This window comes from Streptomyces sp. NPDC002867, from assembly GCF_053591895.1.
In genome coordinates, this window is the sequence record NZ_JBSFUR010000013.1 from 57,672 (window position 1) to 115,342 (window position 57,671).

Here is a 57,671-nt window from a genome sequence, read left to right on the forward strand (position 1 = left end):
TGGAGGCGTAGTCCGACAGGTGCTCCAGCCGCTTCTCGGGCGCCCTGGGCCTGATCGCGACGTCGTCGATCCAGCCCTGGAACTTCGCCGGCCCCTTGGGGGAGTCGTACGCCACCAGGACGCGGTCGACGGTCTTGCCGGCCGCGACCGTGCCGATGCCGGAGGCGACGGCGTTCCACTGGTTGACGTACAGCCGCTTGGCGGCGCCCTGGCCCTGGGGGGTCAGCAGCCCGCCGTGCGAGTCGACGGCCTTCAGGTCGCTCAGGTAGGTGCCGTCGGTGAAGGCGAGGTCCACGGCCACGTTCGTGGCGGGGTAGCCGAGGTCCGTCTCCGCCATGGCCGGGAAGACCTTGTACGACAGCTCGGTGTCGCGCCGCACGGCGATGTCGACGTCGAAGACCTTGTTGTACGAGTAGGCGCGGCCGTCCGGTGTGTGGGTGCCCGCGTACCGCAGCGCCCGCTTGCCGGTGAAACCGGCCCCGGCCTTGGCGGTGGGGGAGCCGCTGGGACCGCGGTCGACCTGGGTGCGCATGTCGTCCGGAACGGGGGTGCTCGTGTCGCCGTTGGAGAACTGGACGTCCGCGAGCTGGGTGATGCCGGACGCGCCGTTGTTCTTCGTGATCTCCAGGCGGTAGTGCGCGTACGCCGTCACCTCGGACGGCGAGCCGATGTCGTACGTCTTCGTCTCGAAGCGCTTGGCGAACGTCTCGCCCGCACGCGTGTCGAGGACGGTCCACGTCTTTCCGTCGGCCGATCCCTTGAGCGTCCAGTCCCTGGGGTCGCGCTCGGCGAAGTCGTTGGCGGACGTCAGCGCGTAGGTGGCGACCTTGACCGGCTCGTCGGTGTCGAACTCGACCCATCCCGTGGGCTCGAAGGTGAGCCACTTGCTGCCCGGCAGGAGGTCGACGAGATTTTCCTTCGTCTCGCCGGCGCCGGTGTTCTCGCCGCTGGCGCGCAGTTCGATCACCTTGTCGGTGACATTGCCCGGTATTCCGCTCGAGAATCCGCCGTCCACGCCCGACGACCGCTTCTTTCCGTCGGTGCCGACTTCGACGGTATTACGCCAATTGGGCTGTTTTTCATCCGCTTCGAAGGACGACGTGAATTCCCGGTCCGCGGCGGGGGATTGGCCGGGCTGCGCGGGAAGGGCGACGGCGGCGGAGGGGGCCGTCAACATGAGGAGTGAGGCGCTCACCGCGAGGGTGACCGCGTGGACTGGTCTCTGCCGGGGTCGGATTCTGGGCTGCATCCCGGGTCATTCCTCCAGGGGAAAGGCGCGTTGGACAACGTTGTCAAGCGCGAGGCGCAGGATCCAGTAGGGAGCCAAGCTTCCTTCGATGTCAAGGGTGTTGGCGATGCGGGCGGGTCGGAATATGGTGTTCCGCGAAGATTGCAGCGGTCGTAAGGGTGTACAGGGGTCGCATGTATCCGCGAGGTCTCAACTCGGGAAAGACTGCCGTCCAACCTTGCATTCGATCTTGCTCACTTGGCGGGAAGTGGACTATACCTGTCGGCGTCCGTATAGCAAGTACAGGTTGCGGGCAGGGGGGACGAGCTGCGGCCGGGGCCACGCGGACCGGCGGCCGTGAGAAGGTCCGTTCCCGCTGCCGGCCGGTGCACGACCCGAGCTTCACTGGGTTTCCCTTCGGGAAAACACAGCAACCGACAGCGGTAACGGGGCCCTTCGCCTGAGGCGAGCAGTACGGGCGACCGGTACACCGCCTGAGTCCTGGAGAAGGCGAGGACTTGAGCATGGGATCCACCTCCGCCCACGACAACAATGAGGGCCTCAGCCGTCGAAATCTGATCAAGCGGTCGGCCGCACTCGGTCTGATTGCCGTCCCGACGATGAGTTTCCTGTCCGCGTGCGCCAGCAGCGGCAGCGGTGACGACCAGGAGAAGCAGAAGGGCGAGGTGACGAAGGACAACCCGTTCGGCGTCGCCAAGGGCGGCACGCTCGACGTCGTCATCTTCAAGGGCGGCTTCGGCGACCAGTACGCCATCGAGTGGGAGAAGCTGTACAAGGCCAAGTACGGCCCGAAGATCAGCCACCTGGGCACGCAGGAGATCACCGGCAAGCTCCAGCCGCGCTTCAACGCGGGCAACCCGCCGGACGTGGTCGACGACTCCGGCGCCCAGCAGATCAAGCTCGACGTGCTGCACAAGAACGGTCAACTCGCCGACCTCACCGAACTCCTCGAGGCGCCGTCCGTCGACGACCCGAACAAGAAGGTCAAGGACGTCCTGATCCCGGGCACCGCCGACAAGGGCTTCATCGGCGGCAAGATGCACGCGCTCAACTACGTCTACACGGTCTGGGGCGTCTGGTACTCCGGCAAGCTCTTCAAGGAGAAGGGCTGGGAGGTCCCGAAGACGTGGGACGCCTTCCTGGGGATCATGCAGGAGGCCAAGAAGGACGGCATCGGCGGCCTCGCCCACCAGGGCAAGCACCCCTACTACATCAACGTCATGATCATGGACCTGATCGCCAAGACCGGCGGTCTGGACGCCATGAAGGCGATCGACAACCTCGACCCCAAGGCCTTCGTCGGCAGCGACGTGGCCAAGCAGTCCATCGAGGCGATCTACGAGATCGTCGACAAGGGCCTGCTCATGCCCGGCACCAACTCCCTTGACCACATCGAGTCGCAGACCGCGTGGAACGAGGGCAAGGCCGTCTTCATCCCCTCCGGCTCCTGGCTGGAGAACGAGCAGCTGAAGCAGACCCCGGCGGACTTCGACATGAAGTTCCTGCCGATGCCGCTGCTGCCGGACAGCAAGCTGCCCTTCGAGGCCATCCGGGCCGGTGCGGGTGAGCCGTTCATCGTCCCGGAGAAGGCCAGGAACAAGGCGGGCGGCCTGGAGTTCCTCCGGATGATGCTGTCCAAGGAATGGTCGACGAAGTTCGCCCAGGTGGCCAACTCGCTGACGATCCTTCAGAACGGTGTCGACAAGAGCGTGTCCCTGCGCCCCGGCACCAAGTCGGCCGTCGAGGCCGTCGACGCCTGTCCGGTCGAGCAGCGCTTCGACTACTTCTACACCACCTGGTACAGCGAGATGGACGAGTCCATCCGCACCGCCTCCGCCGAGCTCATGGCCAAGCGCATCCAGCCGAACGAATGGCTCAAGCGGGCGCAGGCCGCGGTCGACAAGGCGGCCAAGGACCCGGCGAGCAAGAACAACAAGCGTCAGTAGCCGAGGCCGGAAAACCAGGGGCAGGGTGCCATGCAACAGGGAAAGTACCGGTTCGTCACCGGATTTCTGATCGTTCCGGTCGTGCTGTACGCGGTCTTCATGATCTGGCCGTATCTGCAGACCTTCGGATACTCCTTCACGAACTGGCAGGGCCAGTCGCAGGAGATGAGCTTCGTCGGACTCGACAACTACACCGCGCTGTTCTCCGACGAGGTGTTCCTGAAGGCCCTGTGGCACAACATCCTGCTCCTGATCTTCCTGCCGATCGCGACCATCCTGCTCGCCCTCTTCTTCGCCTTCATGGTGAACGTGGGCGGGCGGGGCGGCTCCGGCGGAATCCGCGGAGTGAAGGGATCGGGCCTCTACAAGATCCTCTTCTTCGTCCCGCACGTGCTCTCGATCGCCATCCTCGCCGTGCTCTGGCGGGCGATCTACCGCGGTGACGTCGCCGGCCTGATCAACGGCATCTTCATCAAGCTGGGCCTGTCCGACCCCGCGCACCCGATCGAATGGCTCAACGAGCCCGATCTCGTGCTGTGGTGCGTGGCCTTCGTGCTGCTGTGGTGGGGCGTCGGCTTCTACCTCGTGCTGTTCTCCGCCGCGATGCAGTCGGTGCCGAAGGAGATCTACGAGGCCGCGCTGCTGGACGGCGCGAGCCGGACGCAGTCCTTCTTCCGGGTCACGCTGCCGCTGCTGTGGGACACGGTGCAGACGGCCTGGGTGTACCTCGCGATCCTCGCCATGGACTGCTTCGCCCTCATCTCCGTCATGACACCGGGCAACAGCTACGGCGGCGGCCCCGACCACAACAGCGAGGTCATGGCGACCTACCTGATGCGCAACTTCCTCTCCTTCGGAAAGAGCGGTTACGCCTGCGCCATGGGCGTCGTCATCCTCGTCCTCACGCTGATCCTGTCCCTCGTCACGCTGCGGGTCAGCCGCCGCGAGCGCATCGAATACTGAGCGGGGAACACGCCATGTCGAACACCCGGTTGATCACCGGCGTCGGGAAGGACGCCGTGCCCGGCCCGCGCGGCTCGCAGAACGGTGTGGACGGCCGCACCGGATCCGGCGGCGGCGACGGCGAGGGCAGGGTCCTCAACGTCTTCTCCCACGGCTTCCTGATCCTGTGGGCCGTGATGATCGTGCTGCCGCTCTTCTGGCTGCTGATCGGCTCCTTCAAGACCGACACGGAGATCGGCGCCAGCGCCTGGTCGTGGCCGTCGAACTGGAACTTCGACGCCTTCGGCCGCGCCTGGGAGAAGGGGATCGGCGACTACTTCGCCAACACCCTGATCGTGCTCGCCTTCTCCATCCCGCTGACGATGCTGCTCGGCGCGATGGCGGCGTACGTGCTCGCCCGCTACGAGTTCCCGGGCAACCGCTTCTTCTACTACTTCTTCGTCGCCGGCGCGATGTTCCCGGTCTACCTGGGCCTGGTGCCGCTGTACTTCCTCGTCGACATGCTCGGCATGCTCAACACGTACCAGGGTCTGATCCTGGTCTACATCGCCTACTCGCTGCCCTTCACCGTCTTCTTCATGCACGCGTTCTTCCGGACGCTGCCCACGGCCATCCACGAGGCCGCGGTCATCGACGGCGCCTCCCACACCCGGATCTTCTTCCAGGTCATGGTCCCGATGGCCAAGCCCGGCCTGCTCAGCGTCGGGATCTTCAACGTGCTCGGCCAGTGGAACCAGTACATCCTCCCCATGACCCTGATGCAGCAGCAGAGCGGCTTCGACAAGGACCGCTCGGTGCTCACCCAGGGCCTGGTGCTGCTGAACCAGCAGCAGGGATACGAGGGCGACCTGCCGGTGATCTTCGCGGGCATGACGATCGCCATGCTGCCCGTGATCGTCGTGTACCTGTCCTTCCAGCGGCAGGTCCAGTCCGGTCTCACCGCGGGCACGCTCAAGTAACGAAGACGACTCCGCCGCCTGCCGCGGCACGCCCCCGGGCCCCGTTCGACGCCGCGTCGAACGGGGCCCGGGCGTTGATCCGCCCTGGTGCCGGGGCTCTGTCGCCCTTGCTCAAGGTCTTGACGCGAAAGGCCCCGAGAGTTGAGCTTAGGGTTCACAAGTTGGAGAGATGTCGGGGTTCCCTCGCGGTGCCCCGACCGGGGGCGGTCGTCGTGCCGCCCACCGGGGGCAGGAGTGGATGAGTCAATGGAGACTCCGGGATCGCAGACATCACTGCACCGGGCCAACCTCGAGCGGGTCGTGCGCGCGGTGCGCATGGCCGGCTCGCTCACGCAGGCGGAGATCGCCAGGAGCACCGGCCTCTCCGCGGCCACGGTCTCCAACATCGTCCGTGAGCTCAAGGACGGCGGCACGGTCGAGGTGACGCCCACCTCCGCGGGCGGCAGGCGCGCCCGCAGCGTCTCCCTCAGCGGCGACGCGGGCATCGTGATCGGGGTCGACTTCGGCCACACCCACCTGCGGGTCGCGGTCGGCAACCTCGCTCACCAGGTGCTGGCGGAGGAGGCCGAGCCGCTGGACGTGGACGCCTCGTCGGCCGAGGGCTTCGGCCGGGCCGAAGCGCTGGTCAACCGGCTCCTCGAGGCCACCGGCATCGGCCCCGGGAAGATCATCGGCGTCGGTCTGGGCGTGCCCGGCCCCATCGACGTGGAGTCCGGCACGCTCGGCTCCACGGCCATCCTGCCGGGCTGGACCGGCATAAACCCCAGCGACGAGCTCTCCGGGCGCCTGGGCGTCCCGGTCTACGTCGACAACGACGCCAACCTCGGCGCGCTCGGCGAGCTGGTGTGGGGGAGCGGACGCGGGGTCAAGGACCTCGCCTACATCAAGGTGGCCAGCGGTGTGGGCGCCGGGCTGGTCATAGACGGTCAGATCTACCGCGGGCCCGGCGGCACCGCGGGGGAGATCGGGCACATCACGCTCGACGAGTCGGGTCCGGTGTGCCGCTGCGGCAACCGGGGCTGCCTGGAGACCTTCGCGGCCGCCCGGTACGTGCTGCCGCTGCTGCAGCCGAGCCACGGCGACGGGCTGACCATGGAGAAGGTGGTGCGGCTCGCCCGCGAGGGGGACCCCGGCTGCCGGCGCGTGGTGGCCGACGTGGGCCGCCACATCGGCAGCGGCGTGGCGAACCTGTGCAACCTGCTGAACCCGAGCCGGGTGGTGCTGGGCGGCGATCTGGCGGAGGCTGGAGAGTTGGTACTGGGACCCATCCGCGAGTCCGTCTCGCGCTACGCGATCCCCAGCGCGGCGAGGCAGCTCTCGGTGGCGCCGGGAGCGCTCGGCGGACGCGCCGAGGTCCTTGGAGCCCTTGCCCTCGTGCTCAGCGAAATGGGTGATTCGACCCTTCTGGAGAGCGCGTTGCCCACCAGGACTCCTGCCTTCACTTAGATAACGGATGGCACCGTTGTCATCTCGTTAAGGATTTACTCCTTGACGCTGGCGGCGGGGCCGAGTTGACTTCCAGCCACCTCGGCCGCAGCGACGCGGCCTCGTCAGGGAGGTTTACATCGTGAACGCACATCTGCGTCGTGCCGCCATCGCTGCCGCTGCCACCGCAATGGCCGTCTCGCTCGCCGCCTGCGGCCAGGCGGGGGAGTCGGGCGACGCCGCCGACGAGACCGGCGCGAAGAAGGGCGACGACCTCACCATCGGACTGCTCCTGCCGGAGAACCAGACCGCGCGCTACGAGAAGTTCGACAAGCCGCTCATCGAGAAGAAGATCAGCGAGCTCACGGGTGGCAAGGCCAAGGTCGTCTACGCCAACGCCAAGCAGGACGCCACGCTGCAGACGCAGCAGGTCGACACCATGATCACGAACAAGGTCGACGCCCTGATCGTGGACGCCGTCGACGCGAAGGCCATCGCCGGCAGCGTCAAGAAGGCCAAGGACGCCGACATCCCGGTCGTCGCCTTCGACCGCCTGGCAGAGGGCCCGATCGACGCCTACACCTCGTTCGACAACGAAGAGGTCGGCCACGTCCAGGGCAAGGCCCTGCTGGAGGCCCTCGGCGACAAGGCCAAGGACGGCCAGATCGTCATGATGAACGGCGCCATCACGGACCCGAACGCCGCGCTGTTCAAGAAGGGCGCCCACGCCGAGCTCGACGGCAAGGTGAACATCGGCAAGGAGTACGACACCAAGGAGTGGAAGCCGGAGAACGCCAACGCCAACATGGAGGCCGCGATCTCGGCCCTCGGCAAGGACAAGATCATCGGCGTCTACTCCGCGAACGACGGCATGGCGGGCGGCATCATCACCGCCCTCAAGGCCGGCGGCTTCTCCAAGCTCCCGCCGGTCACGGGCCAGGACGCCGAGCTCGCCGGTGTGCAGCGGATCGTGGCGGGCGAGCAGTTCATGAGCGTCTACAAGCCGTACGCGCCGGAGGCCGCCGCCGCGGCCGAGATGGCCGTGGCGCTCGCCAAGGGCGAGTCGCTCGACTCGATCGCCAAGGAGAAGGTGGACAGCCCCACCAACCAGGGCATCCCGTCGGTGCTCGTCCCGGTCGTCTCGCTGACCAAGGACAACATCAAGGACACGGTGATCAAGGACGGCGTCTACACCGTCCAGGAGATCTGCACCCCGAAGTTCAAGGCCGCGTGTGACCAGCTCGGCCTGAAGTAAGGCCGCACGCCGGAGCACCGGTCCCCGGCGCTCCGGCCTCTGCCCGGGGACGGTCCCGTCCCCGCAGAAACCTTCCGGTGGCCTCTCCCGCCATCCAGCCCCCGCTGCGGGAGGGGCACCGGTCGGAACACTCATGCATATCTGCACTGCTCAGCCTCCGCGCCGCCTACCCCGTGGCGCGGCATCCCCGCCGGTCAGGCGGCGAAGGAGATGGTTCACGTGTCCGCTACGCCCGTGTTGGCGTTGCGCGGGGTCTCCAAGCGGTTCGGTGCCGTCCAGGCGCTCACCGACGTAGAGCTCGAGATCCACGCCGGTGAGGTGGTCGCCCTGGTCGGCGACAACGGCGCCGGAAAGTCCACGCTGGTCAAGACGATCGCCGGCGTGCATCCCATCGATGAAGGCGTCATCGAGTGGGAGGGCAGGGGCGTGTCGATCAACCGCCCCCACGACGCCCAGAACCTCGGCATCGCGACGGTCTACCAGGACCTCGCGCTGTGCGACAACATCGACGTCGTCGGCAACCTCTACCTCGGCCGCGAGCTCCGCAAGCGCGGTGTGCTCGACGAGGTCGAGATGGAGCGCCGCGCCCTCGAACTGCTCAAGACGCTGTCGATCCGCATCCCCAGCGTCCGCATCCCGATCGCCTCGCTGTCCGGCGGTCAGCGCCAGACCGTGGCCATCGCGCGGTCGATGCTCGGCGAGCCCAAGCTCGTCATCCTCGACGAGCCCACCGCCGCCCTGGGCGTCGAGCAGACGGCACAGGTGCTCGACCTCGTGGAGCGGCTGCGGGAGCGCGGCCACGCCGTGATCCTGATCAGCCACAACATGGCCGACGTCAAGGCGGTCGCCGACAAGGTCGCCGTACTCCGGCTCGGCCGGAACAACGGCGTCTTCGAGGTCAAGTCGACCTCGCAGGAAGACATCATCTCCGCCATCACCGGCGCCACGGACAACGCCGTGACCCGCCGTGCGGCGCGCAACGCGGAGGTTCAGAAGTGAGCACCGAGAAGACCTCCACCCACGTCGAGGCGCCCGTCGTCAATCCGGACGCCGCACACGACGCGGTCACCGCGGTCGACCCCCGCCTGCTGGTGCGCGAGCAGGGCCTCAAGGGCTACGTCTCCGAGTTCCGGCGGAAGATGCACGCCGGTGACCTGGGCTCGATCCCGGTCGTCCTGGGCCTGGTGATCATCGCGATCATCTTCCAGAGCCTGAACTCCGCCTTCCTCTCGGCGGAGAACCTGAACAACATCGCCGTCACCATGGTCGGCACGGGCATGATGGCCGTCGGCATCATCTTCGTCCTGCTGCTCGGTGAGATCGACCTGTCGGTCGGCTCCGTCAGCGGTGTCGCGGGCGCCATCGTCGCCGTCATGAGCGTCAGCCACGGGATGAACGAGTGGCTCGCCGTCCTCGTCGCCCTCGGCGGAGGCGCGGCCATCGGCGCCCTGCACGGCTTCTTCTTCGCCAGGATCGGTGCGCCCGCGTTCGCCGTCACGCTGGCGGGCCTGCTGTTCTGGCTCGGCTTCATGCTCCAGCTCCTCGGCGACGCCGGAACGATCAACCTGGACTCCGAGGGTGTCGTCGGCAAGCTGACCACGTACTACTTCTCGGACATCGCGGCCGCCTACGGCCTCGCCGCCGTGGCCGTAGGCGTGTTCTTCCTGACGTCGTTCTTCGACAACCGCCGCCGGGAAGCCGCGGGCGTTCCGTCCCGGCCGGTGTCCGACATCGTGCTGCGCACGGTGCTCCTCGCGATCGTCGCCTTCGCGGCGGCGGCCATGTTCAACCAGTACAAGGGTCTGCCGCTGGCGCTGGTGCTGTTCCTCGCGGTCCTCGTGATCACGGACTTCGTGCTCCGCCGCACCGCCTACGGCCGCAAGATCTTCGCGCTGGGCGGCAGCGTCGAGGCGTCCCGCCGTGCCGGTATCAACGTCACCGCGGTCCGCATCTCGGTCTTCGCCCTGGCCGGGTTCTTCGCGGCGGTCGGCGGCCTGTTCTGGGCCTCCAAGATCGCCGCCGCCAACCAGAGCGCCGGCACCGGTGACCTGCTGATGAACGTCATCGCGGCGGCCGTCATCGGCGGCACCAGCCTCTTCGGCGGCCGGGGCCGCACCTGGAACGCCCTGCTCGGCGTCATGGTGATCGTCTCGATCCAGTACGGCCTCGCCCTGGAGGGCATCGCGACACCCGTCGTCTACATGATCACCGGCGGTGTGCTGCTCGCCACGGTCGTGATCGACTCCATCACCCGCAAGACCCAGAAGACCGCTGGTCGCGCCTGATACGACCCCCAGTGCCCGGCACCGCACGGCGGTGCCGGGCACTGCTGCGTGCGGCCGCGGCGTGACCGACAACGCACGGCCGCGCGTCGTAGATCGCGACCGGAACATTAGACTCGGGCAATCGGCAAGGCTCGATCAGCTCGAAGCAAGGAGGCAGAGTGACGCAGCCGCGCGAAGCGCGCCCTACACGGGTGGTGGTGGGCGACGGGTGGGGTCTGCTTTCCCGTATCAAGGGACCGCGCGACCTGGACCGGCTCGGCCCGGAGCAGTTGGAGCAGCTGGCCGCAGAAATCCGGACCTTCCTGGTGGACGCCGTCTCCAAGACCGGCGGCCACCTCGGCCCCAACCTGGGTGTGGTCGAGCTGACGATCGCGCTCCACCGTGTCTTCGAATCCCCCAAGGACAAGGTCCTCTGGGACACCGGTCACCAGAGCTATGTGCACAAGCTGCTGACCGGCCGTCAGGACTTCTCGAGGCTGAAGATGAAGGGCGGCCTGTCCGGCTACCCCTCGCAGGCGGAGTCCGAGCACGACATCATCGAGAACTCGCACGCCTCCACCGTTCTCGGCTGGGCCGACGGACTCGCCAAGGCCAACCAGGTCCTGAAGAAGGACGACCACGTGGTCGCCGTCATCGGCGACGGCGCGCTCACCGGCGGCATGGCCTGGGAGGCGCTGAACAACATCGCCGCGGCCAAGGACCGCCCGCTCGTCATCGTCGTCAACGACAACGAGCGCTCCTACGCCCCCACCATCGGTGGCCTCGCCGACCACCTGGCCACCCTGCGCACCACCGACGGCTACGAGCGCTTCCTCGCCCGCGGCAAGGACATCCTGGAGCGCACCCCGGTCGTCGGCAAGCCGCTCTACGAGACGCTGCACGGTGCCAAGAAGGGCCTGAAGGACTTCATCGCCCCGCAGGGCATGTTCGAGGACCTCGGCCTGAAGTACGTCGGCCCCATCGACGGCCACGACATCGAGGCCCTGGAGTCCGCTCTCGCCCGCGCCAAGCGCTTCGGCGGGCCGGTCATCGTGCACTGCCTCACCGAGAAGGGCCGCGGCTACCAGCCCGCCCTCGCGGACGAGGCCGACCGCTTCCACGCCGTGGGCAAGATCCACCCCGACACCGGTCTGCCCATCTCCAGCTCGGGCCTCGACTGGACCTCGGTCTTCGGCGAGGAGATGGTCAAGCTCGGCAAGGAGCGCGAGGACATCGTGGCCATCACGGCGGCGATGCTGCAGCCGGTCGGCCTCGACAGGTTCGCCAAGGCCTTCCCCGACCGGGTCTACGACGTCGGCATCGCCGAGCAGCACGGCGCCGTGTCCGCGGCGGGCCTCGCCACCGGCGGCCTGCACCCCGTCTTCGCCGTCTACGCGACGTTCCTGAACCGCGCCTTCGACCAGGTCCTCATGGACGTGGCCCTGCACAAGTGCGGCGTCACGTTCGTCCTCGACCGGGCCGGCGTCACCGGCACCGACGGCGCCTCCCACAACGGCATGTGGGACATGTCGATCCTCCAGGTCGTCCCCGGCCTGCGGATCGCCGCCCCCCGCGACGCCGACCAGGTCCGCGCCCAGCTGCGCGAGGCCGTCGAGGTCGACGACGCACCGACCGTGGTCCGCTTCTCCAAGGGCGCCGTCGGCCCCGCCGTGAAGGCCGTCGGCACCGCCGGCGGCATGGACGTCCTGCGGTACGCGGACAGCGAGCGGCCGGACGTGCTGCTGGTCTCCGTCGGCGCGCTCGCCCCCATGTGCCTGGAGATCGCCGCCCTGCTCGACGCACAGGGCATCTCCACCACGGTCGTCGACCCCCGCTGGGTCAAGCCCGTCGACGAGGCGCTCGCCCCGCTCGCCGAGCGGCACCGCGTCGTGGTCACCGTCGAGGACAACAGCCGCGTCGGCGGTGTCGGCTCCGCGGTGTCCCAGGCCCTGCGGGACGCGGGCGTCGACGTACCGCTGCGCGACTTCGGCATCCCGCCGCGCTTCCTCGACCACGCCTCCCGCAAGGAGGTCCTCGCGGAGATCGGGCTGACCGCGCCCGACATCGCCCGCCAGGTCACCGGACTCGTCTCCAGGCTGGACGGCCGGATCGACAGCGAGGCGGTCGAGCCCGCCCGCGACTGAGCTCACCCATCTGCGCACACGTTGGGCCGGACGGAGCACCCTCAGGGGTTTCCGTCCGGCCCTTTCGTGTGAAACGCACTGCGAGGGCGGGCGCGGTCCCGTGCCCCTCTCGATCATGGGTATACGGCCATGGCTACGGAGGTACGCCGGTGAGCACAGAGCAGAAGCGCCCCCAGAGCACCGGGGTGTTCCGCACCAAGACTGTGGAGCAGTCCATCCGCGACACCGAGGAGCCCGAGCATGCGCTGAAGAAGAGCCTGTCCGCATGGGACCTCACGATTTTCGGTGTCGGCGTCATCATCGGCACGGGCATCTTCGTCCTCACCGGCATCGCGGCCCGCAACAACGCGGGACCCGCCACCGCACTCTCCTTCGTGGCCGCGGGCGTCGTCTGTGCCCTCGCGGCGCTCTGCTACGCCGAGTTCGCGTCCACCGTGCCGGTGGCCGGCTCGGCGTACACCTTCTCCTACGCCTCGATCGGGGAACTGCCCGCCTGGATCATCGGCTGGGACCTGGTCCTCGAATTCGCTCTCGGCACGGCCGTGGTGGCGGTCGGCTGGTCCGGGTACGTACGCAGCCTCATGTCCACCAACCTCGGCTGGGACATGCCCGTCGCTCTGTCCGGGCCGGACGAAGGAGGCTCCTTCGACTTGCTGGCCTTCCTGCTCGTCCTGGCGCTGACCGCCATCCTGGTCGCCGGGACGAAGCTCTCGGCCCGGATCACCGCGATCGTGGTCGCCGTCAAGGTCACCGTCGTGCTCATGGTCATCGTCGCGGGCCTGTTCTTCATCAAGGCCGACAACTACTCCCCGTTCGTTCCCCCGGCCGAGCCGCAGCCCGCCGGCGGCGGCCTCCACGCGCCACTGATCCAGGTGCTCTTCGGCTACGAGCCCACCAACTTCGGCGTCATGGGCATCTTCACCGCGGCCTCCCTCGTCTTCTTCGCCTTCATCGGCTTCGACGTCGTGGCCACCGCCGCCGAGGAGACCAGGAACCCCCAGCGGGACATGCCGCGCGGCATCCTCGGCTCGCTGTTCATCTGCACGGTGCTCTACGTGGCCGTGACGCTGGTGGTCACCGGTATGCAGTTCTACAGGGAGATGTCGCCGACGGCCCCGCTCGCCGACGCCTTCAAGTCCGTGGACCAGCCCTTCTTCGCGGGTGCGATCAGCCTCGGCGCGGCCGTCGGCCTCATCACCGTCTCCATGATCCTGCTGCTCGGCCAGACCCGGGTGTTCTTCGCGATGAGCCGTGACGGGCTGCTGCCGCGCTTCTTCTCCATCACCCACCCGAAGTACCGCACCCCCTACCGGGCGACCCTTCTGCTCGGTGTGGTGATCGCCGTCATCGCGGGCTTCACCAGCCTCGAGAATCTCGCGGAACTGGTGAACATCGGAACGCTCTTCGCCTTCGTCGTCGTGGCGCTCGGCGTCATCATCCTGCGCCGCACCCGGCCCGATCTGCACCGAGCCTTCCGTACCCCGTGGGTGCCGCTGATCCCGATCCTGTCGATCGCGGCCTCGCTCTGGCTCATGCTCAACCTGCCGACCGAGACCTGGATCCGGTTCGGCATCTGGATGGCCGTCGGCATCGTCGTGTACTTCGTCTACGGACGGTCCCGCAGCCGTCTCGGGCGGCTCGGACCCGACGCCACATTCTGACGATCCCGCCGGTTCCGGCCCCGTACGCCTCCGGGTGTGCGGGGCCGGAGCGCGTCCCAGGAGTGCCGCCGGACGGATGAACCAGGCGCTTTTGACGAGTTTGAGAATTGACGCTCCATCGCACGATGAGAATTCTTGGGCGCACCCAAAGAGCCCGCGTTCATCAGGCGAGGAAGAATGCAATCCATTTCGAAGTGGAGCGTGGTGGCGGCAACGGCGTTGTCGCTCGCGACTCTCGCCGGTTCCGCCTCTGCGTCCCATGAGCCGTACCCCCTGGACTGGGGCATGGACGTCAAGCGCAAGGAAGTCATCAGCCTGACGTCTACGGGCACAGGAACCACGGTGGTCGACAACGGGACACCTGGACGCGGGATCGGCGATCAGATCATCATCACCGCGAACCTCTTTCGCGGAGGTGTCAGCTATGGCACCGAGGGAGCAGTGTGCACCCGAGTGGCAGCGCGGACCACTCACTGCACAGGCACTTTCAGCCTTCCCCGGGGGCAGGTGACGTGGCAGCACCTGCAGACCACGCCTGCCGGCGCCCCGCCCAGCGACTTCGATCTCGCCATCACCGGCGGCACCGGCGCGTACGCCACGGCCCGTGGCCATGCTCACGTCGCCAGCATCTCAGAGTCAGGTGGAGCCCTCACCCTCTATCTCGTGCGCTGACCTGTTGGTGTTGCCCGGGTCAGGGCAGGGACTCGGTGCGATTCCTAGGGGGGACCGGTCCGCCGGCGCACCGAGCGGGGGCCGGCGCAGTCGGCCCCGGCTGCCGCCACGCGTGCCCTCAGGCCGCGGTCGGCCGTGACCACCACGCAGGGCCGGCCGGCGGCTGCCGCCGTGGCCGCAAGCTCGGCGATCAGGTCGTCACCGCTCCCGGAAGCGGACTCGACCCGGACCCCCGGAACCGACGCGACGCCCCGCGCGGCCCCCTCGACGACCAGGACGACCTCGACCGGACCCGCCACGGCCGACTGCCCGCCGGGGGCCGCCAGCGAGTCGCGCAGCCGTTCGGCGGCTCCGCGCCGGTCCTGCCACCACCGGTCCGGAACCGAGCCGACGACATTGGCGCCGTCCACGACGAGAAGGGTCTCCATCACCTCAGCCTCGCACGCCCGCGCCGTGGCCGAGAGAGTGTCAGCCGCCGTGTGCCGGGGACTTCTTGGCCGACTCCGGGATCGCGGTGTCGTTGCGTATCGCCTTCCACAGCTCGGTGGCCTGGGGCTCCGCGGCGACGACGCGGTTCGGGTCCTGGGTGTCGTACCGCACCGGCAGCATGAGCGTCTCCATGGAGGCCGGGTCGACGCCCTTCATGCTGCGGGCGAAGTCGGCCAGCGCGGTGAGGGAGGCCAGTTCGGAGTCGGTCGTCAGCGACTTGGTGGCGGCGTCGGCGATCGTGTACGTCTTGCTCGGGCTGCCCAGCAGGTCCTGCTTCTTGACCTCGCTGAGCAGGGCGACCAGGAACTGCTGCTGCAGCCCGATGCGGCCGAGGTCGCTGCCGTCCCCGACGCCGTGCCGGGTCCGTACGAAGGCCAGTGAATCGGTGCCGTCCAGCCGGTGGGAACCGGCGCCGAGGTCGAGGCCGCTCGACGTGTCGCGGATGGGCTCGTCCAGCTCGACGGTCACGCCGCCGATCGCGTCGACCAGGTCCTTGAACCCGGCGAAGTCGATCTCCAGGTAGTGGTCCATGCGCACGCCGGACATCTTCTCGACGGTTTTGACGACACAGGCCGGACCGGCCAGTGAGTAGACCGAGTTGAACATCACGCGCTGCCGGGACGGCAGGGTGGAGCCGTCGGAATCGAGGCACTCGGGCCGGGTGACCAGCGTGTCCCGCGGGATGCTGACCGCGACCGCGCTGGACCGGCCCTCCGGTATGTGGATCATGAGCGCCGTGTCGGACCGGGCCCCGCCGGGATTGCCGCCCGCGAGGGCGGAGTTGCTGCCGGCGCGCGAGTCCGAACCCAGAACGAGCAGGTTCCGACCGGTGGTCGGGAGTTTCTTCGGCCGGTCGTCGCCGATCGCCTGGTTCAGGTCGACGGCCTTGATGTTCCCGTCGAGGCTGCTGTAGAGCCACCAGGCCGTGCCGCCGGCCGCGAGCAGCAGAACGAGCAGGACCAGGCCGATCGTTCTGCGCAGCCGCCGGCCGCGTCCGGCGCGGCGCCGGCGTCCTCCGTCCCCGCCTGCGCCGGCGCGCCGGCTCCGGCGCGCACCCGTTGTCGTGACGGTGTCGGTCATGCTCCTCGAGTCCTCTGCTCAAAAGTCCGCCGCGGCGGGGATGGGGACTCGGGTGGGGGGTGCCGGTCCACTACAGGTGGCTGACCATGCACTATAGACAGATTTTCGACTCCTCGTGGTCCCGGTTACATTCTTCGGGTTCACCGGATGGACACATCGCCTCCACGGTGTCGCCGCACACCGCGCAACTCGTACATGGAGCAGGACATTTTCGTGACTGAAGCACGCCCCGGAGTGGCCAAGGCCGTCATCCCCGCCGCGGGCCTGGGCACCAGGTTCCTGCCCGCCACCAAGGCGACGCCCAAGGAGATGCTGCCCGTCGTCGACAAGCCGGCCATCCAGTACGTGGTCGAGGAGGCCGTGGCCGCGGGGCTCGGTGACGTGCTGCTGGTGACGGGCCGCAACAAGCGGGCGCTGGAGGACCACTTCGACCGCAACTACGAGCTGGAGCACGCGCTCCGCCGCAAGGGCGACGGTGAACGGCTGTCGATGGTCCGTGAGTCGGCGGACCTCGCCACCGTGCACTACGTGCGCCAGGGCGACCCGCGAGGGCTGGGGCACGCGGTCCTCTCGGCCGCCGCCCATGTGGGCGACGAGCCGTTCGCGGTGCTGCTCGGGGACGATCTGATAGACCCCCGCGACCCGCTCCTCGCCCGGATGGTCGAGGTCCGCGAGGCACTGGGCGGCAGTGTCGTCGCGCTCATGGAGGTCGCTCCCGAGCAGATCCACCTCTACGGCTGCGCGGGCGTGGAGGCGACGGCCGACGGCGATGTCGTGCGTGTCACCGGCCTGTTGGAGAAGCCCGCGCCCGGCGAGGCGCCCAGCCGCTACGCCGTCATCGGGCGCTATGTCCTCGACCCGGCGGTCTTCGAGGTCCTGCGCCGTACGCCTCCGGGGTGCGGCGGCGAGATCCAGCTGACCGACGCGCTCCAGGAGCTGGCCATCCGCCCGGAGTTGGGCGGTCCGGTCCATGGGGTGCTCTTCGCGGGCCGGCGGTACGACACCGGCGACCGCGGGGACTACCTGCGGGCCATCGTCCGGCTCGCCTGTGAGCACGAGGACCTCGGCCCCGGATTCCGGGCGTGGCTGCGGGCCTGGGTCCGCGAGGAGCTCTGAGTCTCCGGAGCTCCGGGCTTCCGGGCCTCGCCGGGTGTCGGATACCGCACAGAAATAGTTTCCTGCTCAACGGAAAGAGGCGTCCGGATGTGTGTAATGTGATGGTCCTGTGAATAGCGAGTCAGGGAGCGGGTAGGTGGGGCGGGCCACTAGGGAAGAGCGCCGGCCTGCGGGCCGGGGGCGGCGCAAGGCCGCGCCCCGTCGTACCGTCGCCGGGCACAGCGCCCAAGGGGCCGGCGGGCGGGGCGGTGTCCTCCACGTCGTCGCCCACCCTGCCGACGTGCTGTCCCTCACCGGGGCTGAGGTCGGGCCCGCCCTCAGCGAGCCGGGCCGCCCGCTGACCGTGGTCTGCCTCGCGGCCGGTGACGCCGCGGGCCGCGCCGCTCTGCTCGACGCCCTGGGCGCCGGTGCGGGCTGGAGCCGCCGTGGAGAACGGCTGGCGGACGGCACGTCCCTGGACATCCACACCCTCTCCCCGGCATCCCGCATCGCGGTCTGCTTCGTCGACGCGGCCGGCCGCCTCGCCCGCGGCGCCGAGCGGGAACGGGCCAGCCTCGCGGCCGCGCTGCTGGAGCGTTTCCCGGCGGCGGTGCTCCGCACCACCGACCCCGATCCCGAACACATCGCCTGGGACGCAGAGGTCGCCACCTACGCCGATCACCCCGAGCACACGGCCGTCGCCGAGGCCGTCCTCGAAGCTGTACGGCTGCGCGCCGACAGGCCGGAGACCGCCGGGCTCGTCGTCGAGTGCTTCCGTGCCGCCGCGCCCTGCGACGAGCCCGGGGCCCCCGGCCCCGCGGTGAACCGGTACCCGGGCCGCCGTGTCTGGCTCACCCGCGGCACCGACGGGCGGCTCGCCGCCTACGCCGCCGTGGGCGGCGGCATCGTGCGCTGGACCGAGGAGAGGCCGGGCGGTCCCGGCTGGACCGAGTGGCGGTCGCCCGACACGCCGTCCCTCCTGCCGGTCCTGTCCGTGGCCCAGAGCCCCGAGGGCTGGGTCCATCTCGTCTCGCTGCGCCGGACGCCGGACCCGGCCGGGGGATCCCTGGTCGAGGTCATGCACGCGGTGCAGTACCAGAGCGGCCGGCCCGCCGCCCCGTGGCGGTCCCTCGGCAATCCCAACGGCAGCCACCCCGTGAAGAGCCGTGAAGTGGGCGTTCCGGCCGTCGTCGTGGACGCCGACGGCTGCCCGCACCTCTTCGCCCGCAACTTCGGACGGGGCGTCAGCTCCCGCTCGCAGGCCAAGGACGGATCCTGGGGCGGCTGGACCGACCGGCAGGGCTCGGGCGTGACCGACGGTCTCGCCGCCGTGCTCGACGACCAGGGCGGACCCGAGGTATTCGCCCCGTCGGACGAGGGAGTGCTGCGCTGGCACCGCGCCCCCGACGGGGACGGCCTGGTCCGCAGCCCGCATCCGCTGCCGCTGCTTCCGGTGCCCGGCTCGCCGCTCGCGGCCCAGCCGACCGGCGGCGGCCGCATCACGGTGTACGGCTCGGACGCCCGTGACGGCGCGCTCTGGGCGCTGCGCACGGACGGCGCCGCGACACGGATCGGGGGCGCCGGGGGAGCGGGCGTCACCCTCGCCCGGGCGGCGATCGACGGATACGACTGCACGGTGCTGCTCCAGCGCGCCCCCGAGGGCGAGACGGCGATCGCCGCGTATCCGACGGAACACGAACCCTCGGACCTGTGGTGGGAGCGGACGGGCGGACAGGGGGTCCGCGAACCGGCCGCGGCCGTCGACGCGTACGGCCGGCTGGTCGTCGCGTCGCTGGACCCGGACGGCCGCCTGCGGGTGGCGCGCCAGGACACCACGGCGCCAGGTCTACTGCTCGGCGGGTGGGTGACCGTCTGACACGAGGGGGATTCCTGGGGAGGGGTTCACGTCGGGGGCGGCAGGGGGCCGCCGCCGACGAGGGGCGCGGGTTCCGCGGAGCGGAACGCACGCGGCCCGTATTTGTCGATTGATCGTCATTCTTCTTCGCTCGCGGCGTCGTCCGGCTGTCCGGCGGCGGGCGCGAGTCGACGACACCTTTGCACGGAGGGGCTCATGACCATGTCTGGGCATGTGGCACACGCGGGGGCGGGGAGCGGTCGGGTCACGGACGCGGACGGGCACGACCGGCTGCCGCCGCCGCCCAGGATGCGGGTCGGCGAGGCCGACGACGAGGCGTACGTGTACCCGTCCGCGCGTCCGCTCGCCGCCCGGGAGATGAACCGTGCGGCCGTCGCGGAACTGCTCGAACACGTCGGCGTCCCGTACTTCGCGGTCCGCGGCACCTCCGACCACGGCACGGTCGTGGCCGTCGCCGAGGACGACCGCGACCGGGTGCTGGGCGGGATCTTCCGCTACATGTCGGCGTACCCCGGCCACATCACCGTGTTCCCTCCGGAGCCCGCCGCGGCCGGCCGCCCCGTCCCCAGCAAGGACCCACGGGCGTGGCGTGACATCCGCACCGCCGTGGCCGTGCGGCTGAGCTGGCTCCAGACCGACCCCGGCGGACATCTGGTCCTCGGCCACGAGTACGGCGGCACGATCGAGTTCTGGAGCCGGCAGGGCGGCAGCCTCGTCGCGCCCCGGGCCAACCGGGTCACCTGGTCGGTCGCGGCCGACAGCACCGACGTCGGCGGTGCCGGCAGGCTGTTCAGCCGCTTCGTCTCCGACCACACCCCCGCCGAGGACGGGCCCGCCCTCCTGACCCGGCCCGAGTTCCTCGTGCCCTCCGTCGAGGACATCTCCTTCCCCGTCGACGCCGTCTACACCTGGGTCGACGGCCAGGACCCGGCCTGGCAGCAGCGCAAGGCCACCGCCAAGGGCGAGGCCTACCACGCGGAATCGGCCAGCGACGCGCGCTTCATCAGCCGTGACGAACTGCGGTACTCGATCCGTTCGCTGCACCTCTTCGCGCCCTGGATCCGCACGGTGTACGTCGTCACCGACGACCAGGTCCCGGCCTGGCTGCGCGAGGACGTGCCCGGCATCCGCGTCGTCAGCCACCGCGAGATCTTCCGCGACCCGGCCGACCTGCCGACGTTCAACTCGCACTCCATCGAGAGCCAGCTGCACCACATCGACGGACTCGCCGAACACTTCCTGTACTTCAACGACGACATGTTCATCGGCCGGCCCGTCGCGCCGCACGCGTTCTTCACGCCCACCGGAACCGCCCGCTACTTCCCCTCCCGCAACCGCATCCCGCAGGGCCCCGTCGTGGCGACCGACACCCCCGTCGACGCCGCGTGCAAGAACAACCGGGCGCTGCTGCTGAGCCGTTTCGGCCGCGTGATCACCCAGCCCATGGAACACATCCCCTACGCCCTGCGCCGCAGCGCGATGTACGAGGCGGAGGCCGACTTCCCCGAAGCCTGGGCCCGCACCTCCGCCAGCCGCTTCCGGGCCATGACGGACCTGTCGCCCACCTCCTCCTTCGCGCTCTACTACGCGGCGCTCACCGGGCGCGCCCAGCCGGGCTCGATGCCCTTCACCTATCTCCAGCTGGCCGTACCGGACCTCGAGGACCGCCTCAAGCGGCTGCTGGAGGGCCGCAACCAGGACTCCTTCTGCCTCAACGACGCCTTCTCCACACCGGAGGACCTTCAGGCGCAGCAGGAGGTCCTCGACGGATTCCTCAACGCGTACTTCCCGACCCCGAGCCCGTACGAGAGATGAACAGGAGCCCACGCCATGTCTGAACCGGGGTCGATGAGCTCCGCCGCGGGCGTCTACCAGAAGATCGTCCCGCAGCCCATCCGGGCCCTCGCGGCCAGCCGCGTACCGCCGCGTGTGCGCCGCAGGGTCAAGTCCCGTCTCGCCCGCACCCTGGCGAGCCGCGAGTCGCGGCAGCACCGCCGCAGTCTCAAGCAGGTCAGGGACGCCCGGTTCGCCGCCCGGCCCGAGGGGCGGGCCCTGACGGACGACGGGCGCGTCGCGCACATCCACGCGCAGCTCACCGCGGACCGCGCGCGCCGGCTCGACCACGACCTGGTCACCGCCGCGTTCGACGTCGCGGGCATCCCGTGGTTCTCGGTGCCCCCGCTGGACGACCGGCGCACGGCGCTCGCCGTGCCGAAGGAGCACAAGGCCGCCGTACGGCGCGTGCTGCGGGCGCTGCTGGAGGAGCAGACGGGCTACGTCTGCTCGGTCTCCCCGGCCGACAACGCAGGGATCCTGATCCCCGGCAGCCATGTCAAGGCGTGGAAGCACTTCGCCAAGGCCCGCGTCATCCGGGTCATGTGGCTGCGCACCGAACCGACCAGGTCCCTGCTGATCGGCGAGGACCAGGGCGTCGAGATCGAGTTCTGGACCCTCAACACCGATCTCGCCGCACCCCGGCTCGTCGGGCCGCGCCCCAACCGCGTCCAGCGCGTGGTCGCCGCCGGGACCGCGACGGTCGGGATCGACCACCACCGGCTGACCGGATACGCCGACCTCGCCGCCGCGGGTGCGGCGACCCGGGTCCCCGAAGGCTTCGACGTCGTGCGGGTCGAGGAGGTCACCTTCCCCGTCGACGCCGTCGTCCTGTGGCAGCACACCGGGGCATGGGCCGAGGAGCTGCTGCGGGCCACCCTGCGCTCGCTGCACCAGTACGCCCCGTGGCTCGACGCCGTCCACCTCGTCGCGCTCGCCCCCCTGCCGCAGTGGGTGCGGTCCGGGGACTGGCTGACCGTCGTCGGCGCGGGACGGGAGGCGGAGGCACAGCTGCACGAACTGCCCGGCCTCGCCGAGCACTTCCTGCTGCTGCGCCCGGGCGCGGTTCTCGCCCGGCCGGTCCGTCCCTTCGACTTCTTCACCCCCCTCGGCGGCACGCGCCCGCGGCGCGGACCCTGGACGGCGGAGGAGGCCGCCGCGCCGTGGACCAGGACCGCGTACGCCTTCACCACCCGGGCCGTCGCCCACGGATTCGCCTGCGGCGTCCAGCCGTACAACCTCACCGTCCTGCGCGCGATCGCCGACGGCTACGACTGGACCGAGTACCTCGTCGACACCCAGACGGCGCCCCAGCTGACCGGCACCCACCCGCTCGACGGACTCGTCCACCACGCCGCCCACTGCTCCGGCTACGCCGACCCCTCCGGCGCGGCCACCCTCGGCCTGCACGCCGCCATGCCCGGCGTGCAGCGCTGGCTCGACCGGCTCCTGGTGCGCAGGGACGCCCAGCAGTTCCAGCTGTTCGGACTGGCCACGGCCGAGGCGCGCAGCCGCGGCGGCACCGCCGCCGTCGTCGAGTTCCTACGGCGCTACTTCCCGGTCGAGAGCCCCTTCGAGCACCCGGCCGACGCGGACGCCGGCGAGGACGGAAGCCGATGACCGCGCTCAACCCCGAGGCGTCCTCGGCCGTCGGCGCCTACCGCGCCCTGCTGCCGGCATCCCTGCGCCGCACGATCGCACGCCGCGTGCCCAGGGGCCTGCGCTCCATCGTCAAGCGGCTGCTGCGCCGCATCCAGCTCGGCATCGGCCTGTCCCGCGCCCTGCGCGCCGTCCGGGCCCGCCGCCGCTGGCCGCATCTGTTCGCCCAGGGGGAGCGGCTGGCCGCGCTCGTCGACCGCGGCTCGCAGATCGCGCTCGTACGCCCCACCGCGTCCCCGCTCGGGCTGCGGGAGGCCAACCTCGAACTGGTCGTCTCCGCCCTCGAAGCGACGGGCGTCGACCACTTCGCGGTGCGCGGCACCTCCGAGTTCCGCACCTGCCTCGCCGTGTCCGCGGCCGACCGGGCACGGGTCGGCGAGGCCGTCGCCGCGGCCGGCCGGTCCACGCCGCTGTACGTGGCCCGGTGCGAGGGCCCCGACGCCCACGGGCGCGCCGCCCTCGGCGGCTCGCGCCGCGGCCGCGCGACGGTCGCCGAGGCGTCCGCCGTACGCGTCGGCATGGTCTGGCGCGACCCGGGCGGCTCGCTGTCCCTGGGGCTCGAGTACGGCTGCGACATCGAGTTCTGGCGGCCCGAGGACGACCGGCTCGTCGCCCCGCGCCCCAACCGGACCACCGAGTACGTCGCCGCGGACGCGCCCCGCGTCCTCGTCCCCGTCAGCCGGCTCACCGGCTTCGCGGCGCTGCACACCCGCCGGACCCGCGCGGTGCGCACCATCGTGCCCTGCTCCGTCCCGCTGCCCGAGGACGTCCGCTTCCCCGTGGACGTCGTCTACACGTGGGTGGACGGCAACGACCCGGCGTGGCAGGAGCGGCGGAGCCGGTACGGCGAAGGCGGCTACCACGCCGAATCGGCCAACGCCGCCCGCTACATCAGCCGGGACGAACTGCGCTACTCGCTGCGCGCACTGGAACAGCACGCGCCCTGGGTGCGCCGGATCTACCTGGTCACCGACCGGCAGCGGCCGCACTGGCTCGACCCCCGCCATCCGCGTATCCGGGTCGTCGACCACACCGAGATCTTCGACGACGCCGACGCGCTGCCCACCTACAACTCGCACGCCATCGAGAGCCGGCTGCACCACATCGACGGCCTCTCGGAGCAGTTCCTCTACTTCAACGACGACATGTTCCTCGGCAGGCCCGTCACCCCCCAGGACTTCTTCCTGTCCAACGGCATGACACGGGTCTTCCTGTCGCCCTCCCAGGTCCCGCAGTGGGAACTCTCCCTCGGCGACCGACCGGTGGACGCGGCCGGAAAGAACAACCGCAGGATCCTGGAGGCGAGCTTCGGCTCGACGATCGTGCAGAAGATGCGGCACGCGCCCTATCCGCTGCGCCGCAGCGTGCTCTTCGAGATCGAGCGCGAGTTCGCCGAACAGCACCGGGCCACCATGCTCAGCCGGTTCCGCAGCGCCACCGACATCTCCATCCCCTCGTCGCTGTACCACTACTACGCGTACTTCACCGGCCGGGCCGTGCCCTCCGACATCGAGTTCGCGTACCTGGATCTGGCCCGGCCCGAGATCGAGCGGCGCCTCGGCATCCTGCTGGCCCGCCGCGACCGGCAGGCCTTCTGCATCAACGACACCGTCTCCGACGGGCGGGACACCGACCGGCAGTCGCGCATGCTCAGCCGGTTCCTGCAGGCGTACTACCCCGTCCCCAGTGCCTTCGAGCTGAAGGAGCCCCAGGAACGATGAAGGTCTCCTTCCTGATCAACAACATCTACGGCATCGGCGGCACCAACCGGACCGTGATCAACCTCGCCGAGGCGCTGTCCGCCCGTCACGAGGTGGAAATCGTCTCCGTGTTCCGCCGCGCGGCCGCCCCCAAGTTCGAGATCTCCCCGCAGGTCACCGTCCGGGCACTGGTCGACCTGCGCGCGGGCAGCGGCGCCGACCGGGGCGCGGCCGGCCTGGACGAGCCGACCGGCGTCGTCCCGCGCCAGGAGGAGTTCTACGCGCAGTACAGCAAGCTCTCCGACGAACGCGTCATCGGCCACTTGAAGAAGACCGACGCGGACGTGGTCGTCGGCACCCGGCCGAGCCTCAACCTCTTCGTCGCCCGCTTCACCCGGGACGGGGCCCTGCGCGTCGCGCAGGAACACATGACCCACCTCGCCATCCCGCCCGCCGTGCGCGAGGAGATGGCCCGGGTCTATCCCCGGCTGGACGCCGTCACCACGGTCACCGACGCCGACGCCCGCTCCTTCATGGAGCACACCCCCATCGCGGGCGTGCCCGTCGTCGGCATCCCCAACAGCGTGCCGCAGCCCGTCGTCACGCCGTCCGACGGCAGCCGCAAGGTCGTCGTCAGCGCCGGCCGCATGCACCACATCAAGCGGTACGACCTGCTGATCCGCGCCTTCGCCCGGGTCGCGGACGACTTCCCGGACTGGCAGCTGCGCATCTACGGCGACGGCAACGAGGCGGCCAAGCTGCGCGCTCTGGTCACCGAACTCGGCCTGGCGGGCCGGGCGTTGCTCATGGGCGGCTTCTCGCCGATCGAGTCGGAGTGGGCCAAGGGCTCCATCGCCGCGGTGACCTCCAGCGCCGAATCGTTCGGCATGACCCTCGTCGAGGCCATGCGCTGCGGGCTGCCCGTGGTGTCCACGGACTGCCCCGTCGGCCCCCGGGAGATCCTGCGGGACGGCGAGGACGGCATCCTCGTCCCCAACGGCGACACCGAAGCCGTCGCCGCCGCGCTGCACCGGCTGATGGCCGACGACGCGCTGCGGCGCGCCATGGGCACGGCCGCCCTGCGCAACTCCGCCCGCTACGACCCCGGAGTCGTCGCCGAGCGCTACACCGAACTCTTCGAGTCGGCCGCCGAGCGCCGCGCCGCGGCCGAGCCCAAGTACCGCAGGCCGTCGGCCAAGGCACTGGGCCGGGGACCGGGCAGCGACGCCCCGCCCGCCACCGTGCGCACCGCGGTGGTGCACACCGTCGCCGACGACGCCGGCTGGCTGCGGTTCACCGCCGACGGCCCCGACGACGGCAAGCACCGCTGGAACCTCCAGCTGCGCCAGAACCCCACCGGCGGCCGGCGCCTGCCCGACATGCCGTTGCGCACCACCCGCAGACCCCTGCCGTCCGGCGGCACGCGCTACACGGCCGCGCTCACGCCCTCCGCCCTCGAGGAACTCGGGGACGGCCGCTGGCGCGTCATGATGGTGTCCGCCAAGGGCGAGGCCGTCCACATGAAGGCCGGGATACGCGACACCCGGGCCCTCATGGCCGCCCGGGCCCGGCTCCTCGCCTCGCCCGCCGGCGCACCGGTCGTCTGGAACCTCCCGTACGCCCAGCAGGGCGGCAAGCTCATGCTGCGCACCGTCCACCGGGCCCAGCACGTGGAGTGCACCGCCGTCGACGTCACGGACGACGCCATCAGCGTCCGCGGCGTTCTGTGCGCCGAGCGTGCCGTCCTCCCGGGCGCCCGCTTCGTGCTCGTGCGCCGCGGTCACCACCGCGCCGAGATCTCCGTACCCGCCCACGCCACCGACGATCGCAGCTTCCACGCGGAGGTGCCGCTCCGCCAGGTCGTCGACGACCGGCTGGAGCGCTGGGAGGACTGGGACTGGTGGCTGCAGCCCAGCCCCGCCGACCGCCGCAAGGTGCGCGTCTGCCACCTCTTCGAGGACTTCCCCGACGTCAAGGGCGCCTACGCCTACCCCGCCGTCCCGGTGGCCGACGAGCCGTCGCGCTTCGTCGTCGTGCACCCCTCCCGTCCCGTACGGGTCCGTCCGTACTGCTCAGCCTCTGGAGCCATGGCCATGAATGTGGTGGACCGATGAACCGAGAACCGCGCTCGATCCTGCACATCGTCGCCCACCAGGACGACGACCTGTACTTCATGAACCCCGACCTGGTGCGCGCCCTCCAGGACGGCGACCGCATCACCACCGTGGTGCTCACCGCCGGCGAGGGCGACGGGATCAACGTCGACACCGACAATCCCCAGCGCCGCTCCGTCCAGCCCGACTTCGCCGGTTACAGCACCGCCCGCGGCTGCGGACTGCGCTCCGCCTACGCCCGGATGGCGACCGGCGACCGGACCAGCCCGTGGCGCCGCGAGCCCGTCGAGCTCGTCCCCGGGTTCGCCGTCGAACGCTTCACCTTGGCGGCGCGCGAGAACGTGCAGATGTTCTTCTGCCAGCTGCACATGGGCGCACCGACTCCCCAGGGCACCCGCACCCGCATCACCGACCTGTGGGCCGGGCAGATCCGCACCCAGGCCACCCTGCCGGTCCGCGGCTCGACCGTCGCCGAGGTACAGCACGTCTCCCGCGAGCAGGTCGTCGGCGGACTCGTGTCGCTGCTCGCACACATCGGGCCGACCACCGTGCGCACCATGGACCCCGACCCCGAACACGACGGCGGCAAAGAGGGGTTCGTCCTGTCGGACCATCTCGACCACACCGCCACCGCGCGGTTCGCGCTCGAGGCCCTCGCCCGCCACCGGGAGACGGCCCCCACCCCGCCCGTCGTCGAGCACTTCAGGGCGTACGCCAACCGGTTCTGGGGCTACAACCTGGACGCGGGCGCCGTCGAGGAGAAGGCCGCCTACCTCGCGACCTACGCGGGACTGGACGCCACCACCGCGTGCCCGCAGGGCACCTGCGACGCCTGCGGCGACCGCCAGCTCGGTCCCAACCCCTACCGCAGCACCCACATGCGCAGCGCCGCCTACCGCTACTCACCGGCCACGGACTGGCTGCGGCTCGGACCCGGCGGCCGGCTCAACGCCTTCGCCGTCCTCGGGGGCCGGCTGGCGCTCTGGACGGAGACCGGCCCCGCCACGGGGGAATGGCAGGGCCCGTTCACGCTCGGCGACGGATGGATCGCTCCCACCCTGGCGGTGGCCGGGGAACCGGGCGGGCCGGCCCACCTCGTGGCCCTGCGCCGCCGGGAGATGCCCGGCGGCGAGGTCGGCGTCGATCTCGTCCACACGACGCAGGACCCGGACGGCGGCGGGTTCTACGACTGGGAGAGCCTGGAGAACCCGGACTGGCACCACACGGACCCGCGGTTCCAGCGCGAGACGGGTGTGCCGTCCGCCGCGGTCGACGGCGCCGGCCGGCTCCACGTCTTCGTCCGCAACTTCAGCCAGGGCATCAGCATGCGCCGCCAGGACGATCGCGGCGGCTGGGGGCCGTGGGAGGACCTCGGCGGCTCCTTCGTCCAGGACGCCGGCACGGCGATCCGCAACGACCTGGGGGCCGTCGAGCTCTACGTTCCCGGGAAGGGTTCCGTGCACCGCTACCACCAGGCCGACATGGGCGCGCCCTTCGTCCGCGACGACACCCTGACCACGGGCAAGGTCGCCACGGGCGGGGTCACCGCCGTCAACTCCGGCGGCAACCGGACCTGTCTCTACTTCCGCGAGGCCGCCACCGGCCAGGTGATGGCCTACCGCCAGCACGAGAACGGGCGCTGGCCCGGGGCCGGAGCGGGCGTCGGCGGACACGCCGGCACCGGCGCGGTCGCCGCCCTGTGGGCGCCCGAACGCGGCGCCCGCGAGGCGTACCTGGCGCACCGCGGATCCCGCGGCCGGCTCGTCGTCTCGCTGCCGGTCCGCGACAAGGACGTTGCCGGAGCGCACTGGCGCGAACGCGGCGACATGCTCACGCACGCCCCGGCCATGACGCTCGACGCGGCCGGCGCCCTCGTGATCACCGCCGTCGGAACGGACGGCAGGCTCCACGTCCACCGCCAGCTCACGCCGGAGACCGGCAGCCCCCTGGGACCGGTCCGCATCGTGTGACGGACGGCCCGCGGACACGCGAACGGGCCGTACGGATACGTCCGTACGGCCCGTTCGTCTGACGGTGACCCCTTACGCGGGGACGCTGGCGACGCCCTGCGCCAGGAACCGCTTGCCGTTCACGCGCTCCGAGACGCCCTCACGGTCCAGGTACGGCGTGATGCCGCCCAGGTGGAAGGGCCAGCCGGCGCCCGTGATCAGGCACAGGTCGATGTCCTGAGCCTCGGCCACGACACCCTCGTCCAGCATCAGGCCGATCTCCTGCGCCACCGCGTCCAGGACGCGGGCACGCACCTGCTCCTCGGTCAGGACGGTGTCGCCCTGCTTCAGGAGCGCGGCGACCTCCGGGTCCAGCTCCGGCTTGCCGGAGTCGTAGACGTAGAAGCCGCGCTTGCCGGCCTCGACGACCGCCTTCAGGTTCGGGGAGACCGTGAAGCGGTCCGGGAACGCCTTGTTCAGGGTCTCCGAGACGTGCAGACCGATGGCGGGGCCGACGAGCTCCAGCAGGACCAGCGGCGACATCGGCAGACCGAGCGGCTCGATGGCCTTCTCGGCGGTGGCGACCGGGGTGCCCTCGTCGATGACGTTCTGGATCTCGCCCATGAAGCGGGTCAGGATGCGGTTCACGACGAACGCCGGGGCGTCCTTGGTGAGGACCGCGGTCTTCTTCAGCTTCTTCGCGACACCGAACGCGGTGGCGAGAGACGCGTCGTCCGTCTTCTCGCCGCGGACGATCTCCAGCAGCGGCAGGACCGCGACCGGGTTGAAGAAGTGGAAGCCGACGACGCGCTCGGGGTGCTTGAGCTTGGAGGCCATCTCGCTGACCGACAGCGAGGAGGTGTTGGTGGCGAGGATCGCGTGCGCCGGGGCGACCGCCTCGACCTCCGCGAACACCTTCTGCTTGACGGACATCTCCTCGAACACGGCCTCGATGATGAAGTCCGCGTCCGCGAAGCCCTCGGCCTTGTCGAGCACACCGGTCACCAGGGCCTTGAGGCGGTTGGCCTTGTCCTGGTTGATGCGGCGCTTGCCGAGCAGCTTGTCGATCTCGGCGTGGACGTAGCCCACACCCTTGTCGACGCGCTCCTGGTCGATGTCGGTCAGCACGACCGGCACCTCCAGGCGGCGCAGGAACAGCAGCGCGAGCTGAGAGGCCATCAGACCGGCGCCGACGACGCCGACCTTGGTGACCGGGCGGGCCAGGCTCTTGTCGGGGGCGCCGGCCGGGCGCTTGCCGCGCTTCTGGACCAGGTTGAAGGCGTAGATGCCGGAGCGGAGTTCGCCACCCATGATCAGGTCGGCGAGCGCGGTGTCCTCGGCGTCGAAGCCCTTCTGCAGGTCGCCGTCCTTGGCGGCCTCGATGATGTCGAGGGCGCGGTAGGCGGCGGGCGCGGCGCCGTGCACCTTGGAGTCCGCGATGAAGCGGCCACGGGCGACGGCCTGGTCCCAGCCCTCGCCGCGGTCGACGTCGGCGCGCTCGACCGCGATCTCACCGGTGAGGACCTTGGCGGTCCACACCAGGGACTGCTCCAGGAAGTCGGCGCCCTCGAAGATCGCGTCGGCGATGCCGAGCTCGAAGACCTGCGCGCCCTTGAGCTGCTTGTTCTGGTTGAGCGAGTTCTCGATGATGACCGAGACCGCGCGGTCCGCGCCGATCAGGTTCGGCAGGATCGTGCAGCCGCCCCAGCCCGGGACGAGACCGAGGAAGACCTCGGGCAGCGAGAACGCCGGGATCGCCTTGGAGACGGTGCGGTACGTGCAGTGCAGACCGACCTCGACGCCGCCGCCCATGGCCGCGCCGTTGTAGTACGCGAAGGTCGGCACGGCGAGGCCTGCGAGGCGCTTGAAGACGTCGTGGCCGCCCTTGCCGATGGCGAGCGCGTCCGAGTGCTGCTTGAGCAGCTCGACGCCCTTGAGGTCGGCGCCGACGGCGAAGATGAACGGCTTGCCGGTGACACCGGCACCGACGATCGCGCCCTCGGCGGCCTCCTTCTCGACCTGGTCGATCGCCGCGTCGAGGTTGGCGAGCGACTGCGGTCCGAAGGTGGTCGGCTTGGTGTGGTCCAGGCCGTTGTCGAGCGTGATGAGCGCGAAGCGCCCGGCGCCCGCGGGGAGGTCGAGGTGGCGCACGTGCGCCTGCGTGACGACCTCGTCCGGGAACAGCTCGGCCGCGCCCTTCAGGAGCTCAGTGGTGGTGCTCACTTGTTGCCTCCGGCGTCCTTGTGGTGCGGGTTCTCCCAGATGACCGTGGCGCCCATGCCGAAGCCGACGCACATGGTGGTCAGGCCGTAGCGGACCTCCGGCTGCTCCTCGAACTGGCGGGCCAGCTGCGTCATCAGACGCACGCCGGAGGAGGCCAGCGGGTGGCCGAAGGCGATGGCGCCGCCGTACTGGTTGACGCGCGCGTCGTCGTCGGCGATGCCGTAGTGGTCCAGGAAGGCCAGGACCTGGACGGCGAACGCCTCGTTGATCTCGAAGAGGTTGATGTCCTCGATCGTGAGGCCCGCCTTGGCGAGGGCCTTCTCGGTCGCCGGGATCGGGCCGTAGCCCATGACCTCCGGCTCGACGCCGGCGAAGGCGTACGAGACGAGGCGCATCTTGACCGGGAGGTTGTTCTCGCGGGCGAAGTCCTCGGAGGCGATGATCGACGCGGTGGCGCCGTCGTTGAGGCCCGCGGCGTTGCCGGCGGTGACGCGGCCGTGGACGCGGAACGGCGTCTTCAGACCGGCCAGGCTCTCCAGGGTCGTCCCCGGGCGCATCGGCTCGTCGGCGGTGACCAGGCCCCAGCCGGTCTCGCCGGCCTCGGGGTTGGTGCGGCGGACGGAGACCGGCACGAGGTCCTGCTGGATCTTGCCGTCGGCGTACGCCTTGGCGGCCTTCTCCTGCGAACGCACGGCGTACTCGTCGGCGCGCTGCTTGGTGATGTGCGGGTAGCGGTCGTGCAGGTTCTCCGCGGTCATGCCCATGAAGAGGGCCGACTCGTCGACGAGCTTCTCGCTGACGAAGCGCGGGTTCGGGTCGACGCCCTCGCCCATGGGGTGACGCCCCATGTGCTCGACACCGCCGGCGATGACGGCGTCGTACGCACCGAAGGCGATGGAGCCGGCGACGCTCGTCACGGCGGTGAGCGCACCGGCGCACATGCGGTCGATGGAGTAGCCCGGCACGGACTGCGGCAGCCCGGCGAGGATGCCCGCGGTGCGGCCGAGGGTCAGGCCCTGGTCACCGATCTGCGTGGTCGCCGCGATGGCGACTTCGTCGATCTTCTTCAGGTCGAGGGCCGGGTTGCGCCGCAGCAGCTCCCTGATGGCCTTCACGACGAGATCGTCGGCGCGGGTCTCGTGGTAGATGCCCTTCGGGCCCGCCTTGCCGAACGGGGTGCGGACGCCGTCGACGAAGACGACGTCCCTGACGGTACGAGGCACGATGGCTCTCCTCCAGGGTGCGGGGTTGCACTGCTGCGGCGCACACGCCTGAGCGTGCGCTTGCTTCTCTCATGCTACTTGTGGGTAACCATGCTGCCCAGTCCCCCGGGGGGCGGGGCGGTGAAGGTCACACGTCAGGGTGGTGTCCGCGGGCTCGCCCGGTGGGGATCGCGGGTTCGGGATGCGGCGTGATGGGGGCGCTCCGGCGGGGCGGGGGCCGCGCCCGGAGGGCCGGCTGCGGCGCGACAGAGGAGATGTCGCCCGGCCGGGGCCGCGCTGCCAAGGCCGTTCGGGCGGCAGACGCCGTGCCCCTGCGCCGACGGCGCTCCGGCCGAGCCGCCGCGAGGGAGGCGACCCCACCGACCGATGGGCGCAGGGGCCGGATCGCTGTGGCCATGGAAGGGCGCCGTGGCCCTGGGGGACGGACAGGGCTCGGCGCGGTGAACGGGCACGCCGTGGCGCCGCAGCGCCGGGCGGGCGCCGTTTCGCCCGCCCGGCGGGAGCATCCGACAGCCCGGCCCGGCCCGGCCCGGCCCAGGCCGCGTGCCCGGCCCGCCCGGGGAACCCGGCACAGGCCCCGCCTGGCGTTACGCCGGACCCGTGACCAGCGCAGCCGACAGAAGAGGGGCCGCCAGTTCGATCTGCCACTGCCTCGCGCCCAGCGATCCCAGCATCTCCGCGACCGAGTCCGGCGTGACCGGCGACGGCGGTTCCCAGCAGACCCTGCGCACCGTGTCCGGGGTGATCAGGTTCTCCTGGGGCACGTTCAGTTCCTCGGCAAGTGCCGACACCGCCGCGCGGGCGGCCGACAGGCGGGCCGCCGCCGCGGGGTCCTTGTCGGCCCAGGCGCGGGGCGGCGGCGGGCCCGCCACCGGCTGACCGGGCTGCGGGAGCTCGGAGTCGGGCAGAGCCTTCGCCCGGTCGACGGCCGCCTGCCACTGCTCCAGCTGACGCCGTCCCATCCGGTGCCCGAAACCGGGCAGCGCCGTCAGGGCGTGCAGGTTGGCCGGCAGCGCGAGCGCCGCCTCCACGATCGCCGCGTCGCCGAGCACCTTGCCGGGCGACACGTCACGCCGCTGCGCGACCTTGTCGCGGGCCGTCCACAGTTCCCGTACGACCGCCATCTGACGGCGCCGGCGCACCTTGTGCATGCCCGACGTCCGCCGCCACGGGTCCTTCCGCGGCGGCGCCGGCGGGGCCGCGGCGATCGCGGCGAACTCCTGGACCGCCCACTCCAGCTTCCCCTGGCGCTCCAGCTCCTTCTCCAGCGCGTCGCGCAGGTCGACCAGCAGCTCCACGTCGAGCGCGGCGTAACGCAGCCACGGCTCGGGCAGCGGACGGGTGGACCAGTCGACCGCGGAGTGGCCCTTCTCCAGCGCGTAGCCGAGGACGCCCTCCACCATCGCGCCGAGCCCGACGCGAGGGAAACCCGCGAGGCGGCCGGCCAGCTCGGTGTCGAACAGCCGCGTCGGCACCATGCCTATTTCGCGCAGGCAGGGCAGGTCCTGGGTGGCGGCGTGCAGGATCCATTCGGCGTCGGCGAGGGCCTCGCCGAGCCCGGACAGATCGGGGCAGCCCACCGGGTCGACGAGCGCGGTGCCCGCGCCTTCGCGGCGCAGCTGCACGAGGTAGGCACGCTGGCCGTAGCGGTAGCCGGAGGCGCGTTCCGCGTCGACGGCCACGGGGCCGGTGCCCGCGGCGAAGGCCGCGATCACCTCGGCGAGCGCATCCTCGTCGGCGACCACCGGCGGGATGCCGTCACGGGGCTCCAGCAGGGGGATCGGCAGCCCGTCGGCGGGTACGCCGTCGTCCGGAGGGGCGCCCCCGGTGGTTCGCAGTGATGTCTGCGCTGCGGTCTCTTGGGCGTCGGTCACGTGCCAAGGGTATCTGTGAACGGATCGCGCCCGTCGACGGAACGTTCCGTCGACGGGCGCGGAGGAAGTGTCAAGAGTTTCAGTGGATGATGCCGGTCCGCAGGGCCACCGCCACCATTCCGGCCCTGTCGCCCGTGCCCAGCTTGCGGGCGATACGGGCGAGGTGGCTCTTGACGGTCAGTGCGGACAGGCCCATCGAGACGCCGATCGCCTTGTTCGACTGGCCCTCCGCCACCAGGCGCAGGACCTCGACCTCGCGGCCGGACAGCTCGCGGTAGCCGCCCGGGTGGCTCGGGGCACCCGGGGGGCGGCGGTGCATGCGACCGGCCGCGGAGCCGATGGGGGCGGCGCCGGGTCGGGCGGGGTGTCCGATATTGGTGCGCGTACCGGTGACGACGTAGCCCTTGACGCCTCCGGCGAGGGCGTTGCGCACGGCGCCGATGTCGTCGGCGGCGGACAGCGCGAGGCCGTTCGGCCAGCCCGCGGCACGCGTCTCGGACAAGAGGGTCAGCCCGGAACCGTCGGGCAGGTGAACGTCGGCAACGCAGATGTCGCGGGGGTTGCCGACGCGGGGACGGGCCTCCGCGATGGACGACGCCTCGATCACGTCACGGACTCCGAGCGCCCACAGGTGGCGGGTGACGGTGGAACGGACGCGCGGGTCGGCCACGACGACCATGGCCGTCGGCTTGTTGGGGCGGTAGGCGACCAGGCTTGCGGGCTGCTCGAGAAGAACGGACACCAGGCCTCCTGGAAAGGTGCGGGACGGAGCCGGCTCGGGGAAGAAGCCGGGGCGAACCGTGCAGTTAGGTCATTGACCTCTTCGGCATCAAACCCGTCCGCCTTTAGGGAATGATCACGATTTGGTGAGTAATTATCAGGACAATTCGGACAGGCGATCGATCATCCTACGAGCGAGCACGTGCACGTGCGCCTGCCCGTGTACGAGCGGGGCAGGGCGTCGCACGGCCCGCGTCAGTGTCCCGCGGATGAGCCGTTCCGCTCCTCAGGGCTGCTGCGGTCCTCGCCGCTGCGGAAGGCTCACCACGCCCGTCGTGCCGTCGGCGGCACCGGCCGGCGAAGGGGGCAGTCCGGCGACCTGGCAGAGGAGATCGCACCAGGCGGCGAGGTGCGTGGCGGTGTCCGGGACGCCCCCCGCCCCCTCCTGCGGAGTCCACGACGCACGGATCTCGATCTGGGTCGCGGGACGGCGGTCGGCGAGTCCACCGAAATAGTGAGACCCCGCGCGGGTGACGGTGCCGCTCGGCTCCCCGTACGCCAGCCCGCGGGCCTCCAGCGCGCCCGTCAGCCAGGACCAGCAGACCTCCGGCAGCAGCGGGTCGGCGGCCATCTCCGGTTCCAGCTCCGCCCGCACCAGCGTGACCAGACGGAACGTGCCGTGCCACGCCTCGTGGCCCGCGGGATCGTGGAGCAGGACGAGCCGGCCGTCCGCGAGATCGTCCTCGCCGTCGACGACCGCGGCTTCCAGGGCGTAGGCGTGCGGGGCGAGCTTCTGCGGCGGCCGGGTCGGATCGATCTCGATCTCCGCCCGCAGCCGGGCGGACCGCAAGGCCTCGACCGCCTGGCGGAACACGCGCGGCACCCCGCCCTGCTCCGCGCCTTCCGGCGCATCGACGCCGTTGGAATGATCGGAAAAATGTCCCTGAGCCGCAGCCATGCGGGGAAGAGTAGGCGGAACGAGGCCGTCGCGCAGGGAGGGACACCCTGCCCGGGGCGGCCACTTCTTCCTCACGTGCGAAGATTCTGGGCGTGAGCGCCAACGACCTTCCCCTGACTCGAGGCTCCGCCCGAGCCGGGGACACCCCGTCCCAGGGCCAGCCGACGAAGACGTACGACTCCGCTTTCCTGAAGGCGTGCAGGCGCGAACCCGTGCCGCACACGCCGGTCTGGTTCATGCGGCAGGCCGGACGCTCGCTTCCCGAGTACCTGAAGGTGCGCGAGGGCATCCCGATGCTCGAGTCGTGCATGCGGCCCGAGCTCGTCACCGAGATCACGCTGCAGCCGGTGCGGCGGCACAAGGTGGACGCGGCGATCTTCTTCAGCGACATCGTGGTGCCGCTGAAGGCCGTCGGTGTCGACCTCGACATCAAGCCGGGCGTCGGCCCGGTCGTCGCCGAGCCGATCCGCACGCGCGCCGATCTGGAACGGCTGCGCGATCTGACGCCCGACGACGTCGCCTACGTCACCGAGGCGATCGGGATGCTCACCGAGGAGCTCGGCGCGACCCCGCTGATCGGCTTCGCGGGCGCACCGTTCACCCTCGCCAGCTATCTGGTGGAGGGCGGGCCCTCCCGCAACCACGAGCACACCAAGGCCCTGATGTACGGCGACCCGCAGCTGTGGGCCGACCTGCTGGACCGGCTCGCGGACATCACCTCCGCCTTCCTGAAGGTCCAGATCGAGGCCGGGGCGTCCGCGGTCCAGCTCTTCGACTCCTGGGTGGGCGCGCTGGCCCCCGCGGACTACCGGCGCTCGGTGATGCCGGCGTCGGCGAAGGTCTTCGCGTCGGTCGCGTCGTACGGCGTCCCGCGCATCCACTTCGGTGTGGGCACCGGGGAGCTGCTGGGGCTGATGGGCGAGGCGGGCGCGGACGTGGTCGGCGTCGACTGGCGCGTCCCGCTCGACGAGGCCGCCCGCCGGGTGGGTCCGGGCAAGGCGCTCCAGGGCAATCTGGACCCGGCCGTGCTCTTCTCGTCCCCGGAGGCGGTGCGCACCAAGACCCGCGAGGTCCTGGAGGCCGCCGCGGGTCTGGAGGGGCACGTGTTCAACCTCGGGCACGGGGTGCTGCCCACGACGGACCCCGACGCGCTGACGCGTCTGGTGGCCGACGTCCACGAGACGACCGCGCGGTGAGCGCGCCCGGACACACCGCTCGCCGCGGGGCCTGCTGCCCCGCGGCGAGCACCGGCAGCGCGTCCCCGCCGCCTTACCTCCGACCTTCCGCCCGTACCGCCGCCGTCGCCTTGCGCGCGGCCACCAGGACCGGGTCCCACACGGGCGAGAACGGCGGCGCGTACCCCAGGTCCAGCGCCGTCATCTGCTCCACCGTCATCCCCGCGGTCAGCGCCACCGCCGCGATGTCCACGCGCTTCGCCGCGCCCTCGCGGCCCACGATCTGAACCCCCAGCAGCCGGCCCGTGCGGCGTTCGGCGAGCATCTTGACCGTCATCGGCGCCGCGTCCGGGTAGTAGCCCGCGCGGCTCGTCGACTCGATCGTCGACGTCACGTACTGCAGGCCCACCTCCCGCGCGTCCTTCTCCCGCAGACCCGTGCGGGCGATCTCCAGCTCGCAGACCTTGCTCACCGCGGTGCCCACCACGCCGGGGAACGTGCCGTAGCCGCCGCCGGCGTTCGCGCCGATGATCTGGCCGTGCTTGTTCGCGTGGGTGCCCAGCGCGACATGGCGTTCGCGGCCCGAGACCAGGTCCAGCACCTCGACGCAGTCCCCGCCCGCCCAGATGTTCTCGTGACCGCGCACCCGCATCGACAGGTCCGTGAGCAGGCCGCCGTACCGGCCGAGGGGCAGGCCCGCGGCACGGGCCAGGGCCGTCTCCGGCTCGACTCCTATACCCAGGACCACCACGTCCGCCGGGTACTCGGCGTCGTCGGTCGCCACCGCCCGGACCCGGCCGTCCTCACCCGCGCGGATCTTGGTGACGGCCGAACCGGTCACCGTGGTGATGCCCAGCCCGTCCATCGCCCGGTGCACCAAGGCGCCCATGTCGGGGTCCAGCGTGGCCATCGGCTGCCGGCCGCGCGTCACCACGGTCACCTCGTAGCCGCGCTTGAGCAGCGCCTCCGCCATCTCCACGCCGATGTATCCGGCGCCCACGACCACGGCGCGCCGGCCCTCCGTACGCGTCAGCGTGTCCAGGAGCGCCTGGCCGTCGTCGAGCGTCTGCACCCCGTGCACGCCGGCCGCGTCGATGCCGGGCAGCGGGGGCCGTACCGGGCGGGCGCCGGTGGCGACGACCAGCTTGTCGTAGCCCGTCCACGCCTCCTCGCCCCTCTCCAGGTCGCGGGCGCGCACCCGGCCGCCTGCCGTGTCGATCTCCGTCACCTCGGTGCGCATGCGCAGATCGATCCCGCGGGCGCGGTGCTCCTGCGGCGAACGGGCGATCAGTTCGTCCCGCTCGGACACGTCCCCGCCCACCCAGTACGGGATGCCGCACGCCGAGAACGAGCTGAAGTGCCCGCGCTCGAACGCCACGATCTCCAGCTCGTCCGGGCCCTTCATCCTGCGTGCCTGCGATGCGGCGGACATGCCCGCCGCATCGCCCCCCACGACCACCAGTCGCTCCGTTGTCATGAGGAACACGCTACGGCGCAGGGCCGGTTCAGTCCCGCGCCCCGGAAGGAGATGTCACCTCCGCACCCGGCGCCGGACGGGGCCGCAGCCGCGGCCGGACCAGCCACCGCCACATCGCGTACAGCAGGCCCAGCAGCGCGGCGAACGGCGCCACCGCACCGATCGCCACAGTGATCCACCGAAGCGTCGCCACCAGCGCGTCCCAGCCGCCGCCGAGCGCGTCCAGGAAACCGGGGGCGTCGTCCTCCTTCGCGTCCGGCGTCTCCGCCTCGGTCAGTGTCAGCGTGATCGTCGCCAGCGTCGTGCGGTCCTTCAGCGAAGCCTGCCGCGCCAGCAGGGACTCCAGTTCCGCCTGACGGCTGCTCAGCTGTCCCTCCAGCGTGACCACGTCGGACAGCTTCGTCGCCCGCTCCATCAGCTCCCGGACCCGCGCCACACTCGCCCGCTGGGTCGCGATACGGCTCTCCACGTCCACCACCTGGTCGGTGACGTCCTTCGCGTCGGCCTTGCGGGAGAGCAGCTTTCCGGCACCCGCGAGCTCCGTGAGGACCGGGCCGTACCGCTCCTGCGGTACGCGCAGGACGACATGCGAGGTCACATGGGAGTCGTCGACGCGTTCGGTGCTCTCGTTCTCGACCCGGCCGCCCGCCCGCTCCGCCACCGCGCGCGCGTTCGCGAGCGCCTTGACCGCGTCCTTCACCTCCATGTCGAGTGCGGCGGTGCGGATGATGTGCGGCGCAGACGGCGCCGAGGACTTCGCCGTCCCGTCCCGGTCCGCCCCCTCGGCGGGCTTCTCGGCGGACTCGTCCGCCGAGAAGCCGGATCCGGCGGCGCCCCTGCCGCCGTCGTGTGCGGCCGACTTGGCGTCGCCGGACGCGGAATCGCTCGCGCCGCAGCCGACGAGGCCGAGCGACGCGGTGAGCAGCAGGACCGCGAGCGTTCGTCGTGCACCCATGAGACCCCCCAGGGCTGGAATGGTGAGCGGTTGCCGGTTCGACGGCTCACCCCTGGTGACGGGTTGCCCGTATCCGGTTCCGAACCGGTCACGGTCAGGACTCGTTACGGGGGGCGTTCGGGCGTTTGAGAGAGTTGCCTCATGAACGTGGACACAGCGGCGCGTCATGTCGTCGTCATCGGGGGCGGCATCGCCGGTCTGGCCGCCGCCCACCGCCTGGTCACCGCCGGCGTGCGCGTCACCCTCGTCGAGGCCACCGACCACCTCGGCGGCAAACTCCAGGGCGGCGAGATCGCGGGCGTCCCGGTGGACCTCGGCGCCGAATCGATGCTCGCGCGCCGCAGCGAGGGCACCGACCTGGCCCGTGCGGTCGGTCTCGGTGACCGGCTCCAGCCGCCCGCCGTCGCGACCTCCGCGGTCTGGACCCGCGGCGCCCTGCGTCCCATGCCCAAGGGCCACGTCATGGGCGTGCCCGGCACCCAGGAGGCCCTGGCCGGCCTGATCTCGCCCGAGGGGATCGACCGCATCGGGCGCGAGAAGGACCTGCCGCCCGTCGAGGTCGGTGACGACGTCGCCGTCGGCGCGTACGTGGCCGAGCGCATCGGCCGCGAGGTCGTCGACCGGCTCGTCGAACCGCTGCTCGGCGGGGTGTACGCGGGCGACGCCTACCGCATCTCGATGCGCGCCGCGGTCCCCGGCCTCTTCGACGCCCTTCGCCGCCACGCCACTCTGCTCGACGGCGTACGCGAGGTCCAGGCCAAGGGAGCCGCGCAGCAGGGCGCCGGGCCCGTCTTCATGGGACTCGACGGCGGGATGGGAACGCTGCCCGCCGCCGTCGCCGCGTCCGTACGCGAGGGCGGCGGCGACATCCGCACCTCCACCGCCGTTCTCGGGCTGACCCGCACCGGCTCCGGCTGGCGGATCCGCACCGACCGCGAGCCGCTGACCGCCGACGCCGTCGTCCTCGCCACCCCTGCCTGGTCCGCGTCCGCGCTGCTGGCCGTCGAGTCCCCGGCCGCGGCGGCCGAACTCGGCCGCGTCGAGTACGCCTCCATGGCCCTGGTCACCCTCGCCTTCCGGCGCGCCGACCTCGGCTCGCCGCCGCCCGGCAGCGGGTTCCTCGTCCCGCCCGTGGACGGCCGGGCGATCAAGGCGTCCACCTTCTCCTCCAACAAGTGGAGCTGGGTGGCCGAGGGGGCGGGCGACCTGTTCGTCCTGCGCACCTCCGTCGGCCGTTACGGGGAGGAGCAGGCACTGGAACGCGAGGACTCGGAGCTGGTCGGCGTGTCCCTGACCGACCTCGCCGAGGCGATCGGCCTCACGGCCGCGCCCGTGGCGTCCGAGGTCACCCGCTGGACCGGCGGTCTGCCCCAGTACCCCGTCGGGCATCTCGCCCGTGTCGCCCGCATCCGCGACGCCATCGCCGAGCTGCCCGGCCTGCGGGTGTGCGGAGCGGTCTACGACGGTGTCGGCATCCCCGCCTGCATCGGCAGCGGACAGCGCGCGGCGGACGAGATTCTCGCCACGCCGACCCTGGCGCGGGGCACTGATCGGGACGCGGGACAATAGCCGTATGAGTGCGCCCGAAAAGATCCCGAACGCAGGCAAGAAGGCCAAGGACCTCAACGAGGTCATCCGGTACACGCTGTGGTCCGTCTTCAGGCTTCGAGATGCGCTGCCCGAGGACCGCTCCGGCTACGCCGACGAGGTCCAGGAGCTGTTCGACCAGCTCGCCGCCAAGGACGTCGCCGTGCGCGGGACCTACGACGTGTCCGGGCTGCGTGCCGACGCCGACGTGATGATCTGGTGGCACGCGGAGACCGCGGACGAGCTCCAGGACGCGTACAACCGCTTCCGGCGCACCCGTCTCGGCCGCGCACTCGAGCCGGTCTGGTCGAACATGGCGCTGCACCGCCCCGCCGAGTTCAACAAGTCGCACATCCCGGCCTTCCTGGCCGACGAGACGCCCCGCAACTACGTCTCGGTGTACCCCTTCGTGCGCTCCTACGACTGGTACCTGCTCCCCGACGAGGACCGCCGCCGGATGCTCGCCGACCACGGCAAGATGGCCCGTGGCTACCCGGACGTGCGCGCCAACACGGTGGCGTCGTTCTCGCTCGGCGACTACGAGTGGATCCTGGCCTTCGAGGCGGACGAGCTGTACCGGATCGTCGACCTGATGCGCCACCTGCGCGGGTCCGAGGCCCGTATGCACGTGCGCGAGGAGGTCCCGTTCTACACGGGCCGCCGCAAGAGCGTGGCGGATCTGGTGGCGGGGCTCGCGTAGTCCCGCAGAATCCCGACGGCGAGGTTTCCCCGCGTTCTACGCGGAAACCCAGCCGTCCACGACCGGGCTCATGGGCCCGGTCGCCTCGGCCGGGCCCGTGGAAACCGACCACCGGCGGGGACCGTCAACGGCCCCTGCCCTGGTGAGCCGCGGACCCGGCCGCACCCCTGACCCGGAAGATCAGACGGCGTGCGGCAGTTTCCCCTGCTCCGCGTGCCGGTCCAGCGACACCGGGTCCGGCTCCGGGTGCGGCGCGCATGATGCGCGCCGCACCGGCGTCTTCCCGTGCAGCAGGTAGTCCTCCAGGTACGCGTTGACGCACGCGTTGTTCCCGCCGCCGATGCCGTGCGTGCCCGCGTCCTCCTCCGTGATCAGCACCGAGCCGCGCAGCCGCCGCTGCAGCTCCAGCGCGCCTTCGTAGGGCGTCGCCGCGTCCCGTTCCGCCGCCAGGATCAGCGTCGTGGGCAGCGCGCCCCGCGCCGTGCCCACGTCCACCGGTTGCTGCCGGGGCGCCTGCCAGAACGCGCACGGCAGGTTCATCCACGCGTTGTCCCACGTCTCGAACGGCGCGATCCGTGCGAGCCGCGTGTTGTCGCGGTCCCAGGTCTGCCAGTCCTCGGGCCACGGGGCGTCGTTGCACTCCACCGCCGTGTAGACGGCGTTGGCGTTCTCCGCCGCCTTCTCGGTGCCCTGCTGCGGGGCGGCCTGGGCGATCAGCGGCTTCGGGTCGCCCTTCAGGTACGCCGACAGCGCCTTCGCGCGCAGCGGCCAGTAGTCGTCGTGATAGGCCACGCTCAGCAGCGCCGCGTGGAGCTGCCCCGGGCCGACCTTGCCGCCCGCCGGCTTCGCCGCCAGCGCGGCGCGCACCCGTTCATGACTGCGGGCGACCTCCTGCGCCGTGGCGCCCAGCTTGTACGTGGCGTCGTGCTTGGCGACCCAGGCACGGAAGTCGGCCCAGCGGCTCTCGAACGCCAGCGACTGACCGAGGTTGTTGCGGTACCAGATCCTGCTCGGGTCGGGGTTGACCGCCGAGTCGAACACCATGCGGCGCACCTGGCGCGGGAACAGGGTCGCGTACAACGCGCCGAAGTACGTGCCGTACGACGCGCCCATGAACGTCAGCTTCTTCTCGCCGAGCGCCGCGCGCAGCACCTCGAGGTCGCGCGCGTTGTTGAGCGACGTGTAATGGCGCAGCGCCGCACCGGCCTTGCGCGCGCAGCCCCGCGCGTACGCCTTCGCCTGCGCGATGCGCTCCAGCTTGTACGCGAGGGAGGGATGCGTCGGCGCCTGCGTCGGCGCCCGTACGAAGTCCGCCGGGTCCTGGCAGGACAACGGCGCGGAGCGGTCCACGCCCCGGGGGGCGTAACCCACGATGTCGTACGCCCGCGCGATGTTCTTCCACTCGGGCAGCTCGGCCGCCATGGGGAAGGACATGCTGGACGCGCCGGGGCCGCCGGGGTTGTAGACGAGCGCGCCCTGCCGCTCGGCCGACGGGCCGCTCGCCCGTACCCGGCTGACGGTCAGCGTGATCTGACGGCCCGACGGCTTCGCGTAGTCCAGCGGCACCTCGACCGTGCCGCAGGTGACCGGCTCGGCCAGGCCCTCCTCCTTCGGGCAGGCGCCGAAGGCGATGCCGGCGGCCGCGGCGCGCTCGGCGGCCACCGCGGTCCCGTGGGCCTCGGCGTACGCGGGAGAGGCACCGCCGGTCGGATGGACGGCGCCGGCCGGAGGGGCGGTGAGTGTCGTGAGGACCAAGGAACCGAGGCCCGCCACGGCTCCGAACTTCGCAACTGTTCTCATCGCGTTCCCTTCGTGCACGTGCGGCGGCCCGACGGCCGCGGGACGAAAGGATCCTTTGTCGGGCGATTGATGTTGTAAAGCACCGGTGTGTGTCGCGTGTCGGCCCCGATGGCCGGAATCAGCGGATCCGGTCGGCTGTCCGGCCGCTCGCGAACGCGGCCCGCAGCTGCGGATCGTCGAGTGCGCAGACCCCGTGAACGGCGACCATGGTGAGCTGAGCACGTTCACCTGCGCCGGACGCGGCGTGTTCGGCTGCCCGGTCGGTGAGGGAGTCGAGCAGCCGGTTGCCGGCGGGGGAGGCCCAGCCGAGGTAGTCGTGCACCTCGAAACGCGCTATAGCCAGACAGCCCAGCGTCATGACGAGCGGCGGCGCGAACCACGCCACGACCGGACCCGGCTGTTGTCCCTGGGAGAGCGTCAGCACGGCCCCGGCAGCCAGCACCACGGTCAGGACGCTCGCCGCGCGGACGGCGCGGATCGCGCAGACCACGAGATTCCTGGCCGTGTCGGGGACGGCGAGCCCGGCGCGGACGAGCCGGTCGGCGAGGGCGCGTACGGCATCGGCGGCGGACACGGCCGTCCGTACCGCCGCCGTGCGGGCCTGGCCCGAAGGACCTATCGCGCCGATGACCGAACGCTCCAGGTCGTTCTCGCCGTCGGGATCCACGACCGTCGCCCAGCCCGTGTGCGCCAGCAGCAGCCGGCGCCCGCGGTGCATCGACACGAGCGTCAGCTCGGTGACCCGCTGCGGACCGCCGGCCAGGAACGCGGCCTCGGGGAGCGTGAGCTCGTACGCACCGCACACATCGGCGCCGGCCTCCTCGCCGCGGGCCTCCTCGGCTCCCTCGTCCAGGTGGTGGGTCGCGTCGGCCGCGGCCAGGCACAGCCGCAGACAGCTGACGGCCGCGACGGCCCAGGCCAGGAGGACGAGGATGAGCCAGAGCATGGGCGAGTTCTACGCGAGGAGTGGGCGTCGCGCCACAGGCTGTTCGCCATATGGACGCGCCGGTGACGCCTGTCAGGAGCTGCTGGACGATCCGCAGCTGGAACCGGAGGAGCTTCCGCAGCTGGAACCTGAGGAACTTCCGCAGCTGGAGCCGGACGAGCCGCCGCAGCCCGAACCGCCCGAACCGCCGCTGCCGGCCCCGCAGCCCGAGCCGGAGCCCGAACTCGCGCACCATACGGGCTCCGAGCAGGCTGCGGAGTCGTTCCCGGCGTACGCGGTGTGCGACACCGTGGAGCGCGACCCGCGGCCGAGCCGGGCGGCGCCCGTCAACTGGGCCCGCAGATGCGGGTCGGGGAGCGCCCCCACCCCGCGGAGTGCGACGAACGCGACGACTCCCGGGGCGGCGTGGGCATGCGCGGCACTGTAGGAGCGCAGGGCGCGGCGGCCCTCGGGGGCGACGCGACGGCCCGCACGGTTGGCCTGGCTGAAGCCGATCACCACGCCCGGGATCAGGGCGGGCAGCGCGGTCAGGACGAACGGCAGACCGACCGGCTTGTGGCCGGAGTCCATGAACTGCACGGCGGTCGCGAGAACCGCGAGGGGCAGACAGATGACGCAGAGGATGCCCTGGGTCAGTCCCCAGGCGGAGAGGCCGCTGTGCTGCCGGGGAGGCGTCATGAGCCCGCGGGCGGCGAGGGCGTGGCCGATCTCCTGCACGGCGGGGCTGCGCATGACGTCCTGCCGCACGACGTGGAGCGCCCCGCTGGGAGCGGTGGTCAGTGCCCGGAACACCTCGCGCTCCACGGGGTCGTGCGCGACCTGGCGCACCGTCGTGACCACGCCGGGGCCGCCGACGACGATTCGGCCGTCCGTGTGCAGCGCGGCGAGCGCCGCGTCGGCGACGCGGGCCGGGCCGCCCGCGAGGAAAGCGGCCTCGTAGGGGTGGTGGATGCGTGCGTCGCCGTGCGAGGCGCTGCGGAGGGCGGCCGAGACCTTGACGATCAGCAGCGCGGAGGAGAGTCCGACGGCGAGGTAGAGGGCGAGGGCGAGGAGGGGCATGGGGCTCACCTTCCGATTCCGGCGAGAGCGTTGCGCGCGGCGCGGGCGAATCGTACGGCCCGCCGCGGGGGCTCGGGCGCGGCGCGCTCCTGCCACCAGAGGGTGAGCCGTCGCCGGACGGCGGCGTCCTCGGGGCGGCCGGTGGCGAGGAGGTGCTCGACGAAGTCGAGCGCGTCGCGCCGGTAACCGGCGTGCATGGGGCGGTTCCTGGCGTACGAGAGGAACGCGGGGCGGTAGGCGTCGCCGAGGATCCCGGGCAGTTCGGGCGCGACCTTGCCGACGACGTCGGCCCGCTTGGCCTGGAGCGCCCTGCTCTGCACGCGCAGCCGGCGCGGGTCGAACCCCTCGGGCGCGGGCGTCCCCGCGACCAGGGCGGACGTCAAGGCGGCCTGCCCGATCGCCACCCGCTCCCGGGCGGCGCCGCCGTTGTGCGGCGGGACGGTGACGGCCTCCCGCGCGTCGCCGCTGCCCTCGGGCTCGGCCCGCTCGGGCGCGGCGGGCCCGGGCGTCATGCGGAGCGTCTCGCGGATCCTGGACAGCTCGGACGACAGGGCCTTCGGCGGAGGGAAGTCGTCGTCGCGTTCCAGCAGCACTCCCGGCGGGCACACCCTCGCGCGGAGGTCCGCGAGCACGTCCAGGACCGGCTGCGTCACCGGGTGCGCGTGGGTGTCGTGCCAGACGCCGTCCCGTTCGACGCCGCCCGCCACGTGTATGTAGGCGATCGCCTCCACCGGAAGCGCGTCCAGCGCCGCCGAGGGGTCCTCGCCCCGGTTCACACGGTTCGTGTGCAGGTTCGCGACGTCGATCAGGAGCCGGACGCCCGTCCGCTCGACCAGCTCCGCCAGGAACTGGCCCTCCGTGAGCTCCTCGTCCGGCCACGCGATCAGCGCCGCGATGTTCTCCAGCGCGAGCGGCACCGGCAGCGAGTCCTGCGCGATGCGCACGTTCTCGCACAGCACGGTCAGTGCGTCCCACGTGCGCGGCACCGGCAGCAGGTGGCCCGCCTCCAGCACCGGCGACGCCGTGAGCGGGCCGCCGGCCCGTACGAACGCGATGTGCTCGGTCACCAGCGGCGCGTCCAGGGCCTCGGCCCGCTCCGCCAGGTCGGCGAGGCGGCGCGCCGACGGCCGGTCGGCGCCCCCGAGGCCGAGCGAGACGCCGTGCGGGACGATGCGCGTGCCGCGCTCCCGCAGACGGGTCAGCGAGGCCGGCAGGTGCCCTGGGCAGACGTTCTCCGCGACGACCTCGACCCAGTCGACGCCGGGCAGGCGCTCCACCGTCTCCGCGATCTCCGGCCGCCAGCCGATTCCGATGCCGAGTTCCATGAGTCCCCCTCCTCTGCCCGACAAGCCTCTGCCTGACATGTGATGTGCAGAGGTCATGGCCCCGTCAGGCACGGGTGAATCCGAAGAGGGGGACGTTCAGAGCTTCATCTGAGGTTCCGCCGGAGATGCCTCATCCGGCCGGCGGCACCTCGGGACGGTTCGTGTTCACCGTGCCCGGCGCCCCGGGCGACGGCTGTGACGTGACGGACACCTCGCCGGTCGGCTGCGCGGGCGCGGGCGCCGGCGGCAGGTTCCCGTCCGGCGGGGGCGGACCGCTGGGGCTCGCCGTCGCGTTGCCCGCCGCCTCGTTCGCGATCGCGTCGAAGTCGACCATTCCGGTCGCCTCCAGCATGGTGATGTGGTCGAGCACCGTCTGGTTGGCGTCGCTGGCGAGCTGGCGTATCAGCGCGTTGCGTGTCGTGTGCCGGACCTGCGCGATCGCTGAGAAGACCTTGCCGTGCGCGTTGCGCAGCAGGTTGGCGAACTTGCGCTCGTACTCCTGCCCGCTCGCCGCGGACAGTTCCCGCAGCCAGCCCTGCTGCTGCTCCGTGGGCTGGTTGGGCAGTTCGACGCCCAGCTTCGCCGCCACGTCCCGCGCCCGCCGGTCCAGGTCGGTGTGGCCCACGATGAGGTGGTCGCCCGCGTCCTTGATCGCCTGGCTCGGCGCCCGCTCGATGGCCTGCTGGCCCGCGGGCAGCTCCCACAGGCCCGCCAGCCGCACCTTCACCAGCAGGTCCCGGTCGGCCGCCGAGAGCGGGCCCCACTGTGTCGCGACGGTCGAGGCGTTGAGGTTCGCCTGTCCCGTACCGGAGCGGTCGGCGTAGGACCAGACAGGAAACGCCAGCGCGCCGACCGTGACGACGAGAGCCGCGATGATGAGTGCTGTCCCGTTGATGCGCCGCAACAATGTGCCTCCAGAGCCGATGTGTGAGACGGCAGCCGAAACCGCCCCACTACTGACTGGCCGGTCAGTCCTCCGGCCGTCCGCCGGTCGAACCTAGCCGGTCAACCTACTTGGCGGTACTGGGGGATACGCATCCGGGGGCCGGGATGTTCAGCCGCGCAGCGCCGGATGATCGGCGATCACCGTGCACGAGCCCGGAGCGATCTCCGTGAACCCCGCGTCGCGCACCACCGGCAGTCCGCTGTCGGTGAGCGCCCGCCAGTGTGCCGGATCGGCGGTGCGCACCGACAGGCGGTAGTCGGCCGTCCGCCATGCCTTGCGGTCCGTCTCGGAGAGCTCCCACCAGGCGAGTTGGGCACTGTGGCCCGCCTGGGCCATCGCCTTGCCGGCCGACATGTCCAGGTCCGGGCTCAGCCACAGCACCGGACCGTCGAGGTCGGGGGCGGCGGGCGGCGCGGGATCGCCGAGATCGGTGCCGGACACCTGCAGCTTGGCGAGTTCCTTCGGCCAGCCGTCGAGTGGGACGGGCGGGAAGACCCGTACCTCCGCCCGCTCGCCGGTCACGGTGATGCCCGGCAGCGTGCACGCCCGGCGCCACTCCGCCCCGCGCGCCCGGCGCACCACCTTGCGGATACGCGCGTCCTGCCAGTCCCGCATCGCCCGGGACCACTCGCCCTCGCCCACGGACCGCTCGTCGCCGAGGATCTCCAGGACGGCACGCGCCGCTGTCTCCAGCGCGTCGGTGCGGGCGGGCGGTTCGGCCTTCTCGATCCGTACGACCAGCGGCAGGACGAACTGCGGTGCCGCATCGCGCAGGCGGTTCTCGTGCCGGAAGGGACTGTCCGCGGGCCGGGTGGCCTCGGTGCCGGTGTTCTCGCTGCTCACCCGATCAGTGTGCCAGCCGCCATGCCCCGACACTTTGGGGCAGTTGGCGGAACCAGTGGCTCCGGGCGACGATGCCTCCCATGAAGAGCGATCTTTTCAACGGCGACAACATGGCGCAGCAGGCGACGGTGCCGGGGATGACGTTGCAGAACGCCAAGTCGGTCAAGTACGCGGTCAACGGGGAGATGCACGCGCGCCAGGGCTCGATGATCGCCTTCCGCGGCAATCTCCAGTTCGAGCGCAAGGGCCAGGGCATCGGCGGCATGCTCAAGCGAGTCGTCACGGGCGAGGGCCTGCCGTTGATGGCGGTGCGCGGCCAGGGCGAGGCGTGGTTCGCCCACGAGGCGGCCAACTGCTTCATCGTGGACATCGAGCAGGGCGACGCGCTGACCATCAACGGCCGCAACGTGCTGTGCTTCGACGCGACCCTGTCCTACGAGATAAAGACGGTCAAGGGCGCCGGCATGACGGGCGGCGGCATCTTCAACAGCGTCTTCACCGGCTACGGGAAGCTCGCGGTCGTCTGCGAGGGCAGCCCGATCGTGATCCCCGTCACCCACCAGCAGCCGGTGTTCGTGGACACGGATGCGGTCGTCGGCTGGAGCGCCCACCTGAACACCTCGCTGCACCGCTCGCAGTCCATCGGATCAATGATCCGCGGAGGTTCGGGCGAGGCGGTCCAGTTGAAGCTGGAGGGCGAGGGGTTCGTGATCGTCAGGCCCAGCGAGGCCACTCCGCAGAAGGCGGCGCAGAGCTGAGGCTGCAAGGAGTCGGCCGCCGTTACGGCCTCGCTCCTGCCGGTCACCGCTTGGGGTGCCCGTCTGCGCCACCCAGGAGCCGCCCGCCGCGCGCGCCGTCCCGGCCGCCGCCGCGGGCACACCTGTCGGCCCTGCTCGCCGCCGTGGCCTGGGCGGGGGCGATCGGTGCCGTGGCGACCGGGGTCGTCGCGTTGATCAGCGACGCGAGGAGCGCCGACCACAGGGTCGTGGTCCCCCTGCTGCCCGCTGTGGCCGCCGGGCTGCTCGCGCGCGCGGTGAGCGTCCTGGTCGGCGCTGCGGTGGGCGCGCTGTGCACCCGGCCCGTGCTGCACGCGCGCGGCTGGTCGCTGCCGGCCACCGCGACGGCGGCGCTGCTGGCCCTGGTGACCACCGGCTCACCCGCCCAGCACCGGTGAGCGTCCTCGTCACCGGCTCGCGGACGGGGACGGTCCACCTGCCGGTGCCCGCCCTGCCGGCCGCGGCGCTGATCGCGGCCGCTGCGGCCGCGATCACCTGCCTGCTGTGCTCCAGGCGGTGCTGACGGGGGAGCCGACAGGGACCCGCGTCGCCCCCGGCCTCGGACTACAGTCGTACCTATGGACGAGCACGAGCCGTACTGCGAGACCCCGACCGACTCCGGCACCGCCGCCGGACCGGCCGCGGACGCGGCACCCGGCGAGGAGTTCGCCGAGTGCGTGCTGTGCCGCGAGCCGACCGAGTACCCCGCGTCCGTCAAGGGCGCTCCCCTGTGCCCCGTCTGCGAGTGGCGAGAGGCCGAGAAATCGGCCTGCTCCGGCTGACGTGGGGCGGGCAGATGCGCTACGAGGGGCGCATCAGGTCCGAGACCTTCACGAAGCGGTACCCGCGGCGGCGCAGCTCCGGGACGATCCGGCGCACCGCCTCCTCGGTGACCGGCGCCGCGCTGCGCGTGCAGTGCATGACCACGAGCGATCCCGGCCGCACGCCGGCGAGGACCTGCTCGGCGACGGCGTCCGCGTCGGTCGCGAAGGCGTCGCCGCTGACGACGTCCCACTGCACCGCGGTGACCTCGGCGGGCGCGATCGCGCGCAGCGCGCCGTCGTCGTAGCAGCCGCCGGGGAAGCGGAAGTACGGCACCGCGTTGCGCACCCCGGCCTTCTCGAACGCCGTGAAGGCGCGTTCCACGTCCGCCCGCATGTCCTTCGCGGCGACGGCCGGGAGCCCGTAGCAGTCGGGCGTGAAGGCGTGGTGGCTGTAGGAGTGGTTGGCGGTTTCGAAGAGCGGGTCCGTGCCGATGGCCCTCGCCTGCGCGGGGTACTCCTCGGCCCAGCGGCCGGTCATGAAGACGGTGGCGGGAACCTTCAGCGCGCGCAGCGCCGCGATGAGCCCCGGGTTGTCGAAGCGCTCGCCCCGCGCGGCACGCGGGCCCTGATCGGCGGTCATGTCCGCGTCGAAGGTGAGTGCGACGGTCCTGGGAGCCGTGGCGGCCGGGGCCGCCGCGCGCCGGAAGACGGGGGTCAGCCCGTGCGGCCCGGGGGCGAGGGTCGGCGCCTTCGGCCGCTGCCGCGCGCCCGGTGCGCGGGGGTTGCCCGGCTGGGGCGACGCGGCGTCCGGGCCGGAAGCGGTGGGGGAGGCAGACGCCCCGAGTACGGCGGCGTGGGGATCGGTGCCGGAGGAGGTGTCGGGGTCGGTGCCGCATCCGACAAGTACGGCTCCCAAGGCGGCCGTGGCCGCATATCTTCGTGCAGAAGTGGTCACTGGCGGAAAATATATGATCATCGGTCCGACGGGCCGTCAGGAAGGCTCCTGCGTCGGGGTTGCTTTCGCGGCAGAGCGTTCGGCTCTGTCCGTTGCACCGTGCAATGATGCCCCCGGCTCGTTCCACGGTCCGCCGCGCGGATCTCGCGTTCAGGAGGAATGGCATGACCCCGCCGCCCACGGCCGGTGTGCTCGCCACCATGCAGGACCTGCTCGCCGTGCCGGAAGGCCGGGGCGGCGCCGTGTGGCGGCTGGATCCGGCCGCCCGCCAGCTGGACGCCAACGTCATCCGCGTCCCGCCCGGCGGCAGCGTCGCGCGCCATGTCGAGCCCGACCTGGACGTCCTGCTGTGTGTGCTCGCCGGGAGCGGCGAACTCACCGTCGGCGGCGAGGCCCAGCGGCTCGGGCCCGGCTGCGTGGCCTGGCTGCCCCACGGCACCGAGCGCGCCCTCGCCGCCGGGCCGGACGGGCTCGTGTACGTGACGGCGCACCGGCGGCGGCCCGGTCTCTCCATCAGGCCGGCGGAGGCCGGCACTCCCCGCCGGGCCGCGGAAGGCGGCGAGTCCGCCTGCCTGCTCCACCGGATCTGCCCCGGCTGCGACCGTCCCGCCGAGGACATCGGCGCACGGTACTGCAGCCGCTGCGGCACCGAACTGCCTTTCGGGGAAGGAGTCTGACGCCTCGTCGGCGCGCGGAACGGGTCCTTCACGACGGCCGTCGATGAGCACAACGCACGCCTCCTCCGTATCAAGGGTCGGACGCGTCCCCCGGTTCCCTTCGGCAACCGGATTCCGTACCCCCGCAGGAGGCAGCGAGTTGAGTCACAGGCGAATACCCAAGCGAAAGGCCGTGCTTGCAGGAGCCGGGGCGGTGGGCATCGCCGCGGCGGCCGTCCTGCTGCCGCACGCCAACGCGTCGCAGTCGGATTCCGGCGCCGACGCGGCCCCCAGGGCGATGAGCGCCGCTTCCGCCCAGGACCTGCTGTCGCGGCTGGGCCCCGAACTGGGCGAGGCGTACGCGGGCGCCTACTACGACGCGGGAAAGAAGCAGCTCGTCGTCAATGTCGTCGGTGACGACGACGCGATCGGCCAGGTCAACGAGACCGGCGCCGTGGCCAGAAGCGTCGAGAACAGCATGGGCGAGCTGAAAGCCGCGGCGAGCACACTCGCCGCGAAGGCCACCATCCCCGGCACGGCATGGGCCGTCGACCCGAGGAGCAACCAGATCCTGGTCACCGCCGACCGCACGGTTCTCGGCGCACGCTGGGACAAGCTGGAGTCGGCCGTCGGGTCGCTGGGCTCCGGCACGGCTCGTATCAAGAAGTCGGCGGGCGAGTTCAGGACCTTCCTGGAAGGCGGCGACGCCGTCTTCGGCGGCGGAGCGCGCTGTTCCCTCGGCTTCAACGTGACCACGCAGGACGGTGCGCCGGGGTTCCTCACGGCGGGCCACTGCGGTGTGGCCGCCGAGCAGTGGTCCGAGGACGCCAACGGGGCTCCCATCGGCACGGTCCAGGCCGCGACGTTCCCCGGCGAAGGCGACTTCGCGCTGGTCACGTACGACGACCCGGCGACGCAGGCGCCGAGCACGGTCGACCTCGGGAACGGCCAGACGCTGGACATCGTGGGCGTGGGCGACGCGGCGGTGGGTCAGCAGGTGTTCCGCATGGGAAGCACCACCGGCCTCGACGACGGCCAGGTCACGGGCCTGAACGCGACCGTGAACTACCCCGAGGGCACGGTCACCGGGCTGATCCAGACCGACGTCTGCGCGGAGCCGGGCGACAGCGGCGGAGCGATGTTCACCCGCGAAGGACTCGCGATCGGCCTGACGTCGGGCGGCAGCGGCGACTGCACGTCGGGTGGCGAGACGTTCTTCCAGCCGGTGACGACGGCGCTCGCCGCGGTCGGCGCGCAGATCGGCGCGGACGCGGGCGGCGCCGGGGACGGTGACGGCGCGGGTGCCGGTGACCCGGGCGCGGGTACCGGTGACGGCGGCGGCGCGCAGGACGTCGGAGGCGCGAACGACGCGGGCGCGGGCAACGGCGCCGGCGACGCGCAGGACGGCGGCGACGGGTTCGCCCGCAGGCAGGGCTGACCGCACCCGGCACAGGGCGGCGGAGCTCCGGCGGCCTTCCGGCCCCCGGAGCTCCGCCGCCCTCAGTCCGTCTCCGGCCCGCCCGCGGCGCAGTCGCCGGCCCCGCTGGCCGCCGTGTCCAGCGTCGCGGTCAGCGCGTCCAGCTCCGCGCGCAGCGCCCGCACCCGGTCGAGCGACAGGCCCGTGGCCTCCGCGATCCTGCGCGGCACGCCCAGCGCCCGGTCGCGCAGTGCCTCGCCCTCGGCGGTGGGCCGTGCCGTCACGGAACGCTCGTCCGCCACACCACGCCGGCGCTCCACGTACCCCGTCGCCTCCAGGCGCTTGAGCAGCGGGGACAGCGTGCCCGAGTCGAGGCGCAGATGCTCGCCGATCTGCTTGACGGGCAGTTCCCCGTGCTCCCAGAGGACCAGCATCACCAGGTACTGGGGGTAGGTGAGGCCCAGGTCCTTCAGGGCCGAGCGGTAGATGCCGTTGAACGCGCGCGCCGCGGCGTGCAGCGAGAAGCAGATCTGGTGGTCGAGGCGCAGGAAGTCCTCGTCCGCCACATCGCGCAGTGTGGTGTTCTCCGTGCGTCCGTCGCGTCCGTTCATGCGTCCCAGGGTACCAAGCTGCGGACTATTGAGTTGTGCGCAACTTAATCGTGTGCTTTATTAGTGAGGCGGCCCGCTCCACGGCGGACCGCCACCGCATCACCGGACGAAGAGGGATGGACTCATGGACGCGCTCTACACCGCTGTCGCCACCGCCAACGGCCGCGAAGGCCGCGCCGTCAGTTCGGACGGCCAGATCGACCTGCCGCTCGCGTTCCCCGCGGCCCTCGGCGGCAACGGGCAGGGCACCAACCCCGAGCAGCTGTTCGCCGCGGGCTACGCCGCCTGCTTCGCCAGCGCGATGGGCGCCATCGGCCGCCAGGAGAAGATCGACGTCAAGGACGCCTCGGTGACCGCCGAGGTCTCCATCGGCAAGGACACCGACGGCGGCTTCGGACTCTCCGTGATCATGCGCGTCGAGCTCCCCGACCACCTCCAGGGCGAGGCGGGCCGCGAGCTGCTGGAGAAGACGCACGCGTACTGCCCGTACTCCAAGGCGACCCGCGGCAACCTGCCGGTCGAGCTCGTCATCGAGTGACCACCGACGTGGTCAGGTCCCGGCCAGCAGCCACTCGCGGCACTTCGCCGCGTCGAAGCCGCCCGGCGGGAACCGCGGGTCCATGGCTTCGAGGTGTTCCAGCAGGAGCCTGCTGACCGCCCAGTTGCGGTACCACTTGTGGTCGGCCGGCACGACGAACCAGGGCGCCGCCTGCGTCGAGCACCGTTCCAGGGCGATCTCGTACGCCTCCTGGTAGGCGGGCCACAGGGCCCGTTCCTCCAGGTCGCCCGGGTTGAACTTCCAGTGCTTGGCGGGGTTGTCGATCCGGTTCAGCAGGCGGCGGCGCTGCTCGTCGAAGCCGATGTGCAGGAAGACCTTGACCAGAGTGACGCCGTCCTCGGCGAGCTCGTTCTCGAAGCGGTTGATCTGCCCGTAGCGGCGGGTGAGCCGCTCGCGGGGGACGAGCTCGCGCACGCGGGCGATCAGCACGTCCTCGTAGTGCGAGCGGTCGAAGATGCCGATCTCGCCGGGGTGCGGCAGCGCCCGGTTGATACGCCACAGGAAGGGCTGGCCGCGCTCCTCCGGCGTCGGCGCCTTGAAGGCCTTGATACGGCAGCCCACCGGGTTGAACAGGCCCACGACATGGTTGAGCGTGCCGCCCTTGCCGCTGGTGTCCATGCCCTGGAGCACCAGCAGCAGGCGGCGGCGGTCGCCCGCCGTGGCCGCCGCGTACAGCCGTTCCTGGAGATCGGCGAGGCGCGGGCCCATCAGGGCGGTCGCCGCCAGGCCGGCCGCCTTGTCGGGCGGGCCGCCCGGGGTGGCGGACGGGTCGTGGCGGGACAGGTCGACACGGTCGCCCGGCGGGATCCGCAGCAGCTCGCTCAGCGCGACGGGCTGTTGCGGCTCGTCGGTCCCGGCGGTCCGCCCGCGCTGCTTCTTCGCGTCGTCCTTGGCCACCGCGTGCCCCTTCCGCGTCCGTGCGTCTCCCACGATCGTGCGACGCGACGCCCGCCGCCGCGAGCGCGGCACCGCATACAGCGGTGCCGCGCCCGCGGGCGCCGGGACGGGTCCGGTCAGCGCCAGGGGCCGGTGACCGCGAACGTCGTGCCCGGCGTGTAGCAGTTCACGTACATCGTGCCGCCGTCCGGCGAGAACGCGACGCCCGCGAACTCACCCCACTCGGGCTCCTCCGGGGTGCCGATGTTCTGCGCGTTCCGTGCCATCGGATACACCTCGCCGCGCTTGGTGAGCCCGTACACGTGCTGCGCGCCGTCGCCGTCCTCGCACACCATCAGGCCGCCGCTCGGCGCGAGGCAGATGTTGTCGGGGGACTCGCCCGGCAGTTGGACGTCCGTGTCCGGGCCGAAGACGATCACCAGGGTGAGGCGCCGCCGTGCGGGCTCGTACTTCCACACCTGTCCGTAGTGGTCCGCCGCCGACCCCTCCGCGCTGCGCGCGAAGCTGGACACGAAGTAGACCGAGTTGCCGCCCCAGTAGCACCCCTCCAGCTTCTGGGCGTGGGTGATGCCCCGGGGGCCGAAGTCCTGGAGCCGGATCGGCGTCTGCTTCGCCTGGCTGTCCGGTACGGGCACCCACTCGATCCCGTCGAAGCGCGCCCCGGTCTCCTGGATCCCCGACAGGTCGGGCACGCCCGGCACCCGCATCGCCTGGAGCTCACCGCCCGCCCGCAGCGAACCGGTCCCGCCCAACGGCTTGGCGGGCAGGAAGCGGTAGAAGAGGCCGAACGGGCGCTGGAAGGCGTCCTCCGTCTCGTACACGATCCCGCTCGACGGGTCGATGGCGATCGCCTCGTGCTGGAAGCGGCCCATCGCGGTGAGCGGCACGGCACCCGTGCGGCGCGGGTCGGCCCCGTCGACCTCGAAGATGAAGCCGTGGTCCTTGGTGTAGCCGTTGGTGCCGGCTCTGTCCTCGGTCTCCTCGCAGGTGAGCCAGGTGCCCCACGGGGTGGGACCGCCGGCGCAGTTGACCGCGGTACCGGCGATGGCGACCTGCTGCGACAGCACGTTGTTGCGGCCGTCCAGCTCCAGCGCCGTGCACCCGCCCTTGCCCATCGGGTCGTAGGTCAGGCCCTCGACGGCCGGCACGGGGATCCGGGCGGTGTGCCGGTTCTCGTGGTTGCGGACGAGGTGGACGCGGCCGCGGCGGCCGGCGAAGGCCGCCATGCCGTCGTGGTTGCTCGGTATCCTGCCCTGCCCGAGGCTCAGTTGGTCGCCTTCCCTGGACAGGACCCTGTAGCGGAAGCCCTTCGGCAGATCGAGCAGGCCGTCGGGATCGGGCACCAGCGGGCCGTACCCGCCGTGGCCGCGGGCGGCGGCCGTGCCCGCGAAGAGTTCGGAGAACGCACCGGTGAACGCGATACCCGCACCCACCGCACCGGCCTGGGCCAGGACTTGACGTCGTGTAGCGGTCATGAGGCACCAACTCCCTGCTGGCGGACAGGAATGTGACCCGCATGTGTGTATCACGCAGACGGCCGCTGCGTAACCATGCGGGCCACTGTGGCCCGTGGTGCGCTCCGCTCAGCCCAGCGTGGCGGTGAGCGTGATCGGCGTGGCCCTCAGCGCCTGGCTCACCGGGCAGTTCGCCTTGGCGTCCTCGGCGGCCTTGACGAAGGCGGCCTCGTCCAGACCGGGGACCGTGCCCACGACGGTCAGGTGGATGCCGGTGATGCCCTCGCCGGGCTGGAAGGTCACATCGGCCTTGGTCTCCAGGCGGGCCGGCGGCGTGCCGGCACCCGCGAGGGCGTGTGAGAAGGCCATGTTGAAGCAGCTGGAGTGAGCCGCTGCGATCAGCTCCTCGGGGCTGGTGCGCCCGCTCTCGGCGGGCTCGGTCCGTGCCGCCCAGGTGACGGGGTACTCGCCGATGCCGGAGGAGTCGAGAGAGACGACGCCCTTGCCTTCGAGCAGGCTGCCTTCCCAGACGTTGTGGGCCTGACGCGTGGTGGCCATGATGGTTCCCTTCAGATCGGGTTTACCGCCCCAACCTACTGCGCCACCAAGGCCTTCGCGTCCCGCGCCAGGGCGGTGAGCCGGGAGATCGCCCGGAAGTACTTCTTCCGGTAGCCGCCGTTCAGCATCTCGTCACTGAACAGCCTGTCGAACGGCAGGCCCGAGGCGAGCACCGGGACCTCCCGGTCGTACAGCCGGTCGGCGAGGACGACGAGCCGCAGCGCGGTCGACTGGTCGGGCACCGGCTGGACGTCGGTGAGGCACACCGCCCGCACCCCGTCGGTCAGCGCGCCGTAGCGGCTCGGGTGGACCCTGGCCAGGTGCTCCAGCAGTTGCGGGAAGTCGTCGAGGGAGGCGTCCTGGGTCGCGTACGCGGCCTTGGTGACCTGCTCGTCGGAGTACGGGGGAGGGGCCTCGGGCAGGCCGCGGTGACGGTAGTCCTCGCCGTCGATCCGCAGCGGGCGGAAGTGCGCGGACAGGCCCTGGATCTCGCGCAGGAAGTCGGCGGCGGCGAACCGGCCCTCGCCGAGCTTGCCGGGCAGCGTGTTCGAGGTCGCGGCGAGCGCGACGCCCGCGTCGACCAGCTTGCCGAGCAGCGTGGAGACGAGGACGGTGTCGCCCGGGTCGTCGAGTTCGAATTCGTCGATGCACAGCAGCCGGTGTCCGCTGAGGGTGCGGACGGTCTGCTGGAAGCCGAGCGCGCCGACCAGGTTCGTGAGCTCGACGAACGTGCCGAAGGCCTTGAGCGCGGGTTCGGCGGGGGTGGCGTGCCAGAGCGAGGCGAGGAGGTGGGTCTTGCCGACGCCGTACCCGCCGTCGAGATAGACCCCGCGCGGCGCGGCGGGCGCCGCGTTCTTGGGGGCCCTGGAGAACCAGCGCC

At 71.5% G+C, this 57,671-nt stretch carries 49 protein-coding genes (2 of these 49 cut by a window edge); 27 read left to right on the top strand and 22 right to left on the bottom strand.

The genetic code is table 11. The features are described 5' to 3' along the window. Nucleotides 1-1,249 carry the 5' end (the start) of a GH92 family glycosyl hydrolase gene (locus ACWD0A_RS15285; RefSeq protein WP_451298215.1) on the bottom strand. 2,594 nt of this gene lie to the left of the window's left edge, so 1,249 of the gene's 3,843 nt are visible here — the first part of the coding sequence; it begins with the start codon at nt 1,247-1,249; its stop codon lies beyond the left edge, outside the window. Nucleotides 1,250-1,752: 503 nt separating this feature from the next. Here ACWD0A_RS15285 and ngcE point away from each other — a divergent pair. From ngcE to ACWD0A_RS15335, 10 genes are all read left to right on the top strand, one after another. After that, the gene (gene ngcE, locus ACWD0A_RS15290) at nt 1,753-3,195 is read left to right on the top strand and encodes an N-acetylglucosamine/diacetylchitobiose ABC transporter substrate-binding protein (RefSeq protein WP_451298217.1); all 1,443 of its coding nucleotides are present in this window, start codon (nt 1,753-1,755) and stop codon (nt 3,193-3,195) included. A gap of 30 nt (nt 3,196-3,225) precedes the next feature. After that, nucleotides 3,226-4,158, top strand: a complete 933-nt coding sequence (locus ACWD0A_RS15295) for a carbohydrate ABC transporter permease (protein WP_307712911.1) — start codon at nt 3,226-3,228, stop codon at nt 4,156-4,158. Nucleotides 4,159-4,172: 14 nt separating this feature from the next. Continuing rightward, on the top strand, nt 4,173-5,117 hold the full coding sequence (locus tag ACWD0A_RS15300) for a carbohydrate ABC transporter permease (protein ID WP_451298219.1): 945 nt from the start codon (nt 4,173-4,175) through the stop codon (nt 5,115-5,117). A 246-nt stretch (nt 5,118-5,363) separates the two neighbouring features. Continuing rightward, nucleotides 5,364-6,563: an ROK family transcriptional regulator gene (locus ACWD0A_RS15305; protein ID WP_451298221.1), complete on the top strand. Its 1,200-nt coding sequence runs from the start codon at nt 5,364-5,366 to the stop codon at nt 6,561-6,563. Nucleotides 6,564-6,732: 169 nt separating this feature from the next. Then, on the top strand, nt 6,733-7,797 hold the full coding sequence (locus ACWD0A_RS15310; protein ID WP_177151841.1) for a substrate-binding domain-containing protein: 1,065 nt from the start codon (nt 6,733-6,735) through the stop codon (nt 7,795-7,797). A 210-nt stretch (nt 7,798-8,007) separates the two neighbouring features. Then, on the top strand, nt 8,008-8,796 hold the full coding sequence (locus ACWD0A_RS15315; protein WP_177151831.1) for an ATP-binding cassette domain-containing protein: 789 nt from the start codon (nt 8,008-8,010) through the stop codon (nt 8,794-8,796). Next, nucleotides 8,793-10,082 (top strand): sugar ABC transporter permease, encoded by a 1,290-nt coding sequence (locus tag ACWD0A_RS15320; protein WP_307712907.1) that lies wholly within the window; start codon nt 8,793-8,795, stop codon nt 10,080-10,082. The genes ACWD0A_RS15315 and ACWD0A_RS15320 overlap by 4 nt, the downstream gene beginning before the upstream one ends. Nucleotides 10,083-10,297: 215 nt before the next feature. After that, nucleotides 10,298-12,205, top strand: coding sequence for a 1-deoxy-D-xylulose-5-phosphate synthase (dxs, locus tag ACWD0A_RS15325; RefSeq protein WP_451298389.1), 1,908 nt, complete (start codon nt 10,298-10,300; stop codon nt 12,203-12,205). Nucleotides 12,206-12,354: 149 nt separating this feature from the next. After that, complete coding sequence (locus ACWD0A_RS15330; RefSeq protein WP_451298223.1) at nt 12,355-13,866, top strand: amino acid permease; 1,512 nt, start codon at nt 12,355-12,357, stop codon at nt 13,864-13,866. A 285-nt stretch (nt 13,867-14,151) separates the two neighbouring features. Next, a complete protein-coding gene (locus tag ACWD0A_RS15335; RefSeq protein ID WP_451298225.1) occupies nt 14,152-14,538 on the top strand; it encodes a hypothetical protein in 387 nt (128 codons plus the stop codon). A 44-nt stretch (nt 14,539-14,582) separates the two neighbouring features. Here ACWD0A_RS15335 and ACWD0A_RS15340 read toward each other — a convergent pair whose 3' ends face one another. Continuing rightward, nucleotides 14,583-14,966 carry an NTP pyrophosphohydrolase gene (locus ACWD0A_RS15340; RefSeq protein ID WP_451298227.1) on the bottom strand — a complete coding sequence of 128 codons (384 nt, stop codon included), beginning with the start codon at nt 14,964-14,966 and terminating at the stop codon, nt 14,583-14,585. Between the two features lie 40 nt (nt 14,967-15,006). Next, entirely contained in the window at nt 15,007-16,107 is a 1,101-nt protein-coding gene (locus ACWD0A_RS15345; protein ID WP_451298229.1) for an LCP family protein, read from the bottom strand. 195 nt (nt 16,108-16,302) lie between these two features. On the opposite strand from ACWD0A_RS15345, the gene galU reads away from it, so the two are divergent. From galU to ACWD0A_RS15380, 7 genes are all read left to right on the top strand, one after another. Beyond that, the gene (gene galU / locus ACWD0A_RS15350; RefSeq protein ID WP_451298231.1) at nt 16,303-17,223 is read left to right on the top strand and encodes a UTP--glucose-1-phosphate uridylyltransferase GalU; all 921 of its coding nucleotides are present in this window, start codon (nt 16,303-16,305) and stop codon (nt 17,221-17,223) included. 136 nt (nt 17,224-17,359) lie between these two features. Next, complete coding sequence (locus ACWD0A_RS15355; RefSeq protein WP_451298233.1) at nt 17,360-19,078, top strand: hypothetical protein; 1,719 nt, start codon at nt 17,360-17,362, stop codon at nt 19,076-19,078. Between the two features lie 195 nt (nt 19,079-19,273). Next, complete coding sequence (locus ACWD0A_RS15360; protein ID WP_451298235.1) at nt 19,274-20,893, top strand: stealth family protein; 1,620 nt, start codon at nt 19,274-19,276, stop codon at nt 20,891-20,893. 15 nt (nt 20,894-20,908) lie between these two features. Then, complete coding sequence (locus ACWD0A_RS15365) at nt 20,909-22,531, top strand: sugar phosphotransferase (protein WP_451298237.1); 1,623 nt, start codon at nt 20,909-20,911, stop codon at nt 22,529-22,531. Continuing rightward, complete coding sequence (locus ACWD0A_RS15370) at nt 22,528-24,291, top strand: stealth family protein (RefSeq protein ID WP_451298239.1); 1,764 nt, start codon at nt 22,528-22,530, stop codon at nt 24,289-24,291. Before ACWD0A_RS15365 ends, ACWD0A_RS15370 begins: the two co-directional genes overlap by 4 nt. Beyond that, nucleotides 24,288-26,384 carry a glycosyltransferase family 4 protein gene (locus ACWD0A_RS15375; protein ID WP_451298241.1) on the top strand — a complete coding sequence of 699 codons (2,097 nt, stop codon included), beginning with the start codon at nt 24,288-24,290 and terminating at the stop codon, nt 26,382-26,384. The genes ACWD0A_RS15370 and ACWD0A_RS15375 overlap by 4 nt, the downstream gene beginning before the upstream one ends. Then, nucleotides 26,381-28,354: a hypothetical protein gene (locus ACWD0A_RS15380; RefSeq protein WP_451298243.1), complete on the top strand. Its 1,974-nt coding sequence runs from the start codon at nt 26,381-26,383 to the stop codon at nt 28,352-28,354. Before ACWD0A_RS15375 ends, ACWD0A_RS15380 begins: the two co-directional genes overlap by 4 nt. 72 nt (nt 28,355-28,426) lie before the next feature. Here the strand turns inward: ACWD0A_RS15380 and ACWD0A_RS15385 are convergent, their stop codons facing one another. The 5 genes from ACWD0A_RS15385 to ACWD0A_RS15405 all read right to left on the bottom strand — a co-directional run bounded on the left by ACWD0A_RS15385 (nt 28,427) and on the right by ACWD0A_RS15405 (nt 35,331). Continuing rightward, on the bottom strand, nt 28,427-30,556 hold the full coding sequence (locus tag ACWD0A_RS15385) for a 3-hydroxyacyl-CoA dehydrogenase NAD-binding domain-containing protein (RefSeq protein ID WP_451298245.1): 2,130 nt from the start codon (nt 30,554-30,556) through the stop codon (nt 28,427-28,429). Then, entirely contained in the window at nt 30,553-31,779 is a 1,227-nt protein-coding gene (locus tag ACWD0A_RS15390; RefSeq protein ID WP_451298247.1) for a thiolase family protein, read from the bottom strand. Before ACWD0A_RS15390 ends, ACWD0A_RS15385 begins: the two co-directional genes overlap by 4 nt. Nucleotides 31,780-32,366: 587 nt before the next feature. After that, the gene (locus tag ACWD0A_RS15395) at nt 32,367-33,653 is read right to left on the bottom strand and encodes an HRDC domain-containing protein (RefSeq protein WP_451298249.1); all 1,287 of its coding nucleotides are present in this window, start codon (nt 33,651-33,653) and stop codon (nt 32,367-32,369) included. A 79-nt stretch (nt 33,654-33,732) separates the two neighbouring features. Further along, nucleotides 33,733-34,395 (bottom strand): response regulator transcription factor, encoded by a 663-nt coding sequence (locus tag ACWD0A_RS15400; protein ID WP_177151815.1) that lies wholly within the window; start codon nt 34,393-34,395, stop codon nt 33,733-33,735. Between the two features lie 264 nt (nt 34,396-34,659). Further along, nucleotides 34,660-35,331, bottom strand: a complete 672-nt coding sequence (locus ACWD0A_RS15405; protein WP_451298251.1) for a DUF3000 domain-containing protein — start codon at nt 35,329-35,331, stop codon at nt 34,660-34,662. Between the two features lie 113 nt (nt 35,332-35,444). Between ACWD0A_RS15405 and hemE the strand changes: the two genes are divergently transcribed. Continuing rightward, complete coding sequence (hemE, locus tag ACWD0A_RS15410) at nt 35,445-36,527, top strand: uroporphyrinogen decarboxylase (RefSeq protein WP_307717685.1); 1,083 nt, start codon at nt 35,445-35,447, stop codon at nt 36,525-36,527. A gap of 73 nt (nt 36,528-36,600) precedes the next feature. Here the strand turns inward: hemE and ACWD0A_RS15415 are convergent, their stop codons facing one another. Together ACWD0A_RS15415 and ACWD0A_RS15420 are read right to left on the bottom strand one after the other, a co-directional pair. Continuing rightward, the gene (locus tag ACWD0A_RS15415) at nt 36,601-37,983 is read right to left on the bottom strand and encodes an FAD-dependent oxidoreductase (protein WP_451298253.1); all 1,383 of its coding nucleotides are present in this window, start codon (nt 37,981-37,983) and stop codon (nt 36,601-36,603) included. A gap of 28 nt (nt 37,984-38,011) precedes the next feature. Beyond that, nucleotides 38,012-38,938, bottom strand: a complete 927-nt coding sequence (locus ACWD0A_RS15420; RefSeq protein ID WP_451298255.1) for a DUF4349 domain-containing protein — start codon at nt 38,936-38,938, stop codon at nt 38,012-38,014. 141 nt (nt 38,939-39,079) lie between these two features. Between ACWD0A_RS15420 and hemG the strand changes: the two genes are divergently transcribed. Next, nucleotides 39,080-40,507 carry a protoporphyrinogen oxidase gene (gene hemG, locus ACWD0A_RS15425; RefSeq protein WP_451298257.1) on the top strand — a complete coding sequence of 476 codons (1,428 nt, stop codon included), beginning with the start codon at nt 39,080-39,082 and terminating at the stop codon, nt 40,505-40,507. 4 nt (nt 40,508-40,511) lie between these two features. Then, a complete protein-coding gene (gene hemQ, locus ACWD0A_RS15430; RefSeq protein ID WP_451298259.1) occupies nt 40,512-41,225 on the top strand; it encodes a hydrogen peroxide-dependent heme synthase in 714 nt (237 codons plus the stop codon). 180 nt (nt 41,226-41,405) lie between these two features. Here hemQ and ACWD0A_RS15435 read toward each other — a convergent pair whose 3' ends face one another. From ACWD0A_RS15435 to ACWD0A_RS15460, 6 genes are all read right to left on the bottom strand, one after another. Continuing rightward, complete coding sequence (locus tag ACWD0A_RS15435; RefSeq protein ID WP_451298261.1) at nt 41,406-43,025, bottom strand: alpha/beta hydrolase; 1,620 nt, start codon at nt 43,023-43,025, stop codon at nt 41,406-41,408. 118 nt (nt 43,026-43,143) lie between these two features. Continuing rightward, nucleotides 43,144-43,971, bottom strand: a complete 828-nt coding sequence (locus ACWD0A_RS15440; RefSeq protein WP_451298263.1) for a TIGR04222 domain-containing membrane protein — start codon at nt 43,969-43,971, stop codon at nt 43,144-43,146. 72 nt (nt 43,972-44,043) lie between these two features. Beyond that, nucleotides 44,044-45,030 carry a TIGR04222 domain-containing membrane protein gene (locus ACWD0A_RS15445; RefSeq protein WP_451298265.1) on the bottom strand — a complete coding sequence of 329 codons (987 nt, stop codon included), beginning with the start codon at nt 45,028-45,030 and terminating at the stop codon, nt 44,044-44,046. Between the two features lie 5 nt (nt 45,031-45,035). Then, entirely contained in the window at nt 45,036-46,355 is a 1,320-nt protein-coding gene (locus tag ACWD0A_RS15450) for a DUF692 domain-containing protein (protein ID WP_451298267.1), read from the bottom strand. Between the two features lie 130 nt (nt 46,356-46,485). After that, the gene (locus ACWD0A_RS15455; protein WP_307712885.1) at nt 46,486-47,259 is read right to left on the bottom strand and encodes a DUF4142 domain-containing protein; all 774 of its coding nucleotides are present in this window, start codon (nt 47,257-47,259) and stop codon (nt 46,486-46,488) included. A 150-nt stretch (nt 47,260-47,409) separates the two neighbouring features. Beyond that, nucleotides 47,410-48,144 carry an aminoacyl-tRNA hydrolase gene (locus ACWD0A_RS15460; protein ID WP_451298269.1) on the bottom strand — a complete coding sequence of 245 codons (735 nt, stop codon included), beginning with the start codon at nt 48,142-48,144 and terminating at the stop codon, nt 47,410-47,412. Between the two features lie 80 nt (nt 48,145-48,224). Between ACWD0A_RS15460 and ACWD0A_RS15465 the strand changes: the two genes are divergently transcribed. The 4 genes from ACWD0A_RS15465 (at nt 48,225) to ACWD0A_RS15480 (ending at nt 49,702) form a co-directional block, all read left to right on the top strand. Then, a complete protein-coding gene (locus tag ACWD0A_RS15465) occupies nt 48,225-48,902 on the top strand; it encodes an AIM24 family protein (protein ID WP_451298271.1) in 678 nt (225 codons plus the stop codon). A gap of 143 nt (nt 48,903-49,045) precedes the next feature. After that, nucleotides 49,046-49,318: a hypothetical protein gene (locus ACWD0A_RS15470; protein WP_451298273.1), complete on the top strand. Its 273-nt coding sequence runs from the start codon at nt 49,046-49,048 to the stop codon at nt 49,316-49,318. Then, nucleotides 49,315-49,443: a hypothetical protein gene (locus ACWD0A_RS15475; RefSeq protein ID WP_451298275.1), complete on the top strand. Its 129-nt coding sequence runs from the start codon at nt 49,315-49,317 to the stop codon at nt 49,441-49,443. The genes ACWD0A_RS15470 and ACWD0A_RS15475 overlap by 4 nt, the downstream gene beginning before the upstream one ends. A 55-nt stretch (nt 49,444-49,498) precedes the next feature. Continuing rightward, complete coding sequence (locus tag ACWD0A_RS15480) at nt 49,499-49,702, top strand: hypothetical protein (protein ID WP_451298277.1); 204 nt, start codon at nt 49,499-49,501, stop codon at nt 49,700-49,702. 19 nt (nt 49,703-49,721) lie between these two features. Here the strand turns inward: ACWD0A_RS15480 and ACWD0A_RS15485 are convergent, their stop codons facing one another. Further along, nucleotides 49,722-50,660 carry a polysaccharide deacetylase family protein gene (locus ACWD0A_RS15485; RefSeq protein ID WP_451298279.1) on the bottom strand — a complete coding sequence of 313 codons (939 nt, stop codon included), beginning with the start codon at nt 50,658-50,660 and terminating at the stop codon, nt 49,722-49,724. 143 nt (nt 50,661-50,803) lie between these two features. On the opposite strand from ACWD0A_RS15485, the gene ACWD0A_RS15490 reads away from it, so the two are divergent. Beyond that, complete coding sequence (locus ACWD0A_RS15490) at nt 50,804-51,316, top strand: cupin domain-containing protein (RefSeq protein WP_451298281.1); 513 nt, start codon at nt 50,804-50,806, stop codon at nt 51,314-51,316. Nucleotides 51,317-51,455: 139 nt separating this feature from the next. Further along, nucleotides 51,456-52,733: a S1 family peptidase gene (locus ACWD0A_RS15495; protein WP_451298283.1), complete on the top strand. Its 1,278-nt coding sequence runs from the start codon at nt 51,456-51,458 to the stop codon at nt 52,731-52,733. 62 nt (nt 52,734-52,795) lie between these two features. On the opposite strand, the gene ACWD0A_RS15500 is transcribed toward ACWD0A_RS15495, so the two are convergent. Further along, nucleotides 52,796-53,323 (bottom strand): MarR family winged helix-turn-helix transcriptional regulator, encoded by a 528-nt coding sequence (locus tag ACWD0A_RS15500; protein WP_451298285.1) that lies wholly within the window; start codon nt 53,321-53,323, stop codon nt 52,796-52,798. Nucleotides 53,324-53,447: 124 nt separating this feature from the next. Between ACWD0A_RS15500 and ACWD0A_RS15505 the strand changes: the two genes are divergently transcribed. Then, nucleotides 53,448-53,861 (top strand): organic hydroperoxide resistance protein, encoded by a 414-nt coding sequence (locus ACWD0A_RS15505; RefSeq protein ID WP_177151791.1) that lies wholly within the window; start codon nt 53,448-53,450, stop codon nt 53,859-53,861. Between the two features lie 12 nt (nt 53,862-53,873). On the opposite strand, the gene ACWD0A_RS15510 is transcribed toward ACWD0A_RS15505, so the two are convergent. The 4 genes from ACWD0A_RS15510 to zapE form a co-directional block, all read right to left on the bottom strand. Further along, nucleotides 53,874-54,779 (bottom strand): PPK2 family polyphosphate kinase, encoded by a 906-nt coding sequence (locus ACWD0A_RS15510; RefSeq protein ID WP_451298287.1) that lies wholly within the window; start codon nt 54,777-54,779, stop codon nt 53,874-53,876. Between the two features lie 116 nt (nt 54,780-54,895). Beyond that, nucleotides 54,896-56,254: an alkaline phosphatase PhoX gene (locus ACWD0A_RS15515; RefSeq protein ID WP_451298289.1), complete on the bottom strand. Its 1,359-nt coding sequence runs from the start codon at nt 56,252-56,254 to the stop codon at nt 54,896-54,898. A 108-nt stretch (nt 56,255-56,362) separates the two neighbouring features. After that, entirely contained in the window at nt 56,363-56,791 is a 429-nt protein-coding gene (locus tag ACWD0A_RS15520) for an OsmC family protein (RefSeq protein WP_451298291.1), read from the bottom strand. Nucleotides 56,792-56,826: 35 nt separating this feature from the next. After that, a protein-coding gene (gene zapE / locus ACWD0A_RS15525) for a cell division protein ZapE (protein WP_451298293.1) crosses the window boundary here: on the bottom strand, nt 56,827-57,671 show its 3' portion. The gene runs 271 nt beyond the window's last position; 845 of the gene's 1,116 nt are visible here — the last part of the coding sequence; its start codon lies off the right edge, out of view; the stop codon is at nt 56,827-56,829.

Excerpts from the sequence above, each read along its gene's own strand:
- ACWD0A_RS15500 (WP_451298285.1), bottom strand. The coding sequence starts at position 53,323 with ATGAACGGACGCGACGGACGCACGGAGAACACCACACTGCGCGATGTG.
- ACWD0A_RS15370 (WP_451298239.1), top strand. The coding sequence starts at position 22,528 with ATGACCGCGCTCAACCCCGAGGCGTCCTCGGCCGTCGGCGCCTACCGC.
- ACWD0A_RS15315 (WP_177151831.1), top strand. The coding sequence starts at position 8,008 with ATGGTTCACGTGTCCGCTACGCCCGTGTTGGCGTTGCGCGGGGTCTCC.
- ACWD0A_RS15375 (WP_451298241.1), top strand. The coding sequence starts at position 24,288 with ATGAAGGTCTCCTTCCTGATCAACAACATCTACGGCATCGGCGGCACC.
- ACWD0A_RS15305 (WP_451298221.1), top strand. The coding sequence starts at position 5,364 with ATGGAGACTCCGGGATCGCAGACATCACTGCACCGGGCCAACCTCGAG.
- ACWD0A_RS15310 (WP_177151841.1), top strand. The coding sequence starts at position 6,733 with ATGGCCGTCTCGCTCGCCGCCTGCGGCCAGGCGGGGGAGTCGGGCGAC.
- ACWD0A_RS15490 (WP_451298281.1), top strand. The coding sequence starts at position 50,804 with ATGACCCCGCCGCCCACGGCCGGTGTGCTCGCCACCATGCAGGACCTG.
- galU (WP_451298231.1), top strand. The coding sequence starts at position 16,303 with ATGGAGCAGGACATTTTCGTGACTGAAGCACGCCCCGGAGTGGCCAAG.
- ACWD0A_RS15380 (WP_451298243.1), top strand. The coding sequence starts at position 26,381 with ATGAACCGAGAACCGCGCTCGATCCTGCACATCGTCGCCCACCAGGAC.
- ACWD0A_RS15445 (WP_451298265.1), bottom strand. The coding sequence starts at position 45,030 with ATGCCCCTCCTCGCCCTCGCCCTCTACCTCGCCGTCGGACTCTCCTCC.
- ACWD0A_RS15450 (WP_451298267.1), bottom strand. The coding sequence starts at position 46,355 with ATGGAACTCGGCATCGGAATCGGCTGGCGGCCGGAGATCGCGGAGACG.
- ngcE (WP_451298217.1), top strand. The coding sequence starts at position 1,753 with ATGGGATCCACCTCCGCCCACGACAACAATGAGGGCCTCAGCCGTCGA.
- ACWD0A_RS15515 (WP_451298289.1), bottom strand. The coding sequence starts at position 56,254 with ATGACCGCTACACGACGTCAAGTCCTGGCCCAGGCCGGTGCGGTGGGT.
- ACWD0A_RS15300 (WP_451298219.1), top strand. The coding sequence starts at position 4,173 with ATGTCGAACACCCGGTTGATCACCGGCGTCGGGAAGGACGCCGTGCCC.
- ACWD0A_RS15415 (WP_451298253.1), bottom strand. The coding sequence starts at position 37,983 with ATGACAACGGAGCGACTGGTGGTCGTGGGGGGCGATGCGGCGGGCATG.
- ACWD0A_RS15365 (WP_451298237.1), top strand. The coding sequence starts at position 20,909 with ATGTCTGAACCGGGGTCGATGAGCTCCGCCGCGGGCGTCTACCAGAAG.
- hemG (WP_451298257.1), top strand. The coding sequence starts at position 39,080 with ATGAACGTGGACACAGCGGCGCGTCATGTCGTCGTCATCGGGGGCGGC.
- ACWD0A_RS15335 (WP_451298225.1), top strand. The coding sequence starts at position 14,152 with ATGGACGTCAAGCGCAAGGAAGTCATCAGCCTGACGTCTACGGGCACA.
- ACWD0A_RS15480 (WP_451298277.1), top strand. The coding sequence starts at position 49,499 with ATGGACGAGCACGAGCCGTACTGCGAGACCCCGACCGACTCCGGCACC.
- ACWD0A_RS15505 (WP_177151791.1), top strand. The coding sequence starts at position 53,448 with ATGGACGCGCTCTACACCGCTGTCGCCACCGCCAACGGCCGCGAAGGC.
- ACWD0A_RS15345 (WP_451298229.1), bottom strand. The coding sequence starts at position 16,107 with ATGACCGACACCGTCACGACAACGGGTGCGCGCCGGAGCCGGCGCGCC.
- ACWD0A_RS15440 (WP_451298263.1), bottom strand. The coding sequence starts at position 43,971 with ATGCTCTGGCTCATCCTCGTCCTCCTGGCCTGGGCCGTCGCGGCCGTC.
- ACWD0A_RS15520 (WP_451298291.1), bottom strand. The coding sequence starts at position 56,791 with ATGGCCACCACGCGTCAGGCCCACAACGTCTGGGAAGGCAGCCTGCTC.
- hemQ (WP_451298259.1), top strand. The coding sequence starts at position 40,512 with ATGAGTGCGCCCGAAAAGATCCCGAACGCAGGCAAGAAGGCCAAGGAC.
- ACWD0A_RS15420 (WP_451298255.1), bottom strand. The coding sequence starts at position 38,938 with ATGGGTGCACGACGAACGCTCGCGGTCCTGCTGCTCACCGCGTCGCTC.
- ACWD0A_RS15485 (WP_451298279.1), bottom strand. The coding sequence starts at position 50,660 with ATGATCATATATTTTCCGCCAGTGACCACTTCTGCACGAAGATATGCG.
- ACWD0A_RS15465 (WP_451298271.1), top strand. The coding sequence starts at position 48,225 with ATGAAGAGCGATCTTTTCAACGGCGACAACATGGCGCAGCAGGCGACG.
- ACWD0A_RS15360 (WP_451298235.1), top strand. The coding sequence starts at position 19,274 with ATGACCATGTCTGGGCATGTGGCACACGCGGGGGCGGGGAGCGGTCGG.
- ACWD0A_RS15295 (WP_307712911.1), top strand. The coding sequence starts at position 3,226 with ATGCAACAGGGAAAGTACCGGTTCGTCACCGGATTTCTGATCGTTCCG.
- ACWD0A_RS15405 (WP_451298251.1), bottom strand. The coding sequence starts at position 35,331 with ATGGCTGCGGCTCAGGGACATTTTTCCGATCATTCCAACGGCGTCGAT.
- ACWD0A_RS15340 (WP_451298227.1), bottom strand. The coding sequence starts at position 14,966 with ATGGAGACCCTTCTCGTCGTGGACGGCGCCAATGTCGTCGGCTCGGTT.
- ACWD0A_RS15435 (WP_451298261.1), bottom strand. The coding sequence starts at position 43,025 with ATGAGAACAGTTGCGAAGTTCGGAGCCGTGGCGGGCCTCGGTTCCTTG.